Source organism: Micromonospora humi (genome assembly GCF_900090105.1).
GTDB classification, from domain to species: Bacteria; Actinomycetota; Actinomycetes; order Mycobacteriales; family Micromonosporaceae; genus Micromonospora; species Micromonospora humi.
Map to the genome: position 1 here is coordinate 109,866 of NZ_FMDM01000015.1, position 56,260 is coordinate 166,125.

The 56,260-nt window shown below is 72.9% G+C and carries 53 protein-coding genes and 1 tRNA gene (2 of these 54 only partly in view); 24 read left to right on the forward strand and 30 right to left on the reverse strand.

All coding sequences use genetic code 11. The features are described from left to right. On the forward strand, positions 1 to 63 hold the 3' end of the coding sequence (locus GA0070213_RS25250) for an ROK family protein (RefSeq protein WP_091069897.1). Its footprint begins 870 nt before the window's first position; the window shows 63 of its 933 coding nt (coding positions 871-933); its start codon lies beyond the left edge, outside the window; it ends in the stop codon at positions 61 to 63. Further along, positions 60 to 1,169 carry an N-acetylglucosamine-6-phosphate deacetylase gene (gene nagA, locus GA0070213_RS25255; RefSeq protein WP_091069899.1) on the forward strand — a complete coding sequence of 370 codons (1,110 nt, stop codon included), beginning with the start codon at positions 60 to 62 and terminating at the stop codon, positions 1,167 to 1,169. Before GA0070213_RS25250 ends, nagA begins: the two co-directional genes overlap by 4 nt. 16 nt (positions 1,170 to 1,185) lie before the next feature. Here nagA and GA0070213_RS25260 read toward each other — a convergent pair whose 3' ends face one another. Beyond that, positions 1,186 to 1,695, reverse strand: a complete 510-nt coding sequence (locus GA0070213_RS25260) for a CGNR zinc finger domain-containing protein (protein ID WP_245716544.1) — start codon at positions 1,693 to 1,695, stop codon at positions 1,186 to 1,188. Between the two features lie 84 nt (positions 1,696 to 1,779). On the opposite strand from GA0070213_RS25260, the gene GA0070213_RS25265 reads away from it, so the two are divergent. Next, complete coding sequence (locus GA0070213_RS25265) at positions 1,780 to 2,649, forward strand: alpha/beta fold hydrolase (protein WP_091069903.1); 870 nt, start codon at positions 1,780 to 1,782, stop codon at positions 2,647 to 2,649. 61 nt (positions 2,650 to 2,710) lie between these two features. On the opposite strand, the gene GA0070213_RS25270 is transcribed toward GA0070213_RS25265, so the two are convergent. Continuing rightward, complete coding sequence (locus tag GA0070213_RS25270; protein ID WP_175441483.1) at positions 2,711 to 3,973, reverse strand: DUF4032 domain-containing protein; 1,263 nt, start codon at positions 3,971 to 3,973, stop codon at positions 2,711 to 2,713. Positions 3,974 to 4,061: 88 nt separating this feature from the next. Between GA0070213_RS25270 and GA0070213_RS25275 the strand changes: the two genes are divergently transcribed. Continuing rightward, positions 4,062 to 4,799 (forward strand): phosphatase PAP2 family protein, encoded by a 738-nt coding sequence (locus tag GA0070213_RS25275; RefSeq protein ID WP_175441492.1) that lies wholly within the window; start codon positions 4,062 to 4,064, stop codon positions 4,797 to 4,799. Positions 4,800 to 4,921: 122 nt separating this feature from the next. Further along, on the forward strand, positions 4,922 to 6,127 hold the full coding sequence (locus tag GA0070213_RS25280; RefSeq protein ID WP_091069911.1) for an APC family permease: 1,206 nt from the start codon (positions 4,922 to 4,924) through the stop codon (positions 6,125 to 6,127). A 6-nt stretch (positions 6,128 to 6,133) separates the two neighbouring features. On the opposite strand, the gene GA0070213_RS25285 is transcribed toward GA0070213_RS25280, so the two are convergent. After that, positions 6,134 to 7,906 carry a potassium channel family protein gene (locus GA0070213_RS25285; RefSeq protein WP_091069913.1) on the reverse strand — a complete coding sequence of 591 codons (1,773 nt, stop codon included), beginning with the start codon at positions 7,904 to 7,906 and terminating at the stop codon, positions 6,134 to 6,136. An 88-nt stretch (positions 7,907 to 7,994) separates the two neighbouring features. Here GA0070213_RS25285 and GA0070213_RS25290 point away from each other — a divergent pair, with 88 nt between their 5' ends. The 4 genes from GA0070213_RS25290 to GA0070213_RS25305 all read left to right on the forward strand — a co-directional run bounded on the left by GA0070213_RS25290 (position 7,995) and on the right by GA0070213_RS25305 (position 11,970). Next, positions 7,995 to 8,477, forward strand: coding sequence for an MSMEG_6728 family protein (locus GA0070213_RS25290; RefSeq protein ID WP_091069916.1), 483 nt, complete (start codon positions 7,995 to 7,997; stop codon positions 8,475 to 8,477). Between the two features lie 175 nt (positions 8,478 to 8,652). After that, positions 8,653 to 10,194, forward strand: a complete 1,542-nt coding sequence (locus GA0070213_RS25295; RefSeq protein WP_091069918.1) for an FAD-dependent oxidoreductase — start codon at positions 8,653 to 8,655, stop codon at positions 10,192 to 10,194. 18 nt (positions 10,195 to 10,212) lie between these two features. Further along, entirely contained in the window at positions 10,213 to 11,331 is a 1,119-nt protein-coding gene (locus GA0070213_RS25300; RefSeq protein WP_091069921.1) for a hypothetical protein, read from the forward strand. A 198-nt stretch (positions 11,332 to 11,529) separates the two neighbouring features. Then, positions 11,530 to 11,970, forward strand: coding sequence for an HNH endonuclease (locus GA0070213_RS25305; RefSeq protein ID WP_091069923.1), 441 nt, complete (start codon positions 11,530 to 11,532; stop codon positions 11,968 to 11,970). 123 nt (positions 11,971 to 12,093) lie between these two features. Here GA0070213_RS25305 and GA0070213_RS25310 read toward each other — a convergent pair whose 3' ends face one another. The 3 genes from GA0070213_RS25310 to GA0070213_RS25320 all read right to left on the reverse strand — a co-directional run bounded on the left by GA0070213_RS25310 (position 12,094) and on the right by GA0070213_RS25320 (position 15,993). Next, positions 12,094 to 12,693, reverse strand: coding sequence for a hypothetical protein (locus GA0070213_RS25310; RefSeq protein WP_139128721.1), 600 nt, complete (start codon positions 12,691 to 12,693; stop codon positions 12,094 to 12,096). 58 nt (positions 12,694 to 12,751) lie between these two features. After that, entirely contained in the window at positions 12,752 to 13,519 is a 768-nt protein-coding gene (locus tag GA0070213_RS25315) for an enoyl-CoA hydratase/isomerase family protein (RefSeq protein ID WP_091069928.1), read from the reverse strand. A 77-nt stretch (positions 13,520 to 13,596) separates the two neighbouring features. Further along, positions 13,597 to 15,993, reverse strand: a complete 2,397-nt coding sequence (locus GA0070213_RS25320) for a M4 family metallopeptidase (protein WP_091069931.1) — start codon at positions 15,991 to 15,993, stop codon at positions 13,597 to 13,599. A gap of 188 nt (positions 15,994 to 16,181) precedes the next feature. Here GA0070213_RS25320 and GA0070213_RS25325 point away from each other — a divergent pair, with 188 nt between their 5' ends. Beyond that, on the forward strand, positions 16,182 to 16,619 hold the full coding sequence (locus GA0070213_RS25325) for a hypothetical protein (RefSeq protein WP_091069934.1): 438 nt from the start codon (positions 16,182 to 16,184) through the stop codon (positions 16,617 to 16,619). 10 nt (positions 16,620 to 16,629) lie between these two features. Here GA0070213_RS25325 and GA0070213_RS25330 read toward each other — a convergent pair whose 3' ends face one another. Continuing rightward, positions 16,630 to 17,514, reverse strand: a complete 885-nt coding sequence (locus GA0070213_RS25330) for a LysR family transcriptional regulator (protein WP_091069936.1) — start codon at positions 17,512 to 17,514, stop codon at positions 16,630 to 16,632. A gap of 72 nt (positions 17,515 to 17,586) precedes the next feature. On the opposite strand from GA0070213_RS25330, the gene GA0070213_RS25335 reads away from it, so the two are divergent. Continuing rightward, a complete protein-coding gene (locus GA0070213_RS25335) occupies positions 17,587 to 18,243 on the forward strand; it encodes a type 1 glutamine amidotransferase domain-containing protein (RefSeq protein WP_245716545.1) in 657 nt (218 codons plus the stop codon). A gap of 119 nt (positions 18,244 to 18,362) precedes the next feature. On the opposite strand, the gene GA0070213_RS25340 is transcribed toward GA0070213_RS25335, so the two are convergent. From GA0070213_RS25340 to GA0070213_RS25350, 3 genes are all read right to left on the reverse strand, one after another. Further along, complete coding sequence (locus tag GA0070213_RS25340; RefSeq protein ID WP_091069941.1) at positions 18,363 to 18,977, reverse strand: histidine phosphatase family protein; 615 nt, start codon at positions 18,975 to 18,977, stop codon at positions 18,363 to 18,365. A 66-nt stretch (positions 18,978 to 19,043) separates the two neighbouring features. Then, entirely contained in the window at positions 19,044 to 19,478 is a 435-nt protein-coding gene (locus tag GA0070213_RS25345; protein WP_091069944.1) for a VOC family protein, read from the reverse strand. Between the two features lie 35 nt (positions 19,479 to 19,513). Next, positions 19,514 to 19,915, reverse strand: coding sequence for a helix-turn-helix domain-containing protein (locus tag GA0070213_RS25350; protein ID WP_175441484.1), 402 nt, complete (start codon positions 19,913 to 19,915; stop codon positions 19,514 to 19,516). A gap of 153 nt (positions 19,916 to 20,068) precedes the next feature. On the opposite strand from GA0070213_RS25350, the gene GA0070213_RS25355 reads away from it, so the two are divergent. From GA0070213_RS25355 to GA0070213_RS25365, 3 genes are all read left to right on the forward strand, one after another. Next, positions 20,069 to 20,755 carry a DUF4386 domain-containing protein gene (locus GA0070213_RS25355; RefSeq protein ID WP_091070082.1) on the forward strand — a complete coding sequence of 229 codons (687 nt, stop codon included), beginning with the start codon at positions 20,069 to 20,071 and terminating at the stop codon, positions 20,753 to 20,755. Between the two features lie 134 nt (positions 20,756 to 20,889). Beyond that, positions 20,890 to 21,804 carry a hypothetical protein gene (locus tag GA0070213_RS25360; RefSeq protein ID WP_091069947.1) on the forward strand — a complete coding sequence of 305 codons (915 nt, stop codon included), beginning with the start codon at positions 20,890 to 20,892 and terminating at the stop codon, positions 21,802 to 21,804. Positions 21,805 to 21,992: 188 nt separating this feature from the next. Continuing rightward, the gene (locus GA0070213_RS25365) at positions 21,993 to 22,400 is read left to right on the forward strand and encodes a hypothetical protein (protein WP_091069949.1); all 408 of its coding nucleotides are present in this window, start codon (positions 21,993 to 21,995) and stop codon (positions 22,398 to 22,400) included. Positions 22,401 to 22,721: 321 nt separating this feature from the next. On the opposite strand, the gene GA0070213_RS25375 is transcribed toward GA0070213_RS25365, so the two are convergent. Continuing rightward, positions 22,722 to 22,798: transfer RNA gene (locus GA0070213_RS25375), tRNA-Thr, on the reverse strand. A gap of 364 nt (positions 22,799 to 23,162) precedes the next feature. Between GA0070213_RS25375 and GA0070213_RS25380 the strand changes: the two genes are divergently transcribed. Then, positions 23,163 to 24,254 (forward strand): ABC transporter ATP-binding protein, encoded by a 1,092-nt coding sequence (locus GA0070213_RS25380; RefSeq protein ID WP_091069951.1) that lies wholly within the window; start codon positions 23,163 to 23,165, stop codon positions 24,252 to 24,254. Positions 24,255 to 24,311: 57 nt separating this feature from the next. On the opposite strand, the gene rlmB is transcribed toward GA0070213_RS25380, so the two are convergent. Together rlmB and cysS are read right to left on the reverse strand one after the other, a co-directional pair. Beyond that, positions 24,312 to 25,436, reverse strand: a complete 1,125-nt coding sequence (rlmB, locus tag GA0070213_RS25385) for a 23S rRNA (guanosine(2251)-2'-O)-methyltransferase RlmB (RefSeq protein ID WP_091069953.1) — start codon at positions 25,434 to 25,436, stop codon at positions 24,312 to 24,314. After that, positions 25,436 to 26,851, reverse strand: coding sequence for a cysteine--tRNA ligase (gene cysS / locus GA0070213_RS25390; RefSeq protein ID WP_091069955.1), 1,416 nt, complete (start codon positions 26,849 to 26,851; stop codon positions 25,436 to 25,438). Before cysS ends, rlmB begins: the two co-directional genes overlap by 1 nt. Positions 26,852 to 26,914: 63 nt before the next feature. Here cysS and GA0070213_RS25395 point away from each other — a divergent pair, with 63 nt between their 5' ends. Both GA0070213_RS25395 and GA0070213_RS25400 read left to right on the forward strand, forming a co-directional pair. Further along, positions 26,915 to 27,562 carry an IclR family transcriptional regulator gene (locus tag GA0070213_RS25395; RefSeq protein ID WP_091069958.1) on the forward strand — a complete coding sequence of 216 codons (648 nt, stop codon included), beginning with the start codon at positions 26,915 to 26,917 and terminating at the stop codon, positions 27,560 to 27,562. Positions 27,563 to 27,713: 151 nt separating this feature from the next. Beyond that, positions 27,714 to 28,835, forward strand: coding sequence for a hypothetical protein (locus GA0070213_RS25400; RefSeq protein WP_091069961.1), 1,122 nt, complete (start codon positions 27,714 to 27,716; stop codon positions 28,833 to 28,835). Positions 28,836 to 28,945: 110 nt separating this feature from the next. Here GA0070213_RS25400 and GA0070213_RS25405 read toward each other — a convergent pair whose 3' ends face one another. The 4 genes from GA0070213_RS25405 to GA0070213_RS25420 form a co-directional block, all read right to left on the reverse strand. Continuing rightward, entirely contained in the window at positions 28,946 to 32,497 is a 3,552-nt protein-coding gene (locus GA0070213_RS25405) for a cupredoxin domain-containing protein (RefSeq protein ID WP_245716546.1), read from the reverse strand. Between the two features lie 247 nt (positions 32,498 to 32,744). Further along, complete coding sequence (locus GA0070213_RS25410) at positions 32,745 to 34,433, reverse strand: S8 family serine peptidase (protein ID WP_175441485.1); 1,689 nt, start codon at positions 34,431 to 34,433, stop codon at positions 32,745 to 32,747. An 89-nt stretch (positions 34,434 to 34,522) separates the two neighbouring features. Beyond that, the gene (locus GA0070213_RS25415) at positions 34,523 to 35,221 is read right to left on the reverse strand and encodes an HAD family hydrolase (RefSeq protein ID WP_091069970.1); all 699 of its coding nucleotides are present in this window, start codon (positions 35,219 to 35,221) and stop codon (positions 34,523 to 34,525) included. Further along, positions 35,218 to 36,180, reverse strand: a complete 963-nt coding sequence (locus tag GA0070213_RS25420; RefSeq protein ID WP_091069973.1) for an EamA family transporter — start codon at positions 36,178 to 36,180, stop codon at positions 35,218 to 35,220. Before GA0070213_RS25420 ends, GA0070213_RS25415 begins: the two co-directional genes overlap by 4 nt. A gap of 72 nt (positions 36,181 to 36,252) precedes the next feature. Between GA0070213_RS25420 and GA0070213_RS25425 the strand changes: the two genes are divergently transcribed. Further along, complete coding sequence (locus GA0070213_RS25425; protein WP_091069976.1) at positions 36,253 to 36,798, forward strand: CGNR zinc finger domain-containing protein; 546 nt, start codon at positions 36,253 to 36,255, stop codon at positions 36,796 to 36,798. Here the strand turns inward: GA0070213_RS25425 and GA0070213_RS25430 are convergent. From GA0070213_RS25430 to GA0070213_RS25440, 3 genes are all read right to left on the reverse strand, one after another. Further along, on the reverse strand, positions 36,765 to 37,358 hold the full coding sequence (locus tag GA0070213_RS25430; RefSeq protein ID WP_091069978.1) for a GNAT family N-acetyltransferase: 594 nt from the start codon (positions 37,356 to 37,358) through the stop codon (positions 36,765 to 36,767). The two genes, GA0070213_RS25425 and GA0070213_RS25430, sit on opposite strands and share 34 nt — an antisense overlap. A 41-nt stretch (positions 37,359 to 37,399) precedes the next feature. Beyond that, positions 37,400 to 37,654: a hypothetical protein gene (locus GA0070213_RS25435; RefSeq protein WP_091070083.1), complete on the reverse strand. Its 255-nt coding sequence runs from the start codon at positions 37,652 to 37,654 to the stop codon at positions 37,400 to 37,402. A 61-nt stretch (positions 37,655 to 37,715) separates the two neighbouring features. Continuing rightward, positions 37,716 to 37,946, reverse strand: coding sequence for a GntR family transcriptional regulator (locus tag GA0070213_RS25440; RefSeq protein WP_091069981.1), 231 nt, complete (start codon positions 37,944 to 37,946; stop codon positions 37,716 to 37,718). 275 nt (positions 37,947 to 38,221) lie between these two features. Here GA0070213_RS25440 and GA0070213_RS25445 point away from each other — a divergent pair, with 275 nt between their 5' ends. After that, a complete protein-coding gene (locus GA0070213_RS25445; protein ID WP_091069984.1) occupies positions 38,222 to 38,485 on the forward strand; it encodes a hypothetical protein in 264 nt (87 codons plus the stop codon). 1 nt (position 38,486) lies between these two features. Here GA0070213_RS25445 and GA0070213_RS25450 read toward each other — a convergent pair whose 3' ends face one another. The 5 genes from GA0070213_RS25450 to GA0070213_RS25470 form a co-directional block, all read right to left on the reverse strand. Further along, positions 38,487 to 39,896, reverse strand: coding sequence for a class II fumarate hydratase (locus tag GA0070213_RS25450; protein ID WP_175441486.1), 1,410 nt, complete (start codon positions 39,894 to 39,896; stop codon positions 38,487 to 38,489). A 44-nt stretch (positions 39,897 to 39,940) separates the two neighbouring features. Further along, a complete protein-coding gene (locus GA0070213_RS32595; protein WP_091069990.1) occupies positions 39,941 to 42,922 on the reverse strand; it encodes an AfsR/SARP family transcriptional regulator in 2,982 nt (993 codons plus the stop codon). 199 nt (positions 42,923 to 43,121) lie between these two features. Beyond that, the gene (locus tag GA0070213_RS25460) at positions 43,122 to 44,789 is read right to left on the reverse strand and encodes a fumarate hydratase (protein WP_091069992.1); all 1,668 of its coding nucleotides are present in this window, start codon (positions 44,787 to 44,789) and stop codon (positions 43,122 to 43,124) included. A gap of 76 nt (positions 44,790 to 44,865) precedes the next feature. Beyond that, the gene (locus GA0070213_RS25465; protein ID WP_091069994.1) at positions 44,866 to 46,263 is read right to left on the reverse strand and encodes an outer membrane protein assembly factor BamB family protein; all 1,398 of its coding nucleotides are present in this window, start codon (positions 46,261 to 46,263) and stop codon (positions 44,866 to 44,868) included. 156 nt (positions 46,264 to 46,419) lie between these two features. Beyond that, positions 46,420 to 46,908: an Lrp/AsnC family transcriptional regulator gene (locus GA0070213_RS25470; RefSeq protein ID WP_091069997.1), complete on the reverse strand. Its 489-nt coding sequence runs from the start codon at positions 46,906 to 46,908 to the stop codon at positions 46,420 to 46,422. Positions 46,909 to 47,046: 138 nt separating this feature from the next. On the opposite strand from GA0070213_RS25470, the gene hppD reads away from it, so the two are divergent. The 4 genes from hppD to hisC are packed head-to-tail and all read left to right on the forward strand — an operon-like array spanning position 47,047 to position 51,071. Continuing rightward, on the forward strand, positions 47,047 to 48,252 hold the full coding sequence (gene hppD / locus GA0070213_RS25475) for a 4-hydroxyphenylpyruvate dioxygenase (protein WP_091070086.1): 1,206 nt from the start codon (positions 47,047 to 47,049) through the stop codon (positions 48,250 to 48,252). 10 nt (positions 48,253 to 48,262) lie between these two features. Next, positions 48,263 to 48,946, forward strand: a complete 684-nt coding sequence (locus GA0070213_RS25480; RefSeq protein WP_091070000.1) for an RDD family protein — start codon at positions 48,263 to 48,265, stop codon at positions 48,944 to 48,946. Beyond that, a complete protein-coding gene (locus tag GA0070213_RS25485; protein ID WP_091070002.1) occupies positions 48,943 to 49,971 on the forward strand; it encodes an RDD family protein in 1,029 nt (342 codons plus the stop codon). The genes GA0070213_RS25480 and GA0070213_RS25485 overlap by 4 nt, the downstream gene beginning before the upstream one ends. Continuing rightward, positions 49,968 to 51,071, forward strand: coding sequence for a histidinol-phosphate transaminase (hisC, locus tag GA0070213_RS25490; RefSeq protein ID WP_091070005.1), 1,104 nt, complete (start codon positions 49,968 to 49,970; stop codon positions 51,069 to 51,071). Before GA0070213_RS25485 ends, hisC begins: the two co-directional genes overlap by 4 nt. Before the next feature lie 76 nt (positions 51,072 to 51,147). Here the strand turns inward: hisC and GA0070213_RS25495 are convergent, their stop codons facing one another. The 5 genes from GA0070213_RS25495 to GA0070213_RS25515 form a co-directional block, all read right to left on the reverse strand. Next, positions 51,148 to 52,401 carry an outer membrane protein assembly factor BamB family protein gene (locus tag GA0070213_RS25495; protein WP_091070007.1) on the reverse strand — a complete coding sequence of 418 codons (1,254 nt, stop codon included), beginning with the start codon at positions 52,399 to 52,401 and terminating at the stop codon, positions 51,148 to 51,150. Positions 52,402 to 52,588: 187 nt separating this feature from the next. Then, on the reverse strand, positions 52,589 to 53,071 hold the full coding sequence (locus GA0070213_RS25500; RefSeq protein WP_091070010.1) for an SRPBCC family protein: 483 nt from the start codon (positions 53,069 to 53,071) through the stop codon (positions 52,589 to 52,591). Between the two features lie 111 nt (positions 53,072 to 53,182). Further along, entirely contained in the window at positions 53,183 to 53,392 is a 210-nt protein-coding gene (locus tag GA0070213_RS25505) for a DUF397 domain-containing protein (RefSeq protein WP_091070013.1), read from the reverse strand. Between the two features lie 147 nt (positions 53,393 to 53,539). Beyond that, positions 53,540 to 54,739, reverse strand: coding sequence for a fumarylacetoacetase (gene fahA / locus GA0070213_RS25510; protein ID WP_091070016.1), 1,200 nt, complete (start codon positions 54,737 to 54,739; stop codon positions 53,540 to 53,542). Further along, the gene (locus tag GA0070213_RS25515) at positions 54,736 to 55,596 is read right to left on the reverse strand and encodes a hypothetical protein (RefSeq protein WP_175441487.1); all 861 of its coding nucleotides are present in this window, start codon (positions 55,594 to 55,596) and stop codon (positions 54,736 to 54,738) included. Before GA0070213_RS25515 ends, fahA begins: the two co-directional genes overlap by 4 nt. Before the next feature lie 93 nt (positions 55,597 to 55,689). Here GA0070213_RS25515 and GA0070213_RS25520 point away from each other — a divergent pair, with 93 nt between their 5' ends. Next, a protein-coding gene (locus tag GA0070213_RS25520; protein ID WP_091070022.1) for a homogentisate 1,2-dioxygenase crosses the window boundary here: on the forward strand, positions 55,690 to 56,260 show its beginning. It continues 596 nt past the right edge of the window; 571 of the gene's 1,167 nt are visible here — the first part of the coding sequence; its start codon is at positions 55,690 to 55,692; its stop codon lies off the right edge, out of view.

The window sequence follows — 56,260 nt, forward strand, 5'->3', positions numbered from 1 at the left end:
GAGGCCGGCTGCCTCGGCGCCGCCCTGCTGGCCCTGGACACCCTGGCGAAGGAGAGTCGATGACCCGGCGCGTGACCGGCAAGGTGGTGGCCCCGACCGGTGTCATCCGGCAGGGCTGCGTGGAGATCCGGGACGACCGGATCAGTGCGGTCGCCGACTACCCGTCGGTACGGGACGGCCACTGGATCGTGCCCGGCTTCGTGGACATGCACACCCACGGCGGCGGCGGGCACACGTTCACCACCGGCGACCCGGAGTCCGCCCGGCGGGCCGCCGGGTTCCACCTCGGCCACGGCACCACCACGCTGCTGGCCAGCCTGGTCAGCTCGCCGTTCGCGCTGATGCGCGACGCCACCGCCGCGTTCCGCCCGCTGGTCGAGTCGGGCGTGCTCGCCGGCCTGCACTTCGAGGGCCCCTACCTGTCCGCCGACCGCTGCGGCGCGCAGAACCCGGAGTTCCTGCGCGACCCGTCCACCGAGGAGCTGACCGAGCTGATCGAGCTGGGCGGCGGCGCGGTGCGGATGGTCACACTCGCCCCCGAGCGGGCCGGCGCGACCGCGGCGATCGAACTGCTGGTGGCGCACGGCGTGGTGGCGGCCGTCGGGCACACGGACGCCACCTGGGCGCAGACCCGCGCGGCGGTGGCCGCCGGCGCCAGCGTCGGCACCCACCTGTTCAACGGGATGCGTTCGGTGCACCACCGCGAACCCGGGCCGGTGGTGGCGCTGCTGGAGGCCCCGAACGTGGTCTGCGAGCTGGTCGCCGACGGCGTACATCTGCACGACGGCATGCTCGGCTTCGCCACCTCGGTGGCCGGCCCGGAGCGGGCCGCGCTGATCACCGACGCGATGGCCGCCGCCGGCATGCCCGACGGCGACTACGAGCTGGGCGGCCAGGCGGTCACCGTGGCCGACGGCGTGGCCCGGCTCAGCGCCGGCGGCGCGATCGCCGGCAGCACGCTCACCATGGACGCGGCCCTGCGGCACGCGGTCGGCGCGGGCGTGGCGATGCCGGACGCCGTTCGGATGGTCGCCACCACCCCGGCCCGCGCCCTCGGCCTGGGCGACCGGGTGGGCGCGCTGCGGACCGGCCTACGCGCCGACCTGGTGGTCCTGGACGACGACCTGAACGTGGTCCGGGTGATGCGCGGCGGCGACTGGGTGGAGTGAGCCGGGCGGCGTTTTCTCAGGGTTCCGTCCGCATCCTGCTGTAGTGCCGGCGGGCCTTCAATCGGTTGCCGCAGGTTGCCATCGAGCACCAGCGGGCGGTGTTCGAGCGACTCCGGTCGACCAGAAAGAGGCGGCACTCGTCGTTCGCGCAGGGGCGGAGGCGGCCGGGTGCGCTCTCGCGCAAGGCGGCCCAGCTGAGCACCGCCCGCGCGACGCTGCGGTGATCCGGCGGGGCGATCAGCGACCAGTCGAGCCGCGTCGCCGTCAGCTGGGGTGCCTGATGCACACCGACCAGCAGTGGTGCGAGGGAGTCGGCGGGGCGATCGCCGCGGGCCACCTCTTGCAACAGAGGACGGGCGGAGCGTACGGCGTCCAGTTCCTCCCGGGTGCCGGTGCCGCCGAGGCCGCGCAGCCTCGATCGCGCCTCGGCCGGGTCGGCGAGGAGGTCCCTCACCGCACCGTCGAGCACCGGGGTGCTGTTGAGGACGAACAGCAGGAGCTCCTCGTCGGTGGAGATCACCGTCACCGAACTAACCTCCATTCTCGGCTTGCATGGTTAGAAGCTTACCACTAGCTTCGTAACCACTGAAACCGGCAATGGAGGTTAGACATGCGAGCGTTCCACCGATACGCCGTCGTGGAGGGGCATCGGCTCTTCTACCGCGAGGCAGGTCCGTCCGACGCTCCCACCGTGGTGCTGCTGCACGGCTACCCCAGCAGTTCGTTCATGTTCCGCGAGCTGATCCCGAGGCTGGCCGACAGATACCACGTGATCGCCCCCGATCACCTCGGCTTCGGTCAGTCGGACAGTCCCACGGTCGAGGAATTCGATTACCGCTTCGACTCGCTCGCCCGGCTCACCGCCGGCCTGCTCGACCAACTCGGCCTGCAGCGGTACGCCATCTACGTGCAGGACTACGGCGCGCCGGTCGGGTGGCGGCTCGCCCTGCAGCCCCACAGCCCGGTCAGCGCCGTCGTCAGCCAGAACGGCAACGCCTACGAGGCCGGCTTCGTCCCCGACTTCTGGGAGCCGATCTGGGCGTACGGGGAGGACCGCAACCCGCAGACCGAGGCGGCCCTGCGCCCAGCTCTGGCACGTGACGCCATCGTCTGGCAGTACACCCACGGCGTGCCGGACCCGAGCGTGGTCAGCCCCGACACCTGGACGCTGGACCACGCTCTGCTGCAGCGCCCGGGCAACGACGAGGTCCAGCTGCGCCTGTTCCACGACTACCGGACGAACCGCGCTCTGTACCCCCGGATCCAGGAGCACCTGCGGATCAACCGGATCCCCGTACTGGCGGTGTGGGGTGGCAACGACCAGATCTTCGCACCGGGAGGGGCGAGAGCCTTCGGCGAGGACCTGCCCGACGCCGAGGTGCACCTCCTGGACGGGGGGCACTTCCTGCTGGAGAGCAATCTCGACGAGGTCACCGAACTCACCCGAGCCTTCCTCGACCGAGCACTGCGCCCCAGCTGACCGCCTTGTCACGCCGGACATGGTCGACCACTGTGCCTGGTCGCCATGTCGGGGCGGACGGTCAGGCGGTGGGCACCTCGACGCCGAGCACCGCCTGCTCGTCCGGGCGGTGCACCAGCACGTCGGCCAGGTAGGAGTGCACGGCCCGGCGCATCCCGACGTCGCGGCCCGCCTGCTCGGAGAGCAGCCACTTGTGCTCGATGATCTGGGCGAACAGCTCCTGCGGCTCAAGCTTGCGCCGCAGGTGCCCCGGCACCGCCCGGACCACCGGCTCGAAGACCTCGGTGAGCCAGCGGTGCGCCGCCTGCTGCTCGTCGGTCAGGTCGCTCTCCACCCGGTAGGCGTCCAGGTCGTTGAGGAGCTTGCGGGCCTGGTTCTCCTCGGCGTCCAGGCCGGTGAGCCGCAGCAGCCGCCGGGTGTGGTAGCCGGCGTCGACCACCTTGGGTCGCACCAGGTAACGCCCGTTGTCGACCGTCGACATGGCCACCTCGGCGACGTCGAAGCCCAGCTCGTTGAGGCGGCGGATGCGTCCCTCGATGTCGTGCCGGGCGGCGCGCTCGACCTGCTGCTCGTAGGTGATCTCGTGCCAGAGCCGCTCGTAGCGCCGCACGACCTCCTCGCAGACCACCTCCGGGTCGATCGACTCGTGCAGCAGCCCGGCGGCCTGCAGGTCGAGCGCCTCACCGAAGATGTTCACCCGGGCGATCTCCAGGTCCTCCCCGCGCTGGCCGTTGGAGAGCGACGGGTGCAGCGCCCCGGTCTCGGCGTCCACCAGGTAGGCGGCGAACGCGCCCGCGTCCCGCCGGAACAGCGTGTTCGACAGCGAGCAGTCGCCCCAGAAGAAACCGGTCAGATGCATCCGCACGATCAGCGCGGCCAGCGCGTCCAGCAGCCGGTTCATCGTCTCCGGGCGCAACGTGTTGGAGAACAGCGCGCGGTAGGGCAGCGAGAACTGGAGGTGCCGGGTGATCAGCACCGGGTCGAGCGGTTCACCGTCGTCGGTCTGCCGGTCGGCCACGATCGCGATCGCCTCGACCGACGGGAAGTCGATCCGTTCCAGCGCCCGCAGCAGGTCGTACTCGCGCTCGGCGACCCGCTCACCGGTCTCCTTCACCGCGTAGACGAAGCCGCCGAGCCGGACGAAGCGCACGACGTGCCGGGAGATGCCCTGCGGCAGCGCCACCAGGTGCTCGGCAGGCCACTGCTCCAGCGGGGTCGACCAGGGGAGGTCGAGCAGCGCCGGGTCGACGAGGGCCGAGGTGATCCGCACGGCAACCAGTGTGACCGCTGGCTCCCCGGAGCGCTTCCCTTCGTGGTTCGGCACACAGGCCGCCGCCGCCCGCGAGGCCGGGCCGCCGCCCGCGGCCCGGTAGCGTGGTCGCGTGCGCCAGACCTCAGGGGTACGCCGCGACCTGCGGCTGCGGCCCGTCCGACCGGCCGGATGGTGGTGGGACGGGCTGCTGCTCGCCGCGCTGGTGGCGCTGACCGTGGCGCTCGCCTCGGGCCACCTGTTCGGGCTCGACCGGGCGGTCGCCGACTGGTCGGCCGCGCACCGGCCGACCGCCGTCCGGTGGATCGCCATGGCGCTCAACCTGCTCGGTCAGGGCACCCCGCTGACGTTGCTGGCGGCCGGGCTGGGCGTGCTGCTGGCGCTGCGGGTGCGCTCGGTGCGGGCGGTGCTGCCGCCGGTGACCGCGTTCGTGCTGACGTTCTTCACGATCGGCCCGCTGAAGGTGTGGACCGCCCGCCCGGCGCCGAGCGCGAGCGTGAAGGAGCCGTTCCTGCCGCCCGAGCAGACGCTGCCGCTGTTCCAGCACGACCTGCCGGTGCGGTTCGCCCAGTCGTACCCGTCCGGGCACGTGGCCAACGCGATCGTCTGGTACGGCGTGCTCGCCCTGCTGTTGGCCCCGCTGCTGCGCACGGTCGGCCGGGCCGTGCCGGCCCGGTTGATCACCGTGGTCCGGGTGGCGCCCCCGGCGATCGTCTTCTGCACCACCGTCTACCTGGGCTGGCACTGGATCACCGACTCGGTCGCCGGGCTGCTGCTCGGCCTGCTGCTGGACCGGCTGCTGCGGCGGGTGCCCTGGAACGCCCTGCCCCTGCCGGCGCGGCTCGGCGCCTGGGGGCGGCCGGCCGACGGGCTCGACTGAGCGCCCGCCGCCGGTCTGCCGACCGCAGCCCCGGCGGTGGCCGGCTGAATCTCGATCCGGCGCCGACGACGCGATCCCGTGCGCGGCACCCGCCATCAACCCCGGCACCCTAGGCTGCGGGCGTGGAACGGCTGGCGCGGCGACTCGGCGTACCCGATGCGGTCGTCATCGGTCTGGGCTCGATGCTCGGCGCGGGCGTCTTCGTGGTCTTCGCCCCGGCCGCGTCGGCGGCCGGCGGCGCCGGGCTGCTGGTCGCGCTCGCGCTGGCCGGCTTCATCGCGTTCTGCAACGCCACCAGCTCGGCCCGGCTGGCCGCCCGCTACCCGGAGTCCGGCGGCACCTACGTCTACGGCCGCGAGCGGCTGCACCCGTTCGCCGGCTTCGTCGCCGGGTGGGGGTTCGTGGTCGGCAAGACGGCGAGCTGCGCGGCGATGGCGCTGACGGTCGGGGCCTACCTGTGGCCGGGGCGGGCGCGTCTCGTCGCGGTCCTCGCGGTGGTGGCGGTGACCGCGGTGAACCTGCGCGGGATCGGCAAGACGGCGGCGGCCACCCGGGTGCTGGTCGCGGTGGTGCTCACCGTGCTGGCCGTGGTGGCGGTGACCGGCGCGCCGCGGGTGGCCGGCGACCGGTTCACCGGCTTCGCCGACGTCGGCACACACGGCGTGCTCACCGCCGCCGGCCTGCTCTTCTTCGCCTTCGCCGGGTACGCGCGGATCGCCACCCTCGGCGAGGAGGTCAGGGACCCGGAACGCACCATTCCCCGCGCGGTGCCGCTGGCGCTCGGCGCGGTGCTCGCGATCTACCTGACGCTGGCCGTGGTCGCGCTCGGCGTGCTCGGCGCCGACCGGCTGGCCGCCTCGGCCGCGCCGCTGGTCGACGTGGTGACCGCGGCGGGCCGGCCCGGGCTGGCCTGGCTGGTGCGCGCCGGGGCCGCCGTGGCGGTGACCGGGGTGCTGCTCTCCCTGCTCGCCGGCGTCGGCCGCACCACGCTGGCGATGGCCCGCCGCCGCGACCTGCCGGGCGCGCTGGCCGCCGTGCACCCGCGCCACCGGGTGCCGCACCGCGCCGAGCTGGTCGTGGCCGCCGTGGTGATCGTGGTGGTGGCGTTCGGCGACGTCCGGGGCGCGATCGGCTTCTCCAGCTGCACCGTGCTGGTCTACTACGCGATCACCAACGCGGCGGCGCTGACGCTGGGCCCGTCGCTGCTCGCCGCGCTGGGGTTGGTCGGCTGCCTGGTGCTCGCGGTCAGCCTGCCGCTCGTCAGCGTGCTCGCCGGGTTCGGCGTGCTCGCCCTCGGCGCGCTCTGGTACGCCGTCCGCCACCGCTGAGCGGCGTCACTCCGCCGGCTCGCGCGGGGTGGGGGGCGCGGCCGGCGCGGGCGTGGTCTCCCGCAGCAGGGCGGTCAACCCGGCCCGCCGGGCCACCACGGTCAGCCGGTCACCGGCGTTCAGCACCACGCGCGGGTCGACCGACCAGTCGGCCTTGTGCCCGGTGCGGGTGTGCGCCAGCAGGCGCACCTCGCCGGGGCGGGCCACCGCGCCGAGCGGACGCCCGTCCAACGGGGAGCCGGCCACCACGGGCACCTCGGTGACCAGCAGCGCGTGCCGGTCCACCGGGATGGTGGCGATCACCGCGCGGTCCAGCAGGGCCGCCGCGAACGACGGCGCGGCCAGGTAGGAGACGCTGCGCGAGATGCCGATGCCGAACGCCTGCTGGATCCGCTCGGCGAAGTCGCCGTCGAACAGCCGCAGCACCACCCGCAGGTCGGGGTCGAGCGAACGGGCGATCAGCGCGGCGCGCAGGTTCGCCCCGTCGTCCGTCGAGACCACCACCAGCGCCTGGCTGGTGTCGACCGAGGCGGACCGGAGCGTCTCCTCTAGGCCGGCGTCCCCGACGATCACCGGCACGCCCAGCCGGTGCGCCAACGCGGCGCCCCGCGCGTCGGGATTCTTGTCGATGGCCACCACCTCGACGCCGAAGTCGTGCAGTTGAGCCATCACCCGGGTGCCGATGTTGCCCAACCCGACCACCACCACGTGGCCCGAACGGTCGGGTTGGATCCGGCCGGCGTGCAGGGCCAGCCGGGCGTTGACGATGCCGTCGACCACCGCGGCCGTGATCAGCGGGATCAACGCCAACCCGGCCAGGTTGAGCACCACCTGCATCACCTGGGCGGCGGCCGGCTTGTTGACGTCCGGGTCCTGGCCGCTGAGCGTGGTGACCAGGGTGAGGTAGAGCGCCTCGCCCCAGTCGACGCCGGCGGCCCGGGCGTTCAGCCAGCCCAGCACCGCGATCACGCCGAGCAGCACCAGCACCGCGATGCCGATCTTGCGGGTGGCGAAGCTGCGGACCGCGCGCAGCAGCACCTCCACCGGCTGCCGACGCCGCCGGGCCCGTACCAGCCGGCGGGCGGCCAGCTCGGTGCCGGGCGGCTGGCCGGTCGCCTCGGCCAGCACCACGTCGGCCGCCGCCTCGTCGGCGGGCAGCACCCGGACCAGCTCCGGGTCGGCGGTGACGGCCAGGCCGCACACCACGTCCTGCGGGCGTACGTCGGTGCGGCGGGCCACGTAGAGCGTGCGGCCGGCGTGCCGGAAGTGGGTCGGCGCCAGCTCGCCCAGCGCGGCGGCGACGAAGGCGGGGGCGGCCATCGAGGCGTCCGAGATGATCGCCGAGTCGGGGAAGAGCTGCCGCAGCCCGTCGGCCAGATTGGTGTTGAACATCCGCACCACCAGGCGCAGCCGGGGCTCGACCTCCTGCGCGCAGAGCGCCGCGTGCATGTTGCCCACGTCGTCCTGGTGCAGCAGTGCCAACCCGGCCGCGTCGGCCAGCCCGGCCCGGCGGAACGCGGCCTCGTCGAGCCGGTCCGCCAGGACCACGCGTACGCCGGGCACGTCCCGCCCGTCCGGGCCGTCGGACCGACGGCGCTCCGGCACCACGAGCGTGACCCGGACCTGACCGGCGGCCGGGTCGGTGGCGAGCATCGCCCGGACCACCCAGTAGGCCAACGGGTCCGAGCCACAGACCACGTAGTGGGGGCGTTCGTCCCCGTTCGGCCGGAACCGCCACCCGGTCGCGCGGCGCGCTCGATCGCGCAGAGGCTCGGCCATGCCCGGATCGTAGTCAGCCGCTCGCGGTGGGCGCAGCCCCCATCGATCTTGAACGCATGGCGTCGCCGGCGGCGGGTAGAGCACCGGCATGCAGACGTTCCTGCCGTATCCGGACTTCCTGGCCAGCGCCCGGACCCTGGACCAGAAGCGGCTGGGCAAGCAGCGCGTGGAGGCCATCCAGGTGTTGCGCGGGTTGACCCGACCCGACTACGGCTGGCGCAACCATCCCGCGGTGAAGATGTGGGCCGGGTACGAGGAGGCGCTGACCCGCTACGGGCTCGACATGTGCGCGGTGTGGTGCGAGCCCGGCCGGGCGGACACCTGCGCCGCCACGCTCGCCACCGACCTCGCCGCCGCCTGCGGCATCACCACCGTCCGGACCCAGGACGAGTTGGCCGCCACCGGGGACGTCCCGCCCTGGCTGGGCCGCGAGGACCTGCACCGCAGCCACCGTTCCTCGCTGCTGCGCAAGGACCCCACCCACTACGCCCCGCTCCTCCCCGCCGACACCCCGCTCGACCTGGAGTACGTCTGGCCCCCCTCCGACCGCCCCCGCCGCTGCCTCGGATGAAAGGCGGGGGCCCCTTTTAACGGATTCGGTAGAGGAAGGGGCCCCGCTTAACACCCGCCGCCCGCGCAGGGTCCCGGCGGTGTTAAGCGGGGGCCCCGCCACATCCGAATGCGTTAAAAGGGGCCCCCGCCTTACACCTCGGGCAGGATGGGGGGACTTGGGAGCGGAGGGTGGCGTGGGGCTGTCGCAAGTGGTTGGTCGGCTCATCGGCGTACGTGAGCACGTGGTGGACCCGGGCGGCGGTGGCGCGCCCCGCGTGCCGCAGCCGGCGTCGGCGCTGGTGGTGGGGGGCGGCATCGCCGGCATGTCGGCGGCGGTGGTGCTGGCCGAGCGCGGGGTGGCGGTGACCGTGCTGGAGGCCGCGCCGCATCTCGGCGGCCGGCTCGGCGCCTGGCCGGAGGCGCTGCCCGACGGCGCCCAGCAGAACGAGCACGGGTTCCACGCGTTCTTCCGGCAGTACTGGAACTGGCGCTCGATCCTGCGTCGGGTCGACCCGACGCTGGGCTTCCTCAAGCCGATCCCGGGTTATCCGATCCTGTCCGCGCAGTGGCCGACCGAGGAGTTCGGCAAGCTGCCGCCGGCCCCGCCGGCCAACCTGCTGGCGCTGTTGCTGCGCAGCCCGAGCCTGCGCCTGGCCGACCTGCGGTCGATGGACCGGGACGCCGCGCTGCCGCTGCTCACCTACGACCCGGTGCGCACCTACGACGAGTTCGACGAGCGCACCGCCGACGAGCTGCTCACCTCGCTGCGGCTGCCGGACCGGGCCCGGGCGATGCTGTTCGAGGTCTTCTCGCACTCGTTCTTCAACCACGAGGCGGAGATGTCGGCCGCCGAGATGATCGCGCAGTTCCACTTCTATCTGCTCGGCAACCCGGAGGGGTTGGCCTTCGACTGCCCGGACCAGGATTATGCGACGGCGATCTGGGAGCCGCTCACCCGGCACGTGGAGAAGCACGGCGGCCGGGTGGTGACCGGCGCTCCGGCGGCCCGGCTGGACCGTACCCCCGAGGGTTGGCGGGTGACCGGCGCGAACGGCGATACCTGGGCGGCCGGGCACGTGGTGCTCGCCGTCGACCCGCCGGCACTCGCCGCGCTGGTCGCGGCCTCGCCCGGCCTGGTCGCGGTGGCGCCCGAGCTGGTGGCGCGGATGCCCGCGTTCGGCAAGCCCGGTCCGCCGTACGCGGTGGCGCGCTACTGGATGGACGGGGACGTCCGTCCGGACCGGGCGGTGTTCAGCGGCGTCTCCCGTCAGCCGACGCTGGACTCGGTGACGCTCTACCACCGGCTGGAGGCCGAGCCGCGCCGCTGGGCCGAGCGCACCGGCGGCTCGGTGGTGGAGCTGCACGCGTACGCCTGCGAGCCGGACGTGCCGGCGGACGAGCTTGCCGCGCGGATGCTGCGGGAGCTGACCGCGCTCTGGCCGGAGGTGGCCGAGCTGCGGGTCCGCGAGGTGCGGGCCCGGGTGGAGGCGCAAGCCCCGGCGTTCACGCCGGGCAGCCACGCCGGCCGGCCCGGGGTACGCACCGACGCCGAGGGGCTCTACCTGGCCGGGGACGGGATCCGGACCGAGTTCCCGAGCGCGTTGATGGAGCGTTCGGCGGCCACCGGGATCATCGCGGCGAACCACATCCTGCGGGCCGAGGGCGCGGCGGCCGAGCCGGTCCGCTCGATCCGGCCTCGGGGGCTGCTGGCGCGAACCGCCGATAAACGGTCATAAAACGCATAAGGTTTAGCGGTGGGCACCGCGACGCGGACGGAGGACCGGCAGGACGAGCGGACCGCGGTGGTCACCGCGCTGCGCCTCGGCTGGTCCATGGCGGACGCCTACCACCACGCGCGGACCGCCGACCTGGCCGAGGACGCGGACCGGCCGGCGACCGCCCCGGGGAAACTGTCCAACCTCACCGAGATGCCCGGGCGGCACCGGCTCGGCATGTACCTCGACGGCGTCGACGTGGCACTCGCCCAGATCGCCCCGCTGACCCCGCCCGGCCGTGCCGTGCCGTCGACCGAGGCCGCCCGGCGGGTGGCCGGCGCGGACCGGGAGCCGCTCCTGCTCGCCCTCGACGAGTTGAACGTCGAGGTGTTGCGCTGGACCATGGCCACCAACCACCGGGTGGGCGTGGCGTACCGGCTCGGCCGTTCGCTCGCCGACACCGTCCGGCGCGGCGACGCCGCCGAGCTGGTCCAACGCTTCGGCGGCCGGCAGATCCAGCTCAGCCGGTGGCTGGACGAGCTGGCGAGCGTGCTGCCCCCGTACTCGGCGGCGGTGGTGCGTCGCTCGCTGTCCGCCTGGGCCGACGCGGTCGGCCGGGCCACGGTCGGTGACCCCGGCGAGGCCGGGCTCGCGGAGCTGGCCCGCGAGCTGCGCAACCAGGGCGACCTCTGGCAGGACGTGCTCACCGGCGGCCTGCACCCGCGCGACCTGCTGGACGAGGAGAACTGGGCGGTGGTGGCCCGCAACGTCGTCATCCGGGACCGGAAGCTGGTGGCGCAGGCGGCCCGGGGCATCTTCTGGCCGGTGCTGGCGCCGCTGCTGGTGGTGCTCCTGGCGGTGGTCGGGGTGAGCGCCGCGGCGGCGGCCGGCTCCCCCACCACGCGCGCCGCGGTCGCACTGGTCGGCCTCGGCGCCGGGCTCACCGCCATCTGGCGGTCCATCTCCACCCCGACGCTGTCGGTGGCCGCCGAGGTGAACCGGCCGCTGCTGGAGAGCGAACTGGTGGCGCAGATGAGCGCCCGGATCGACCGCCCGCTCGCCGCCGCCCGCCGGGCCGGAAGCGCCGGCCGGCAGCGACCACCGTCCGACGGCGGATCGAAATACGTTGCCCGCCTTTCCGGGGTGGACCTACCGTGAACGCGCAAGGTCAACCACCGTTCCAGGAGCCGTCCATGTCGTACCGACCCGCCACCACGATGACGTCGTGGCTGCTCGGCGACGGCTGCCCGGGGCCCGGAAGGCTCGACTGACGCGCGTCGCGCGCCCCCGTCGTCGCCGCCCGGTCCCCGTGGACCGGGCGGCTTTCTCGTACCACCGATCGGAAGGGAGAACCCGGTGGACGCCGTCCTCGTCGTCAACGCCGACCTCGGCCCGCTGCACCGGGTCACCGTCCAGCACGCGATCCGGATGCTCTGCCGCCGGGTCGCCGAGATCCACGAGGCCGAGCCGGACCGGCTGATCGGCGTCTTCCCGCTGCCGCGGGTGGTCCGCCTCGTCCGGTACGTGGTGACGCGCTGGCGGTTCCGCGCCGGCCCCGGCTGGTCCCGGGCCGGGGTGCTGGCGCGTGACGCCCGGCGGTGCGCCTACTGCGACGGCCCGGCCGGCACCATCGACCACGTGCTGCCCCGCTCGCGCGGTGGCCGGAACACCTGGGGGAACACCACCGCCTCCTGCTACGCGTGCAACCAGCGCAAGGGCGACCGGACCCCGGCCGAGGCGGGCATGCCGCTGCGGCGGGAGCCGGCCACCCCGAGCTGGGTGACGCTGGCGCGGTGACGGGACGGCCGGCGGGCACAGGGGGCGGTGTCGGGGGTAAACCCCGGCGCGGCGCCCGCCGGCCCCGACCAGCTGAGATCTGGGAAGGAGATGGCTCTCAGCGGGGCCGAAATCTTCCCCGATCTAGCGCAGAGCGGGCGACTCGGCCGGGTGGTGACGGAGGAACTCGGCCGCCCGGCGAGCATTGTGGTGGACCTGCCAGCCGACCAGCGCGAACGTCACCGCGATCAGCCCGAAGGTGGCCACGAAAGCCGGTGAGGTCACGCGGATCAGCGCCTGACCGAGGTTCACCAGCACCAGCCCGGCGACGGGCACGGCCGCCCACCCGCCGTCCACCATCTGGCGCGCGACGAGAGTGAGCGTCGCCAGGTCGGCGTCGGGGCCGACGTCGCCGCGGCGCACCTGCTTGACCAGCCGGGATCGCCGGCGCATCGGCATGGCCCACATGGGGGACTCCCGGTTGGACCGGTAGCGCCCGCTGCGGACAGCCCACACGATCGCACCCACCTCGACGACCAGGCCGAGGACGACGAGCACCGCGCCGGCGATCTGGGCCGACTCCGGGGCGTCTCCCTCCCACCAGCTCGACCAGCCCGCGCCGAGCAGGGTGCGGGCGAGCAGGAGTCCGAGCACACCGGACACCAGCCCCACGCCGAGCATGAGCCCACGGGTCCGGCGCCTGCCCCGCCGGATCAGGCGTGCGTCGTCGTCTCGACCGTCCATCGTGGCCCCCCGTTCGCTGCTCGGGGCGTACCCCTGGGGTGTGGCGGGCAAACGGCGGTCAGCGAGGCGCCGGCGGCGACCAGTCGAAGCGCGGCGGCCGGCGCTCGTTCGCGGCCGCCACCCCCTCGCGGGCCTCGCCGCTGTCCCGCACCTGGGCGTGCCACCAGGCGATCCGGTCGGCGTCGACGCGCCCGTCGACGATCTCCTTGGCGGCGGTGACGGTGAGCCGGGAGCGCTCGGCGATGGTGGCGGTCAGCGCCGCCACCCGGTCGGCGAGCGCGGCGGCCGGGAGCACCTCGTCGACCAGGCCGATCCGCAGCGCCCGGTCGGCGTCGACCAGGTCGCCGGTGAAGAGCAGGTGCTTCGCGGCGGACGGCCCGACCAGCCCGGCCAGCCGCCGCGTGGTCGGCACCGGATAGACCAGGCCGAGCCGGGCCGGGGGTACGCCGAACCGGGCGTCCACCGCGGCGAGGCGCAGGTCGCAGGCGACGGCGAGCTGGCAGCCGCCGCCCACGCAGGCGCCCTCGATCGCGGCCACGGTGGGGCGGCCGAACGCGGCGAGCCGCTCCTCGGCGGCCACCGCGATGCTGCCGTCACCGGCGGCCAGCAGCTCGTCCAGGTCACCGAGGTCGGCGCCGGCGCAGAAGGTGCCGCCGGCGCCGGTGAGCACCAGCACCCGCACCGCCGGGTCGGCCTCCAGGCCGTCGAGCAGCACCGGGAGCCGGCGCCACATGGCCGGGGTCATGGCGTTGCGGCGGGCCGGATTGTGGATCACCACGGTCGCCACCGGGCCGGTCACCGTGACGGTCAACTCCGCGTCGGACATGGGCCCGACCGTAACGGGCGGGGCCCGGTGACCACCCACGTGGGGTGGCCGCCGGGCCCCGGGGTCGGGCGGTCAGGTCAGGAGACGTTGACCGCGGTGTCGTCGACGACGAACGAGGTCTGCAGCGAGGCGTCCTCGGTGCCGGTGAACTTCAGGGTGACGGTCTGCCCGGCGTACGCGGCCAGGGAGAACGACCGCTGGGTGTAGCCGGTGGCCTTGTTCAGGTTCGAGTAGGTCGCCAGCGTCGCCAGCACGGTGCCGGACGAGTTGAGCACCTGCACGTTCAGCTTGTCGTACTGCACCGTCGACGTGCTCTCCGCCGAGTCGATGTGCAGCCAGAAGCTGAAGTTGTAGGTCGAGCAGCCCGACGGCAGGCTCACCGACTGCGCCAGCGTGTCGGTGCGGGTGCTGCCGTAGCCGTTGAGCCACGCGTTCCAGGTGCCGCCGTGGGTGGGCTGGCCCTGCGAGCCGTACTGCCCGATCACGCCGGAGGTGGTGGTCCAGCCGGTGTTGCCGGACTCGAAGCCCGGGTTGCCGAGCTTCTGGCCGGCGCCGGTGCAGCCGCCGCCGGTGCCGGTGACCGTCAGCGAGTACGTGGCGGTCTTGGTGCCCGAGGTGGCGCTGCCGGTGACCGTCACCGAGTAGGTGCCGGTCGGGGTGCTCGCGCTGGTGGCGATGGTGAGCGTGGACGAGGCGCCCGAGGTCACCGAGGCGGGGCTGAACGACGCGGTGGCGCCGGTCGGCAGGCCGGACGCGGAGAACGTCACGGTCTGCGCGGTCCCGCTGGTGGTGGCGGTGGCGACGGTGGTGGAGGCGGATCCGCCCTGGGTCACCGACCCGGCGGTCGGCGACAGGGAGACGGAGAAGTCGTTGCCGGTGGAGCTGCACGGGGCGTCGTTGCCGGCCACGTTCACCGCGGTCCACGCCGCCTGGACGGTCTTGTACTCGGTGGAGCAGTTGCCGTACAGGTCGGTCGCCGCCCGCAGGGTGTACGCCCGGGCGGTGTTCGACGGCGTGGTGGTGTTGACGTACGAGGTGTTCGAGGTGAAGTACACGTCGAGCGCCCGGTACCAGATCTTCTCCGCCTTGGCCCGGCCGATGCCGGTGACCGCCGGAGCCGAACCGCAGACCGGCGAGGTGCCGTACGAGGTGGCGCCGGTGCCCTCGGCGAGGTTGAAGAAGAAGTGGTTGCCGACGCCGGACGAGTAGTGCACGTCCTTGTTCTTGGTGCTGGTGGACCAGCAGGAGTCGGACGAGCCGTCCAGCGACGGGTTGTACATGTAGCGCAGCGGCGTACCGTTGCCGTTGATGTTGATCTTCTCGCCGACCTGGTAGTCGCCCGGGTCGCTCGGCGCGGCGGCGTAGAACTCCACCATGTTGCCGAAGATGTCGCTGGTGGCCTCGTTGAGGCCGCCGGACTCACCGGAGTAGACCAGGCCGGACAGCGCCTCGGTGACGCCGTGGCTCATCTCGTGCCCGGCCACGTCCAGCGAGACCAGCGGGCGGGAGTTGCTCGACCCGTCGCCGTAGGTCATCTGGGACCCGTCCCAGAAGGCGTTGACGTAGTTGTTGCCGTAGTGCACCCGGCTCGGCACGCCCTGGCCGTTGCCGAAGATGCCGTTGCGGCCGTGCACGTTCTTGTAGTAGTCGAACGTCTTGGCGGCGCCGAAGTGGGCGTCCACCGCGGCGGACTGCCGGTTGGAGGTGGCGCCGTTGCCCCACGCGTTGTCCGCGTCGGTGAAGGTGGTGCAGGTGGAGGTGCCGTTGTTCATGTCGCAGGTACGGCCGTTGCCGTGCGACGGGTCGATCATCTGGTAGGTGCTGCCGGAGAGCGTCGTGTCGATGCTGACCGTGCCGGTGTAGATGCCCTGGCCACTGCCGACCACCGACTCGATCTCGTCGTACGAGCCGATCACCTTTCCGGTGGTGGCGTCGGTGACGACGTGCAGCTTCGACGGCGTCTGCTTGTCCGCCTTCCACCCGCTGGCGACGGTCTCCCAGGCCAACCGGCCCTTGCCGCTGCTGGCGTCGACGAACAGTTCGGGCGCGCCGACGGAGGTGAGGCTGCCGGTGAACGCCTTGCGCGCGCTGGCCTTGGCGGCGGCCGCGCCGACCTTGGCGGTGGTGCCCAGGGTCAGCGGGGCGGACAGGCCGACCGAGGTGCCGGTCATGGTGCCGTTCGGTGCGGTGTGGACGACGAAGTCACCGCCGTAGACCCGCAGGCCCTGGTAGGTCCGGGTGTAGCGGGTGTGCGCCGCCCCGGAGGGGTCGACCTTGGTGCGGACGGCCCGGTAGGCCTCCCCGCCGGCGCCCTGGACGGCACCCGGGTTGGTACGGATCAGGCTGTCGGCCCGGGCCGCGGCGGACTCGGGGCTCGGGGCGCTGGGCGCGGCCGCTTGCGCCGTGGTGGTGACGCAGGCCAGCACGCCGCTGGTGAGCAGCGCTGCGCTGACGGCGGCGACGGTTCTTTTCACGTGCCCTCCTGCAAGGAGAAGTTGTGACGGGGGTAGTCACTGATGTAGATATAGCTGAGACATCGACAGGCGTGAAAGAGGGCGACGGTTTCCCGTCCCAGACACTGACCGAACGGATGAGGAGGCGCGGTGGTCCGGAACCGGGTGGCCCCGTCGCGCGTCCGATCGGCATGAGAGCAGCCCCCGCCGTGGCGATCGCCGTCGCCGCCGTCCTCACCCCGCTCGCGGGCTGCGCCCGCGCCGACACCCCGCCGCCGGTCGGCCCGGCCGTCACCGCACTGCCCGGCGTCGAGGTGACGCTCGTGAAGTCGGGCGGCATCGCCGGCCTGACCGACACCGTCACCGTGCGGCCCGACGGCAGCTGGACGAAGACCGACCGGGCCGGCGCCGCCCACGACGGCCGGCTCGCCGCACCGGACCTCGACCGGCTGCGGCAGCTCGCCGCCGACCCGCGGCTGGCCGCCGAGGCGGCGGTCACCGTGCCGGCGACCATGTGCGCCGACGCGTTCAGCTACCGCCTCACCGTCGGCCCGACGAGCGTCGGCTACGTGGACTGCCCGCCGCAGGCCACCCCGCCGGCCGCCACCGCCGAGGTGGTCGGCCTGCTCACCCGCGCCACCGGCTGACCGGCGCCGCTCACCAACCGGGCGCGGCCGCGAGCAGGGTCCGCCGCACGGCCTGCACCTCGCGCCGCCCGGCCGCGCCCGGCCGGGCGGCGAGGAAGAGCGTGTTGAGCGGCGGCACCGGCGGCGCGAGCAGCGCCCGCAACGCGCCGGAGGCCAGCTCACTCCGGCAGAGGTACGCGGGCAGCACGCTCACCCCGGCGCCCGCCGCCACCGCCGCCCGGACCGCCCGCAGGTCCGCCACGACCAGGCTGGGCGTGCGGGTGAGCCGGGTGTCGAAGACGGTCCGCCAGTACCGCCGCAGGATCGGCGCCTCCTCGCCCCAGGCGACCAGCGGCACGTCCCGCAGCGCCGCCGGGGTCACCGGCCCGGCCAGCCGCTCGGCCCAGGACGGCGCGGCCACCAGCACGAACTCCTCGTCGTAGAGCGGCTCGACGACCACTCCCCGCCGGCGCGGCCGCACGCTGGTCACCGCCAGGTCGAGCCGGCCGGCGACCAGGTCGTCCAGCAGCCCCTCCGGCATCCCGGCCACCGCCCGCAGCTCCAGGCCGTCGGCGACCGGACCGGCCAGCGCCGGCAGCACCCGCTCGGCGAGCAACTCGGCGGGTCCGCCGAGGAAGACCGTCCGGGCGTACGCCGTGTCCGGCGCCCCGGTCAGCACGGCGGCGAGCCGGTCCAGCGGCTCGGCCACCCGGCGGGCCAGCTCGTCCCCGGCGACGGTCGGGGTGACGCCGCGGGGCAGCCGGTCGAAGAGCGGCCGCCCGACCGCCTCCTCCAGCGCCCGGAGCTGCGCGGTCACCGTGGGCTGCGCCACACCGAGCTGCTCGGCCGCGCCGGTGATCGAACCGGCGCGGTGCACGGCGAGGAAGCTGCGGAGCAGGTCGAGGGACGCCTTCACATCAGCAAACCTATCGCCGACGTGACTCTTACCTATTGGTCAGCTATGGCTCGACGCGCCAGCATGGGTGGTATGACTCGTGCACTCATCGCCCTGACCAGCCATTCCGAGCTCGGCGACACCGGCCGCAAGACCGGCTACTACGTCGGCGAGGCCGCCGAGCCGTGGGAGGTCTTCCGGGCCGCCGGGTACGACGTCGACCTGGTGTCGGTGGCCGGCGGCGAACCGCCCACCGACGGCCGGGACGCCGACGACAAGACCCAGAACGACTTCCTGGCCACCGCCGGCGTGACGGACACCCCGAAGGCCTCGGACGTCGACCCGTCCCGGTACGACGTGATCGTCTTCGCCGGCGGCCACGGCACCATGTGGGACTTCCCCGACGACGAGGACCTGGCCCGCATCGCCCGCTCGGTCCACGAGCGCGGCGGCGTGGTCGCCGCCGTCTGCCACGGCCCGTCGGCGCTGGTGAACCTCACCCTCACCGACGGCTCCAGGCTGATCGCCGGCAAGCGGGTGGCCGGCTTCACCAACGACGAGGAGGCCGCCGTCGGCCTCACCGACGTGGTGCCGTTCCTGCTCGCCGACAAGCTCACCGAGGCCGGTGCGCAGCACGTCCCCGCGCCGAACTTCACCGAGCACGTGGTGGTCGACGGCAACCTGGTCACCGGCCAGAACCCGCAGTCCGCGCGCGCCGTCGCCGAGGCCGTGGTAAAGCTCCGCCCCTGACCCCCACCCCGCCTTTTTCCGCGATCTTGGAGTTGTGGCGCCTCGAATGCACCTTTCATCCGGTGTCAGAGGTGCCACAACTCCAAGATCGACGCGAGCGGACTTGGGGGGCTTGGGTGTCAGAAGTGGTAGTCGGCGGGGAGGCCGGTGGTTCGTAGGGCGGGTGGGAGGTGGGCGGCGTCGTTCAGGGTGATCAGCGTGGGTGGGGCGGCGTCGCTGTAGCGGATCACGGTCAGCGCGCAGTTGGCGTGGTTCAGCCCGATCCAGCGGCGCTCCGGCGCCTCCAACGCGTGGCGTACCAGCCAGGCGACCAGGAAGTTGTGGGTGACCACCAGCTCACGGACGTCGCCGGAGGCGGGAGCGGTGGCGAATCGGGCCACCGCCTCCGCCGTCACGCGCGGGCCCTCCCGCCGCTCCTCGTCGGTGAACTGGCCGAGAAACGCGGCGTGCCGCTCCGGCAGGCCGGTCGGGTCGGTGTCGTGCGGCATGTGGTCGCCGGCCCGGTCGTCCGCGTGGACCGGGACACCGGGCAGCGCGGCGGCCACGAGCGCGGCGGTCTCCGCCGCCCGGGCCAACGGCCCGTGGTGCACCGCGTCGATCCGCGCCCCGCGCAGCCGCTCGCCGAGCAGCGTCGCCTGCCGGCGGCCCCGGGCGGAGAGACCCACCTCCGGGGCCTCCGTGCCGGTCTCCTCCTGCTCGCCGTGTCGGGCCAGGAACAGCAGTCGGGTCGCCACCGGTCACCTCACCAGATCGGGAACGGCCGACCCTAGCCGCCGCCCCCGATCCGCGCAGCCCCGCGGTCAGCCGTTCGCCCACTGCTCACGCGGGTGCATCTGGCCGATCCGGATCCGGTTGCCGAACGGGTCGCGGATGCCGAAGTCGATCCCGTACGGCCGGTCGGTCGGCTCGTCGGTGACCTCCACGCCCTTGGCGACCAGGTCCGCGTACGTCTTGTGCGCGTCGTCGGTGGTGAGGAACAGGAAGCCACCGGCGGCGCCCTTGGTGAGCAACTCCCGGACCTGCTCCGCGGTCTTCGGGTCCAACGCGGGCGGGCCGGGCTTCTCCAGCAGGATCTCCCGCTCGACGTCGCCCGGCACGTTGACCGTGAGCCAGCGCATGAAGCCGAGATCCTGGTCGGTGTTCACCTCCATGCCCAACTTGCCGACGTAGAAGTCGAGCGCCTCGTCCTGGTCCAGGACGTAGATCTGGGAGCGGGAGATCGAAGTCATCGTCATGCCACAGACGCTAGAGCAACGCCCTGACCTGGTGCTTATCCGAAACTGCTCGGTCTGGTCCAGGATTTGGCGAAGCAGCTCGGCACGTTCGCGGCGGCGCTCCGACGGCGCCGGAAGTCGCTCGGGGACATGCCGACGATCTCCCGGAAGGTCCGACTGAACGTGCCGAGGCTGGCGAAGCCGACGGCCAGGCAGACGTCGGTGACGTCCCGGTCGGTCTCCCGCAGCATCGACATGGCCCGCTCCACGCGGCGGCGCTGCAGGTAGCGGTGCGGTGTCTCGCCGAACGTGGCGCGGAAGGTGCGGATGAAGTGCGCCTCGGACACGTGCGCGATCCTGGCCAGCGCGGGGATGTCCAGCGGCTGCGCGTACGCCCGGTCCATCGCGTCCCGGGCCCGCAGCATGGCCCGGTTGGACTCCTCCACCGCCCGACTCATCGCCAGCAGGCTACCGCCTGCAAGGCGGGGCCCCCCGTTAACGCATTCGGTATAGGAAGGGGCCCCGCTTAACACCCGCCAGGAGACGCGCCGCGGCGAGGATGCCCGAGCGGCCGATTCGCAGCCGGCAGTGGAGTGGCCATCATCGATGGCATGGCGGCGGCGAAAGGGGCACCGACGGACGCACTGCGGAAGACCTCGCTTGTCGCCGGCGGGTTCTACCTGCTCACCTTCGTCTCGATCCCGACCGTCGCCCTGTACCGCCCGGTACGCGACGCGGACTACCTGGTGGGCACCGGATCGGAGACCCCGGTCGTCGTCGGCGGCGCCCTCGAGGTGGTCGTCGCCCTCGCCTGCGTGGGCACCGCCGTCGCGCTGTTCCCGGTGCTCAGACGGCAGGGCGAGTCCCGGGCGCTGGGGTTCGTCGCCGCTCGGGTGGTGGAGGCCACCGGCATCCTCGTCGGCGTCGCGGCCATCCTGACGATCGTCGGGCTGCGGCGGGCCGCAGCCGGCTCGGATGCGCTGGTCACCGGGCAGGCGCTGGTCGGCCTCTACGACTCGATGTTCCTGCTCAGCCAGAGCCTCGTCCCGGCCGTGAACGCGCTGCTGCTGGGCTCCCTGCTGTACCAGTTCCGCCTCGTCCCGCGCGTACTCCCGCTGCTCGGGCTGGTCGGCGCGCCGCTGCTCGTCGCGTCCGACGTCGGCGTGCTCTTCGACCTCTGGGACCGGCTGTCGCCGGTGACCGCGGTCGGGGCTCTCCCCATCGCCTTCTGGGAGTTCTCGCTGGGTGTCTATCTGATCGTCGAGGGCCTCCGACCGGCGCGCGGAATCGCCGTCTGAGCGCCGGTCCGGCCACCGCCTGCGGGAAACGGGGCAGCGGTGAGCCGGCCGCCTCTGCCACCATGGGCGCGACCGCCACCCTCCGTGGCGGGTGGCAAACCGTCCGCCACGAAACGGGGTTCACGGGGAGGGCCATGCGCACCAAACTGTCCACGATGCTGGCCGCCGTGCTCGGGATGACCGCGTCCCTGGCGCTCGTCGGGGTGCCGGCACAGGCCGCCACCGCCGGCTCCACCGCCACCGTGTCGGACCGGCTCGTGCTCGAGCCGACCGAGCGCGGCTACCGCGGCTCACTGGAGATCGATGTGTCCTACCAGGGCAGCGAGCCGAGCTTCATCTCGTACGTCATGACCGAGCCCATTCCTGTCTCCTTCCAGAACCCCGAGTGGGGTGCCCAGTGCAACGACAGTGGCCAGATCTTGTCGGACGGGCGCACCCGCGTGGAGTGCCAGTTCGCCGGCTTCCAGCTCGAGCCGGGTGAACGGCGCACCTTCACTCTCGACTTCGCGGTGTTGACGCCGACCCAGGCGTACGCCATGAAGGCCCGTGCGGGCCGGATCGTCGTCAAGGTGGGCGACACGGTGATCACCGACGAGACGTTCTCGACCCGCTTCCGCTCCACCACCGGCTCGCTCGCCAACCCGCGGCCCTACGTGCAGGACGCGCAGCCGGACCTGCGAGTGAGCGCCGCCAGCGCGGTCACGCTGGTGCGGCAGCCCGACGGCAGGTTCGAGGGTCGGTTGCCGGTGACCCTGCGGTACGTGGGCGACGCCCCGCACAGCTTCGTCTGGTACACCGTCGACCGCCTTCCGGCTCAGGTCGGGGAGCCGTGGACCGAGGGCAGCGGCCTCAACTCGGTCGAAGGCGGGGCACTCATGGACGGTGAGGAGCGCCGGCTGACGTTGATCGTCAACGCGGCCGCGGACGCCCCGATCGGGGAGTTGGGACAGGTCGACATCCAGTTCTCGCTGATCCGGGCCATCGCACCGGACGTCGATCCGACGGACGACCGCATCACGTTCACCGTCACCACGGCCGAGGCGCCCTGATCGCACGGCCAGTCCGATGGCCACCCTCGCCGAGCGCCCCCACTCGGCGGGGGCGGTCGTGTGCGCGATGGCGGTGGAACGCCGGGTGTCGGCATGTCAGGCGGTGGCCTGGTCAGCCCTGCGTATCCCGCGCGCCCGGTAGAGCAGACCGTTGTACCTGCCAGTGACGTACCGGTCGACGGCACCTGGTGACCGAGGGCGGCGGTAGCGTGACTGTCATTGATATTTTCTGCGGCATGAGTCGGGGCCGGGGTGCTGACAACCGCAGCAACCGGCGGCAGGTCGCAGAGCGGGAACGCGCTGCTGCGGTGGAGGACTACCGTGAGTCGGTCGGCCGGTTGCGGCACACCGCCTACCGGAACATGCGGCAGACGGTCGCCTTCGCCACGATCTTCGTCGCGGTCGTCTCTACGTGGATGCTCTTCATCGGCCAGGCGACGCCAACGACCTTCCCGTGGTTCGCGGTGGCGATCCTCGGCGGCGCGTTCGGATTGGCCACCCACTTCGTTCGGCGGTCGCGTCCGCGGCGGTACGTGCTCGTCGTTGCTGTCGTCCTGGCGGTGGTGGGCGTGACCGGCATGTTCCTGACGAGCTAGGGCCCCTCCCGCGGGAATTGGTCGCGCTTCGCTGGTCGGACGTCGACCTCGACGCCGGCGCGTCCGTCTCCGGGAGTCCGCCGGGTTGCCCGATGTCCGGTGCACGACCTGCGGCACACGGTTGTATCACCGCTGATGGAGTTGGGCGTGCCCCCGCACATCGTCCAGGCCCTCGCCCGGCACGCCGACGTCAAAGGTCTACGCTCACGCCAACCTCGATGCGATGCGCCAGGCGCGGGGGCTGTCATGACCCACGTTGCTGTCAGCGTTGCTGTCAACCGGGGATCACGACGGCCACCGGCCGGGATCGCCTTGTGGAATTGGAGCCCCCGGCCGGGATCGAACCGGCGACATCTCGCTTACAAGGCGAGTGCTCTGGCCAGCTGAGCTACAGGGGCGCATGTGACGCGCTCAGCATAGCGACTGGGTCCCGGAATTCCCGCCTGGCAGCGCTCCCGACCACGGAAAACGTCAGTTTCCCGACCGGCCTGACCGACGGATCGTCGCCAGATGGCCCTCCGGGCCGGGAGATTGATGCCTCGCCGTGCCCGGGTGACCGAAATGTGTATGCCGTCCGTCCCACCCGTTGCTCCTCGCCTTGGCACGATCGTGAAAGACGTTTACGGTGCAGTGACACGGATGACACTCCGAGCGGCCTCGGCTGCCCGGGTGGCGTCGGTGTTGGCCGGCACCTTGGGTGCCGGTCGCTCCTTCACTCGGATCGTCCGGCACGTTCCTGCCGGTGAAAGGAAGCGCTCCATCATGGCTACGGTCACCTACGCGAAGGCATCCCGGATCTATCCGGGCACCGAGCGCCCCGCCGTCAACCAGCTCGACCTCCAGATCGGTGACGGGGAGTTCCTCGTCCTGGTCGGCCCGTCCGGCTGCGGCAAGTCCACCAGCCTGCGGATGCTCGCCGGCCTGGAGGACGTCGACGACGGCGCGATCTACATCGACGACCGGGACGTCACCCACCTCCCGCCGAAGGCCCGCGACATCGCGATGGTCTTCCAGAACTACGCCCTCTACCCGCACATGACGGTGTACGAGAACATGGCGTTCGCCCTCAAGCTGCGCAAGACCTCGAAGTCGGAGATCGACCGGCGGGTCAAGGAGGCGGCGAACCTCCTCCAGCTGGAGGAGTTCCTCAGCCGCAAGCCGAAGGCGCTCTCCGGCGGTCAGCGCCAGCGGGTCGCCATGGGCCGCGCGATCGTCCGCGAGCCGCAGGTCTTCCTCATGGACGAGCCGCTGTCGAACCTCGACGCCAAGCTCCGTGTGCAGACCCGTACGCAGATCGCCTCGCTCCAGGCGAAGCTCGGTGTCACCACGGTCTACGTCACCCACGACCAGGTCGAGGCCATGACCATGGGTCACCGGGTGGCGGTCATGCTGGACGGCGTGCTCCAGCAGGTGGACACCCCGCGGGCGCTCTACGACACCCCCGCCAACGTCTTCGTCGCCGGCTTCATGGGCTCCCCCGCCATGAACATCAAGACGGTGAAGCTGACCGATCAGGGCGGCGCGTTCGCCGAGCTGATGGTCCCGCTGACCCGGGAGCAGATCGAGGCGGCCCGCGCCGAGGGCGGCGACGGCAAGGTCACCGTCGGCTTCCGCCCGGAGGACTGCGACCTGGTCGGCCCGTCCGAGGGCGGCATGCCGGTCGTGGTCGAGCTGGTCGAGGACCTGGGCTCCGACGCCAACGTCTACGGCCACGCCGCGCTCGAGGGCCACAACGAGCGGTTCGTGGTCCGCACCGACCGGCGCACCATGCCGAACATGGGCGACACCGTGTTCGTCAAGCCGCGCACCGGCCGCAGCCACGTCTTCCACGCCTCGACCGGGCGCCGGATCTGACGTACGCGAAGAAAGGGGCGGCCCGCCACGGCGGACCGCCCCTTTTCGTGTGCGGTGTCAGGCCTCGACGGCGCGGCGGCGGGCGACCTCGGCGAGCGTGACCGCGGCGGCGACGCTGGCGTTGAGCGACTCGACGTCGGAGACCATCGGGATGCTGACGGTCAGGTCGCAGGTCTCGCCGACCAGGCGGGACAGGCCCCGCCCCTCCGAGCCGACCACCACGACCAGCGGACCGACCGCGGCCTCGAGGTCGTAGAGGTCGGTCTGCCCGTCGGCGTCCAGGCCGACCACCACGAAGCCGGCCTCCTTGCACGCCTTGAGCGACCGGGTCAGGTTGGTGACCTGGGCGACCGGGACGCGCGCGGCCGCGCCGGCGCTGGTCCGCCAGGCGGTCGCGGTGATCCCGGCGGCACGCCGCTCGGGTACGAAGACACCCTGTGCGCCGAACGCGGCGGCCGACCGGATCACCGCGCCGAGGTTGCGCGGGTCGGTGACCCCGTCCAGCGCGACCAGCAACGGGGCGGCCTGCTCCAGCGCGGCGGTGACCAGGTCCTCGAACGGTTCGTAGGCGAACGGCGGCACCTGGAGGCCGACGCCCTGGTGCAGCACGCCGCCGGTCATCCGGTCCAGCTCGGCGCGGCTGACCTCGAGGATCGCGATGCCCCGGTCGGCGGCGGTGCGGACGATCTCCTTGACCCGGTCGTCGACGTCGATGCCCTGCGCGGTGTAGAGCGCGGTCGCCGGCACCTGCGTGCGCAGCGACTCCAGCACCGGGTTCCGCCCGACGAGCAGCTCGGGGCTGTCCTTCGACGGGTTCGACTTGCGGCCCGGGGAGACCCGGGGCCCGCCGGAGCGGCCGGTGGGCTTGCCACCTCGCCCCTTGGTGGCGGTGGGTACGCCCCGGCCGCCGCCCTTGCCCCAGGTGGTGTCCTTGCTGCCCGGCTGGCCGATCTTGGGCGCGCGGCCCTCCTCGGCGGCGGCACGGCGCTCCTTGTCCTGCTTCCAGGCGGTCCGCTGGGGCAGCTTCTCGGTGCCCGAGTAGGCCTTGTGCCAGGGACGCTCGTCCGCGGGCAGGGTACGCCCCCGGCCGGCGAGGGAGTCCTTGTTCTTGCCACCGGTGCCCTTGGGGGCGCCCGCCTTCGGCGTCAGTCGCCGGCCACGGCGCTGCGAGTTGCCGGCCATCAGTCCTGCTCTCCAATAGTCCAACGCGGGCCCTGGGGGGTGTCCTCGACGACCACGCCGGCCTGCTTGAGCTGGTCGCGTACGGCGTCGGCGGCGGCCCAGTCCTTGCGGCCGCGGGCCTGCGCGCGCTGCTCCAGGGCCAGCGCGACCAGGGAGTCCACCACGCCGCGCAGGTCGCCCGCGCGGTCGCCGCCGGTCCAGGCCGGATCCAGGGGGTCGACGCCGAGGATATCCAGCATCGCCCGGGCGGCGGCGAGCGTCGTGCGGACGGTCACATCGTCCCCGCCGGTCAGCGCCGTGTTGCCGTCCCGGACCACCTCGTGCAGCACGGCGAGCGCCGCCGAGGTGTTGAGGTCGTCGTCCATCGCCGCCGCGAAGGCGTCCGGCAGCCCGTCGGGTCGACCCGCGCCGACCCGCTCGGCCGCCCGCTGCACGAAGCCTTCGATCCTCCGGTACGCGACCGCGGCCTCGCGCAGCGCGTCCTCGGAGTAGTCGATGCGGGACCGGTAGTGCGCGGCGGCGTAGTAGTAACGCAGCTCCACCGGGCGCACCCCGAGCGAGGCCACGTAGTCGAGGTCGAGCGTGTTGCCCAGCGACTTGCCCATCTTGGTGCCGCCGATGCCGAGCAGGCCGTGGTGCACCCAGTAGCGGGCGAACGGCAGGTCGGCGGCCTGCGACTGGGCGATCTCGTTCTCGTGGTGCGGGAACGTCAGGTCGAGCCCGCCGCCGTGGATGTCGAACTCGGCGCCCAGGTAACGCCAGCACATCGCGGAGCACTCGATGTGCCAGCCGGGTCGGCCGCGACCCCACGGCGACGGCCAGGAAGCGTCGGCCGGTTCGTCCGGCTTGGCGCCCTTCCAGAGCGCGAAGTCACGCGGGTCCTTCTTGCCCCGGTCGGGGGCGTCCCCGGCGGGCTGCATGTCGGCCGGGGCCTGCCCGGACAGCGAGCCGTAGGCCGGCCAGGAGGCCACGTCGAAGTAGACGTCGCCGGAGTCGTCGCCGGCCGGGTAGGCGTGCCCGGTCTCGATCAGGCGGGCGATCAGCTCGTGCATCTCCGGGACGTGCCCGGTGGCCCGCGGCTCGTAGGTCGGCGGGAGCACGTTCAGCGCGTGGTAGGAGGCGGTGAGGATCTGCTCGTTGGCGTACGCGATCGACCAGAACGGCCGGCCCTGCTCCATGGCCTTGGCGAGGACCTTGTCGTCGATGTCGGTCAGGTTGCGGATGAACGTGACCTCGAACCCGTGGCGGACCAGCCAGCGGCGCAGCACGTCGTAGTTGACGCCGGAGCGAAGGTGGCCGATGTGCGGGGGTGCCTGGAGCGTGAGACCACACAGGTAGACCCCCACCTTGCCGGCTTCCCGCGGGACGAAGTCCCGCACCGATCGGGTGGCGGTGTCATACAGGCGTAGCGTCACCTCACAAGGGTAGCCGTCCGCACATTTCGAGGTTGGCCGGAGCCGGGTCGTACGCTGCGTGCTGTGGACACGGCGGCACGCCCCCCGGAGACCGCGCAGACCCTGGATCGGGGGCTGCGCCTGCTGCACCTCGTCGCGGACGCCCCGGGCGGGCTGACCGTCACCGAGGCGGCGCACCGGCTGGGCGTCGGCCGCGCGGCCGTCTACCGGCTGGTGGGTGCGCTGGCCGCGCACGGGATGCTCCGGCGTGACGGCGAGGGCCGGCTGCGGATCGGGGTCGGCGTGCTGCACCTGGCCCGCCGCGCCCAACCGCTGCTCGCCGAGGGGGCGATGCCCGCGCTGCGCCGCCTCGCCGAGCGGACCGGGGCGACCGCGCACCTGACCGTGGTCGAGGGCGGCGAGGGCGTCGCGCTGGCGGTGGTCGAGCCCAGCTGGACGGCCTTCCACGTGGCGTACCGGACCGGCTCCCGGCATCCGTTGGAGCGGGGCGCGGCGGGCCGGGCCGTGCTGGCCGGACGCGCCGGCGATGCCGGGCCGGTCAGCACCAGCGGCGAACTCCAGTCCGGCGCGTACGGGGTGGCCGCGCCGGTGCTCGGGGTGCCCGGGCTGGAGGGGAGCGTCGGCGTGGTGTCGCTGACCCCGCTGGACGTGGCCGAGGTGGGTGCCCAGGTCACCGCCGCCGCCGAGGCGGTCACCGCCGCGCTCTCCTGACCCGTTCGCCGCCGACACGGGCTGGGCCGGCGTGGGCCTCTAGCACATCGCGGGCCTGTCGCGAGCGTTGTCCACAGGGTGCCCGTCGGGCACCGGCGGCGGTTGTCCACAGGGGTGTCGGCAGGCGCCGCCGGGCCATCACGCTCGTTCCATGCCACCTCACCCTCATCGACCGCCCGAGCTGGCCGGGCAGGTCTTCCGTGGCTCGGACGCGGTCCGCCGCGGGCTGCTCTCGCGGCACCACCTCCGGGGCGCGTCCTGGGTCCGCCTCCGGCAGGACGTCTACGCCGACGCCCGCCTCGACCGCGACCACGAGCTGGCCTGTCGCGCGGTGCTGCTCCGCATGCCGCCCGACGCCCTGATCGCGGGGCCGTCGGCGGCCTACCTGCACGGCGTCGAGCACGCCGCCGCCTTCACCGACGACGTGCACGTCCTGCTGCCAGCCACGGTCCGGGCCGACTCCCAGCCAGGGGTCCGGGTGCACCACGCCCCGATCGTCGGCGGGCACGGCGGCCTGGCGGTCGACCGCGGCCTGCCCCGGAGCGGCCGGCACGTCCCCGCCGAGGTCGGCGGACCGGGCGACCTCGGCCCCAGCCGGAGGGGACTCGTCACTGCCACTCCCATCCGACTCCACACCCCCACGGCCACCAGCACCGCCACCGCGACCAGGCCGGGGTCGCTCATCGGGCCGCCCGGACCGGCCGGGCGACCGCACCTGACCGGATCACCGCACCTGACCGGCGCGACCGGGCCGCCGCGCACCGCACCCGCGGCCTGCGCCTGGGAGACGGCGGTCTGGGGTGACCCGGTGCGGGCCGTCAGGATCATCGACGGGCTGCTGCGCATCGCGGCGGTCAACCAGGCCGCGCTGGCCACCGAGGCGGCCCGGAATGCCGGGCGGCCGGGCGGGCGCCGGGCGGCCTGGGTGTTCGGCCTGACCGACGGCTGCGCCCGGTCCGCGCACGAGTCCCACCTGCGGGTGCGACTCGTGCTCGCCGGTCTCCCACGCCCGGTGGCGCGGCACCCGGTGCGGGTGCCGGCCGGACTCGTCCGGCACCCCGCACTGGCCTGGCCGGACTTCCGGGTCGCCGTCGAGTACGACCGCCGGCGCCACGCCGACCCCGACCCGCCTCCCGACCGGCACCGGCTCGATGAACTCGCTGAGGCGGGCTGGCTGGTGCTGCATGTGACCGGTGAACACCTGCGTGGGGAGTTCCCCGCCCTGGTCCGGAAGATCCGGGCCGCGCTGGTAGCGCGCGGCTGGCGCCCGTGAACCGCTCCCACCCGGCCGCCGCCACCGCGACGGAGAAGCCGCCGAAGCGAGCGGGAACCGGCGGGGCGACGACGCCCGGGAGAACCCGGACGCCGTCGCCCCGGTTCCGGTCAGGCCGGCGTGGTCACGGCAATGATGCTGCTGAATGCCGAGCTGCCGTACGAGTTCACGGCCTGGATCCGGTAGTAGTAGGTGGTCGACCGGGCCCGTCCGGTGTCGCTGAAGGCACGGGCGGTTCCGGCGGGGGTGAAGGTAGCCAGGTTGGCGGTGAACGACACGTTCGTGGCCCGCTGGAGCACGAAGCTGGTGACCACGCTGGCGGCGCTCTCCTGCCAGGTGAGGTTCACCGTCGCGGTGCCGCCGCCGGCGGCGACGGCGGTGCCGGCGAGGTTCGTCGGGGCGGCCGGCGGGCCGCTCACGGCGATCGTGGCGGTGTTCGACCACGGCGAGCCGACGCCGAGATAGACGGTGCGCACCCGGTAGTAGTAGGTGGTGCCGCCGACGACCGTGCTGTCGGTGTAACTGGTCGCGTTCGCGGCCAGGGTGACCGTGGTCAGGCCGGTGGTGAAGGCGGCGTTGGTGGCGCGCTGGAGTTCGACCGAGGTGGAGTACGACCGGTTGACCCAGCTCAGGTTGACCCGCACCGGGCTGCCGCTCGGTTGGGTGGCGGTCAGGTTCGTCGGGGCGGTCAGGCTGATCACCCCGGAGGCGCTGTTCGACCAGCCGGAATAGCTGGCGCTGTTCTCGCGGCGGACCCGGTAGAAGTAGGTGACGCCGGGCACCGCGGTCGAGTCGGCGTAGGTCGTCGCACCGGCCGCCAGGGTGAAGGTGGTCAGGCCGGCGGTGAAGGTGGAGTTGGTCGACCGCTGCACGACGACCTGGGTGGCGGCCGGCAGCCCGGTGGGATTGGTCCAATTCAGCACGATCGCCGGCGGGACGGTGGCCGACCCGGCATTCACGGTGGCGGTCAGGTTGGTGGGTGGGGCCGGCGACACCCGGATGACGATCGGCCGCATCATGTCGAAGTCCTCGTGATCGACCATGTGACAGTGCCAGACGTACTCCCAACCGAAGTTGTAGGGCTGGTTGGTGACGGTGGCCGGGTCGCCGGTCTGCGGGTCGATCTGGGCGAAGCCGTTGGTGGTGCCGGCGACCTGCGTGGGATCGAGCATCCGGATGCTGTCACCGGTCTTGAAGGGCAGGTTGACCGGCAGCGCGGGCCGCATGGCCACGATGCAGTCCTCGAGCGGGTTCATCCGCACGGTTTCCTTCCAGCCCACCTCGTTGGCGTCCGGCGGCTTGTAGGCGCCGTCCCAGCCGACCCGGTTGATCAGCTGCACGTTGAAGTAGTGGAAGTGGATGAAGTGGGTGTCCACCCCGTTGTGGGTGACCTTCCAGATCTGGGTGCCGTCACCGGCCGAGCCGACCGGAGTGGCCAGGTCGGACATGTAGAGCGTCTCGGTCGGCGGGTCGATGTAGCCCAGCGGGATCGTGGTCTGGATGAACGCGCTGGTCTTGGGCAGTTCGACGCCGAGAGTCGGCATCATCCGGCCGTACACCGGGTCGAACTCCTCGACGATCGCCTTCGGCTGAAGGTCGAGGGTCACCGGGGTGGTGCCGCCCACCGGGACGTAGGTGATGGTGGTGGCCTGGATCGGCACGTAGTGGTTCGTGTAGTTGGTTCCGTACGCCGCGTTGTACGCCTTCTCGGGCACGATCGGCTTCGGCTGACTCTGCGCGTACGCCTGGGGCAGTCGGGCCCGCAGCCGGGTGAGGTCGAACGGCGCGGCAGGCGTGCCCACGACGCGGATCTGCATGAGGGTCCGGGTGTTCGGGCCGTAGCCGGGCTGGGTGGTGGGCGCACCGCCGCTGTCGGTCTGGTCCGGGTCGCCGGTGTAGTAGTCGTACCGGGTGTCGTAGGCGGGCATCGGGGCCGGGGCGTCGTTGTAGAGGATGAGCGTCGACCCGGGTGCGACGGTGGAGAAGTCGACGATCACGTCGGCCCGTTCGGCCGGGCCGAGCAGCAGCGAGTGGTCCGAGACGTTGAGCACGGTGATCGAGCGGCGGTCGTACTCGTAGTTGATCGGCTGGGGCGGGATGACGGCGACCTCCGGCAGGAATCCGCCCTCGTTGCCGATCTGGATCCAGCTCGGGCCGACCGCGGCCGGGTCGGGCACGCCGCCCTCGCGGCCGTCGGTGGGCCAGGTCGGCGGCAGGCCCTCGCCCGGACATGCCTCGACCATCGGCACCTCGCCCGCGCCCCCGTCGTTCAACGTGCCGTCCGGCTTCCACATGGTGCCGTTCGAGGCGGCGTGGTAGAGCTGCAGGTTGAGCGCCCGGTCGTTGCTCGCGTTGAGGATGCGGAACCGGTACGCCTTGGGCTCGACCTGGAACGTCGGGTAGGCGCAGCCGTTCACGATCGGGGTGTCCAGGAACGCCTCGGGCGTGATGGTGGGCAACGGTGTCCCCGGCTGCACCGGCGGCTCCCAGGGCCGGTTGACCGGGTCGTAGTACGGGTTGGGCACCGGACCCTGCTCGATACCGGTGAACGGCGGCCAGAACCACGGCCCGTAGTCCCAGCGGCCCATCGGGTTGGCGCCCTCGGCGTTGTAGGGGTTCTGGTTGGGCATGTAGACGTGCGGCATCCACAGGTTGCCCGGGCCGCCCCAGTTGACGGTGTCCCAGGTCGGGTCCTGCCGGGCGAGCTGCGCCGTCGGCGGCACGAAGGTCTTGTCCTGAATGACCAGCGGGAGGTCGCCGGCGGGGATGACCCCGTCGGCCACCATCTGCTGCTCCACCGGGTCCTGGAGGATGAGCGTCCCGAACTGCCCGCTGTACGGGGTCAGGTGGGTCATCCCCTCCGTGTGGTCGTGGTACCACATCATTCGGGCGCTCTGTTGCATCGGGAAGTAGAGCGTGACCCCACCCGGGCCGGGGTCGGGCATGTCCGGCACGTTGGCGTAGCTGGCGCCGCGTGGGTAGGAGGTCACCTCACCCGGCGGGGTGAGCCACTGCAACGGCGTGCCGTCGCTGATCCAGGGCGTCTCCGATCCGTGCAGGTGTACGACGGCCCGGTTCTGGGTGTAGAGCTCGGTGCTGTTCAGCGGGCCGGTGCCGTTACCGGTGAGGGTGATGTCGACCGGCAGGAAGAGCTTGCCGGCCGACCCGGTGGGCAGCAGGTTCAGGAACTTGATCCGCACCGGGCGGTCCCGCCGCGCGTAGATCAGCGGCCCGCAGTAGTAGGGGCGGACCGGTGGCGGGATGGTGTTGTGTCCGCTGGGGTCGGTGCCGTTGTTGATCTGTCGATACCCGCGGACGCGGGCGGGGGGCAAAATGTCCCGGCTGAACTGCTTGCCGTAGTCCTGGAGGCAGATCTCGTAGTAGTCGGATCCGGGGTAGGTGATGGTGTCGGGCGTCGCGACCGGGATGTAGTGGTTCAGGTTGTTGGCGTTGGCCGGGCCGACGCCCGGCAGCGTGTCGACGAACTTGCGGACACCGGTGCCCGGTTGCACCACCCCGCCGACGACCGTCGGGAGCGGGCTGTTGGCGTAGTTGGGCGTGAATCCGAAGTAGTCCGGCGGGTCGTTGGGGCCGAGCGCCGGCTCCTCGACCGCGGTCTGCTTCGGGATGGCCACCTCGCGGACGGTTTTCTCCTCGGACATGGAGCTCCTCCTCCCCGAGGGCCGGACTGGCATCGATGCCGCCGACCCAGCTGTCACTCTCAGTAACAAGAGAAGCTGATCGGCGTCACGAAGGAAAGGGTCCTTTGGCCTATGGAGTGGGCCTGAGCTGCATAAATGCCATAACGCCCCAACCGGACAGCCCTCGAAGGAAGAACACCGTACGCATTCAGCACACGAAAAGGCCCGGGCGACGTGCGTCGCCCGGGCCTCTCGGTGGTGCGGGGTGTTACGGCCGCGCGTTGGGCTTCAGCGGGGTCTTCACCGCCGCGTAGGCGTCGACGATGCCGTAGCCGTAGAAGCCGTTGAAGTTCAGCGAGCCCGCGCAGTACGCGTTGAACTCGTCGCTCCGACCCTCGTTGGTGTAGGTCTGCAGCCGCGGCTCCGGGCAGGCGTGCTCGGCCGCCGTCCGGTAGAGGTGCTGCTCGACCTGGTCCGGTGCCATGCCGTAGCCGTCCCGGCCCTGCTTCTTGCCCCACTTGCTGACGATCAGCGCGGCCACGCCGGCGGCGTGCGGGGACGCCATCGAGGTGCCCTGGAGGTAGGTGTACCAGCCACACTCACCCTTGGCGGTGCACTGCTTGAACACCGAGTTCTCGAAGCCGGCCACGATGTTGCCGTTCTCGTCGACCGACCCCTCCTCCTGCAGCACCTTCTTCGGGTACGTGGAGAGGATCATGTTGGCGTCGGCGCGGTAGGTGTCGGTGCCGAAGCCGTCCCGGAACCAGCCACCCGGGGCCGCCACCGAGGTCTGCTCGGTGCCGTAGTTCGAGTAGTCGGCCTTCTTGCCGGACGGGCCGACCGCCGACACGCTGATCACGTGCGGGCCCTCGGTGGGCAGGTCCCAGCAGCTCGCGTTGTCGATCGGCCGCGGGTACGGGTCGGCGCCGTAGTCGGGGCTGCTCACGTCGGTGCGCGGGTCGCCCAGGTCCTCGTGGTTGTTGCCGAGCGCGCCGACCAGCGTGACGCCCTTGCGGTGGGCGAAGGTCAGCGCCCGCTTCATCGCCTCGATGATGGTCCGCTGCTCTGCCTGCGCCTCCGGCGAGTCGGCCGGGTTGGCGGCGCAGTTGTAGAGCCACGGGTCGACGTAAAAGGACATGTTGACCACGTCCAGCCCGGAGCGGCCGGCGTGCACCAGCGCGTTCACCACCGGGTTGAGGAAGAAGTAGCCGCTGTCCTGACCACCCTTCAGCTCGACCAGGGAGATCTTCGGGGCCACGCCGGAGAGGCCGAAGCCGTTGGCGGCGGCGCCGATCGTGCCGGCGACGTGCGTGCCGTGGCCGCCGTCGTCGGTGCCGACCGGGTCGAGGCAGCTCGCCACCTCGCACGGGCCGTCGACGTCGGGGAGGTCCGGCGCGAAGTTGCGCGACAGCGCCCAGTTGAAGTTCGGGGCGAGGTCGGGCTGGCTGGCGTCGACGCCGGTGTCCAGCACGCCGACGGTCACCCGGCGGTCGCCCGGCTCGATCTTGCGGGCCTGGTCGGCCCGGATCATGTCCAGACCCCAGAGCTTGTCGTCCAGCGGGTCCATCTTCTTGGCCTTGCCCTTGGCGGCCTTGCCCTTGGCCGCGGCGGCGGCCAGCAGGTGTTCCTGCTCGACCCGGTCCAGCTTCGGCTTGCGGCCGATCGCCTTCTCCTCGGCCGCGCCGACCAGCGCGCCGGCGGCGGTGGCGCGGCTGGCGAAGTCCGCCCGCTCGCTGGTCACCTGGAAGAGGCCGACGTCGTCGGTGCGGGAGACGACAGTGCCGCCGGCCGCCTTGATCGCGGCGATCGCGGCGTCCGTGGAGACGCCGTTCTCCGCCAGCACGGTGAAGGTCCGGGTGTCCGACGGCGCGGCGGTCGCCGGGACACCCAGGCCGGTCACCGTGAGTGCCAGCGAGGCCGCGACCGCGACCGCACCGGCGGTGAAGCGCTTGCTCACCACATCAGATCCTCTCGTTGAGGGACGTGGCAGTCATCCCACAACATGGACGCGGGTTTCGCCAGGGGCCCGTCCGGAATAGCCCTCAATCAGGCATTCGCGCTCGTCATATCGATGAGCACGCCGGGCAGGTCGGTCAACGTGGACACCTCGGCGTCGGGTCGGAGGCCGGGCGGGCGCGGCAGCCCGGCCCGGTTGAGCCAGACCGCCCGCAGGCCGGCCCGCTGGGCGCCGATCACGTCGTGTTCCGGCGAGTCGCCCACGTGCACGACCCGGGCGGCGGGCAGCCCGGCGGCGGCCACCACGGCGGCGAAGAAATCCGGTGCCGGCTTCTTGGGCAGGCCGCCCTCGTGGGCGTACAACGCGAAGGCGAACTGGCCGGCGAGGCCGCAGCGTTCGGCGCGGCTGTTGCCGTTGGTCGCGAAGCCCAACAGGTGGCGCGGGCGCAGGGCGGCCAGCGCCGGCAGAGCGTCCGGGAACGGCCGGCTGAGGGCGTACCGGCGGGCGAAGAAGAGCGTGGCGAACTCGTCGAGGTGGGCGCCGAGCCCGGCCCGATCCAGCGACCGGGCCAGCGCGGCCCGCCGGATCTCCTGCACCGGGGCCGCGCTGAGCGCCCCGAAGACCGCACCCCAGTCGTCCTCCAGGTCCGCGAGCGAGACCTCGGCCGCCGCCGGGGTCCGCCGCCGCATCTCCTCGAGTACGGCCGCCAGCGCGCCGGTGACCGCCGGGCGCAGGTCGACGAGGGTCTCGTCGGCGTCGAAGACGACGGCGGTGCGGTGGCCGCTCATCGGTCGCCGCTCAGCGCCGGCTCGACGGGGGTGGGCGTGACCGCCCCGGCGGCGGACCGCAGTTCGTCCACCCGGACCAGGGCGACGCCGCCGACGATCAGCGCCCCGCCGGCAAGCTGGACCACCGTCGGCAGCTCGTCCAGCACCAGCCAGGCGATCAGCACGGCGAACATCACCTCGGTCAGCCCCACGAACGAGGAGAGCCGGGCGCCGAGCAACCGCGTGCCCGCCACCCCGGTCAGGTAGGCCACGACGGCGGCGATCAGCGACAGCCCGGCGATCGGCACCAGCCAGCTCACCCGGTGACCGGCGAAGCCGACGTCGGCGGTGCCGGCGGCCAACGGGAGCGCCCCGAGCGCGCCGAGCAGCAGCAGCACCAGGGCGCCGACGGCCATGCCGCCGCTCGCCATCACGACTGACGGCAGATCGTCGTCGAGGCGGCCGGCGATGACGAAGTAGCCGGCCAGCCCCACCCCGGCACCGAGCCCCCAGAGCACGCCCACCGGGTCGAGGCGGCCGGCGCCGGTGAGGTCGAGGACGAACACCAGGCCCACCAGGGCGGTCAGCGAGCCGGCCACCGTCAGCCGCCGCGGGCGCTGGCCGTGGACCAGCCACATCCACCCGACGACCAGCACGATGCCGAGGTATTCCAGCAGCAGCGCGACGCCGACCGGCAGGTAGCGGACGGCGTTGAAGAAGCACGCCTGGGCCATGGCCACGCCGAGCAGCCCGAACAGCGTCACCGTGAGCGCGTTGCGGCGCAGCACCGGCCACCGGCCGCGCAGCGCCAGCAGGGCGGGCACGGCCAGCACCAGGGCGGCGATGCCGACCCGGGCGATCACCACCGCCACGGCCGACCACTCTCCCGTGATCAACGGTCGGGCGAACGTGCCCGAGGTGGCGAACGTGAGCGCGGAGAGCAGGGCCAGGCCGAGCCCGACACCGGACCGTTCACGCATCGGCAACTCCTGGTCATGGGTGAATAAGCGTTACGCTGATGACGCTAGGGGCACCGTCCGACAGGAGTCAAGTTGCTTTTCGCTCATGACACCGAGTGCGGGCTGGTCGCCGCCGCCGCGCTGGTGAACACCGCCGGCCCGGGCCGGGAGGGCCTACCCGACGTGGCCGCGCTCGACAGGTTCTTCACCGCGTACGGGTGGAGCGGCCGGCACGAGCACACCGACGCCGAGCTGCGCCAGGTCCGCGCGCTGCGACCACGGCTGCGCCGGATCTGGGACGCCGACGCCGACGAGGTGGTGGAGATCGTCAACGCGTTGCTCCGCGAGTCCCACGCGCTGCCGCAGCTCATCCGGCACGACGACGAGCCGTACCATCTGCACGCCGTGCCCCGGGACGCGCCGCTGGCCACCCGGATGGCGGTCGAGGCCGCGATGGCCATGGCCGACCTGGTCCGGTCCGGTGAGCTGACCCGGTTACGCCACTGCGACCATCCCGACTGCGACGACGTGCTGGTCGACCTGTCGAAGAACCGGTCCCGCCGGTTCTGCGACGGTGGCTGCGGCAACCGGGCCGCGGTCAGCGCCTACCGGGCACGCAGGGCCGCATCCCACTCCTGACGCACCCCCGGCCAGTCCGACCGGGCCAGCTCGTACTCCACCTCGCCGTGCTCCGTACCCGGGATCGGGTCGTCGAACGTCAGGTGGAACGTGCGCACGTAGCGCAACCCGGCCCGGGCCATCACCGCGCGGGACCTGTCGTTCACCGCCATCGTCTGCGCCCACACCCGCCGCACGCCGACCGTGTCGAACGCGTGCCGCACCAGCGCCCGCGCCCCCTCGGTGGCCAGCCCGTGCCCCCAGGCCGCGCGACGCAGCCGGTAGCCCAGTTCCGCCTCGGCGCCGTCCTCGGACGGGTCGAGCGCGTGCCAGCCGAGGAACTCGCCGGTGAACCGGTCGAGCGTCGCCCAGCGGCCGAGCCCGGGATGACTGTCGTACCGCGCCAACAGCCGGGGCAGCACCTCGCCTCGAACCGTCGCGGCCGGCGTCGGCTCGCCGCCGGTCAGGAACCGCATGACCTCCGGGTCGGCGTCCAGCTCGACCAGCCGGTCCGCGTCGTCCACGGTGAACCGGCGCAGCGTCAGCCGCGCGGTTTCCAGCAACACCCCGTCGTCAGCCACGCCCGGATCATCCCGCCGCCCGCCAGGCCCGGGCGAGGCATTTACCTGTCGCCGACCCCGATCCATCCACTCATGTGCAGGTCGATGACCTCTCGCACCTGCCGGCGGAGGCCCGGGTGCCCCATGTCGCCCATCCCCTCGGCCTCCAGGACAGCATCAGTGAAGGTGTCCACGCCGGCCGGAGGAGACTCGCGGAGCCGTCGGTTCTCCGCTGGCGGCAGGCAGATGCCCAGCTTGACGCAGAGTTCGTCGAGGAGCCGTCGAACATCGCGCTCCCGGTCGTCACGTCGGGCCATGAGGGACAGCGTGCCGACTCCTGCCCGGAGACGCCACCCGGCCGAGGCCGTGGTCACCGCGCTAGCTCGGAAGCTCCTCCGCGACCCACAGGCCACGACCCTGCAGGCCGACGACCAGGCCCCGGTCCTGAAGGATGATGATTGCCCGCTGCACGGTCGTGACGCTCACGCTGTAGAGGTCGGCAAGCTCCTTGTAGGTCGGCAGTCGCTCGCCCGGCGGGTATTCACCACTTCTGATCCGGGTGGTCAGGTCCTCGGCCACCTCTCGGTAGCCGCCGCTCGGTATGGGCATGGAGGTTCCTTCGTTCGGCACCCTCCATCGGATCATGAGCAATACCCGCCTTCAAGACCAACATTGTCTTAGGTACTAAAGGTCTCTAGGCTGCTAGCCGTGGCGAGGTTCCTTCGTTCGGCAAGCGACAAACCGAGCCACGCAGCCGTCCGGGAAAGCAGGCACGAGGCCCCCGAGCACGGTGTCGCGGTGGGACCGCCCGCTCCCCCGGCGGGGCGGTCCCACACTCGCCGGGGCGGCGACATCACCAACGACTCAGCTCGAAAGGGACTGGCATGCCCCCACCCGACCGGCCGCACCTGGCGTTACGCCCACACTGGCTCTGCCGGACCTGCGGCACCCCTTGGCCATGCCCGGAGGCGCGCCTCACCCTGGTCGGCGAGTACGCCACCGACCCCGTCGGGCTGAGCGTCTACCTCTGCGGCGTACTCCACGAGGCGACCGCCGACCTGCACCGGCTCCACCCCGACCACCGGCTCGACCCGGCGGCGTTGTTCGACCGGTTCCTCGGGTGGGCCCGGCGGCGGGCGACACCCTGACTCAGGGGTGCGTCATCCGGAGCAGGTCCAGCGCCTCGTCCAACTGGGTCTCGGTGAGCTTGCCCGAGTCGACGTGGCCGCGGGAGATCACCACCTCGCGGATAGAGACCTGCTTGGCCAGCGCCTCCTTGGCGATCGAGGCGGCCTCGTCGTAGCCGAGGTGGCGGTTGAGCGGGGTGACGATCGACGGCGACCCTTCCGCGTACGCCAGGCAGACCTCGGCGTCCGCGACCAGGCCGGCCACCAGGCGCTCGGCGAAGAGCCGGCTGGACGCGGCGATCAGCTTGATCGACTCCAGCAGGTTGCGACCCATGACCGGGAGCATCACGTTCAGCTCGAAGTCGCCCTGCGAGCCGGCGAAGGCCACCGCCGCGTCGTTGCCGATCACCTGGGCGCAGACCTGGCGCATCGCCTCGGCCACCACCGGGTTGACCTTGCCGGGCATGATCGACGAACCGGGCTGGAGATCGGGGATGCGCAGCTCGCGCAGGCCCGCGCGGGGCCCGGAACCCATCCAGCGCACGTCGTTGGCGATCTTGTAGAGGCCGACCGCGACGGTGCGGAGCTGACCCGACGTCTCCACCAGCGCGTCCCGCGCGCCCTGCGCCTCGAAGTGGTTGCGCGCCTCGGACAGCGGCAGGCCGGTCGAGTCCCGCAGCCGCCCGATCACCTTGCCCGCGAAGCCCAGCGGCGTGTTGATGCCGGTGCCCACCGCGGTGCCGCCCAGCGGCAGCTCGGCCAGCCGGGGCAACGCCATCTCCAGCCGCTCCACGCCGTAGCGGACCTGCGCGGCGTAGCCGCCGAACTCCTGCCCCAGCGTCACCGGGGTGGCGTCCATCAGGTGCGTCCGGCCGGCCTTGACGACGGTCTCGAGCTCGGCCGCCTTCGCCTCCAGGGCCATGGCGAGCTGCGTCAACGAGGGCAGCAGATCCTCCACCACGAACTGGGTCGCGGCCAGGTGGATCGAGGTGGGGAACACGTCGTTGCTGGATTGCGACGCGTTGACGTGGTCGTTCGGGTGGACGTCCCGGCCCAGCTCACGGCTCGCCAGGGAGGCGATCACCTCGTTGGTGTTCATGTTGGACGACGTGCCGGACCCGGTCTGGAACACGTCCACCGGGAACTGGTCGTCGTAGCCGCCGGCGACGACGTGCGCGGCCGCGGCGGCGATCGCCTCGGCCACGTCCGCGTCGATCACCCCCAGCTCGCCGTTGACCTGGGCGGCAGCACCCTTGATCTGCGCCAGCGCCTTGATCTGGGCCGGTTCGAGCCCGCGCCCGGAGATCGGGAAGTTCTGCACCGCGCGCTGCGTCTGCGCCCGCCACAGCGCCTCGGCGGGCACCTCCACCTCACCCATCGAGTCGCGTTCGATCCGGTAGCCGGTCGCCTCTGGAGTCGTCACGCATCCCATCCTGCCGCGCCGCCCGCCGACGTGCAGGGGAACGCCCGCCGGCCTCAGCCCAGCCCGGCCAGGAACTCCTCGGTGAGCCTCCGGTCCGGCGACTCGATCTGGACGAACAGCGCCAGCGCCCGGCTGGCGTACCGGTGCGCCTGCTCCGGGTCCGTCCACCGCAGGCACCGGGCCATGCCGTCCAGCGCCCGGGCCTGCTCGTAGCGGGCGCCGAGCCGGGTGGCGTCGGTGAGCACCCGGCGGTGCAGGTCCAGCGCGCTCGCCTCGTCGCCCTGGTCGAGGATCGCCCGGGCGAGCAGGTTGCGGGAGGCGCACTGCCCGACCAGGTCACCGGCGTCGTTGATGGCGACCAGCGCCTGCCGGTGCAGGGCCGCGGCCAGGTCGGGCCGGCCCGCCTCGCGCTCGATCACGCCCAGCTCGTTGAGCAGCTCACCCTCGCCGAACCGGTTGCCGGTGCGGCGCTTCACGGTCAACCCGGCCCGCAGCAGCCGCCGCGCCGCCTCCCGTTCCCCGCGCTGGCGCCGGGCCATGCCGAGATGGCCGATGGCGTTGCCGATCTGGCGCAGGTCGCCGCTCTGCCGGGCGACGCCCAGGTGGTGGCGGCACATCCGCACGGCCTCGTCGGTGCGCCCGCTCCACAGCAGCGTGAGCGAGAGGTTGTTGAGCAGATTGGCCAGGGGCGCCGGGCCGTCCGACTCCCGGAAGAACGCCCGCGACGCCTCCATCGTCTCGATCGCCCGCCGGAACTGGAGACCCACCGCGTACGCCGTGCCGAGGTTGGCCACCGCGCCCCGCAGCTCCCCCGTCAGGCCGAGCCGCCGGTAGATCCCGACCGCCACCTCCATCTGCCGGATCGCCTCGGCGAACCGCGCCCGCCGGTAGTTGGCCGAGGCCAGATAGTTGTACATGGTCGCGACGGCCTTGTCGTCACCCAGCCGCTCGGCGGCCCGCAGGCCGACCCGGTGCGTCTCGATCAGGTCGTCCAGGTGACCGCCGTCGAAGTTGACCGCCCACCCGGCGCGGGCGAGCTGCCAGCTCTGCTGGAGGAAGCCCTCGGCCTCGGCCAACCGCACCAGCGCGGCCAGCGTCGCCCGGTTCTCCTCGATCCAGGTGCGACCCAACCCGACCGTGGCCGCCACCAGGTCGGGGCGCATCGGCTCCGCCATCGCGAACAGGTCGCGCGGCACGGCGAGTTCCAGCGACAACGCGATGGTCGCGGCGACCTGCAGGTGATGGTCGAGGAGCCGGGCGAGCGCCGCCCGCCGCTCCTCCGCCGTCTCGCGCTCCGCGCCGAGGGTACGCGCGTACTCCCGGATCAGGTCGTGCAGGCCGTAACGGCCCGGTTCCACCTCCTCGACCAGGTGCGCGTCGACAAGCTCGTCGAGCGCGTCCTGCGCGTCGGCGAGCGGGAGATCCGTGAGCACGGCCGCCACCCGGTTGTCGGCGCGGGCGCCCGGGTGCAGTCCGAGCAGCCCGAACACCCGCTGGGCGGCCGGCGACACCTGCTCGTACGACAGGGCGAAGGCCTGGGCCACCGACCGCTCCCCGGCGGCCAGTTCGGCCAGCGGGTCGGCGGCGGTGGTCAGCCGCTCGGCCAGGTCGGCCACCCGCCACCGCGGTCGGTGTGCGAGCCGCGCCCCGGCCAGCCGCAACGCGAGCGGGAGGAGCCCGCAGCGGCGGGCCACCTCCGCGGCGGCAGCCGGCTCGGCCGCGACCCGCTCCACGCCGGCCACCCGGGCCAGCAACTCGACCGCCTCGTCGAGGTCCAGCACCGGCAGCGACGACGGCCGCCCCTCGTCCAGACCGATCAGGCGGCGGCGGCTGGTGATCAGCACCAGGCAGTCCGGACCGTTCGGCAGCAGCGGCGCGACCTGCGCCGCATCCGCCGCGTTGTCCAGCACCACGACCGCCCGTCGTTCGGCCAGCTCGGAACGCCACATCGCCAGCCGGTCAGCGGGGTCGACAGGCACCCGTTCGGCCGGCACGCCGAGCTGCCGCAGCAGCGTCGCCGCCGCGGCGGCGGTGGTCAGCGGGCTGCGCTCGCTGTGCCCGTGCAGGTCGACGAAGAGCTGTGCGTCCGGGAACCGGTCCGCCAGGGCGGTCGCCACCTGGACGGCGAGCGTGGTCTTGCCGCTGCCCGCCATGCCGTCGACCAACTGGACCCGGACCCCGTCCTGCTCGATCTCCTTGACCAGCCGGGCCACGGTCTGCTGCCGCCCGGTGAAGTCGCTGATCGCCCGGGGCAGCGCCCGCACCGGGCCGGTGGCCCGGCTCTCCGTCCCGCCCAGCGCCAGGTCACCGGCGAGCACCCGCTGGTGCAGCTCCTGCAACGCCGTACCCGGTTCGATGCCCAACTCGTCGGCGTAGATGCGCCGGCCCTCGCGGTAGACGGCGAGCGCGTCGGCCTGGCGGCCGACCGCGGACAGGGCCAGCATCAGCTGCCCCCGCAGCCGTTCACGCAGCGGGTTGCGTTCAACCGCCTCGGTGAGCTCGTCGATCAACTCGGCCGCCCGGCGCAACCGCAGCTCGACGTCGACGCGCTCCTCCAGCACCGCCAACCGTTGCTCGTCGAGGATCTGCGCCCGCCGCCGCACGCTCCGGGCGGGGATGCCGGCCAGCGCGGGGCCGCGCCACAGCGCCAACGCGGACCGGTAGTGCCGGCACGCCTCACCCACCTGGCCGGCGACCACCTGAGCGCGGGCGGCCTCCACGGTCCGGGCGAACACCTCGGCGTCCAGGTCGTCCGGCTCGACCCGGATGCCGTAGCCGGCCGGATCGGTGACGATGGTCTCGGCGGGCAGCCCCAGCACCACGAACCGGTGCCGCAACCGCGAGACGCAGATGTGCAACTGGGCCCGGGCCGTGGCCGGCGGGCGTTCCTCCCAGACCGCGTCGATCAGCTCGTCGAACGGCACCACCCGGCCGGCGCGCAGCAGCAACAGGGCGAGCACGGTCCGGTCCCGACCTGCGGTGACGGTGGCTTCGCCGCCGCCCACCCGCAGTGGTCCCAGGATCCCGAACCGCATGCGCGCCCCCGTACGCCCTTTGTGCACTTCCTGGAGCGTAACGCGGTGGTCACCGAACGCCGCGTGGAGGTGATAGAGATCTGATAGACGTTCGAGAGCGGCGGCGTCCACACTCATCCCGGGTTGCTGTCGGTGACGGCATCCGACGGGGGCGGTGCGCTCGCCGGGCCGAAGGGTCGGGCGAGCGCACCGATGTCGCTCAGCGGCGGCCGACCGTCAGCACCGGCTTGGTGACCTCGGCGAAGAAGTCGTCGCCCTTGTCGTCGACCACGATGAAGGCCGGGAAGTCCTCCACCTGGATCTTCCAGACCGCCTCCATCCCCAGCTCGGGATATTCGAGCACCTCGACGTGCTTGATGCAGTCCTGGGCGAGCCGGGCCGCCGGGCCGCCGATCGAGCCGAGGTAGAACCCGCCGTGGGCGCCGCAGGAACGGGTGACCTGGGCGGACCGGTTGCCCTTGGCCAGCATCACCAGCGAGCCGCCGGCGGCCTGGAACTTCTCCACATAGGCGTCCATCCGGCCGGCCGTGGTGGGGCCGAACGAGCCGGACGCGTAACCCTCGGGGGTCTTCGCCGGGCCGGCGTAGTAGACGGCGTGGTCGCGCAGGTATTGCGGCATCGGCTCACCGGCGTCCAGCCGCTCGGCGATCTTCGCGTGCGCGATGTCGCGCGCGACGACGAGCGGACCGGTCAGCGACAGGCGCGTCTTCACCGGGTATTTCGACAGCTCCGCGCGGATCTCGGCCATCGGCCGGTTGAGGTCGACGCGGACCACCTCCTCGGCGTCCAGCGTCTCGTCGGTGACGTCGGGCAGGAACCGCGCCGGGTCGGTCTCGAGTCGCTCCAGCCAGACCCCCGACGGCGTGATCTTGGCGACCGCCTGCCGGTCGGCCGAGCAGGACACCGCGATCGCGACCGGGCAGGAGGCGCCGTGCCGGGGCAGCCGGACCACCCGCACGTCGTGGCAGAAGTAGCGCCCGCCGAACTGCGCGCCGATGCCGAAGTTGCGGGTCAGCTCCAGCACCTCGGCCTCCAACTCCAGGTCACGGAATCCGTGCGCGCTCATCGAGCCCTGCGTCGGCAACGCGTCCAGATACTTCGCGGAGGCGTACTTGGCGGTCTTCAACGCGTATTCCGCGGAGGTGCCGCCGATGACGATCGCCAGGTGGTAGGGCGGGCAGGCCGCGGTGCCGATCAGCCGCAGCTTCTCCTCCAGGAACTGCATCATCCGCGTCGGATTCAACAGCGCCTTGGTCTCCTGGTAGAGGTAGGACTTGTTGGCCGACCCCCCGCCCTTCGCCATGAACAGGAACTTGTAGGCGTCGGGGTGGCCGTCCGGATCCTCGGCGTAGAGCTCCACCTGGGCCGGCAGGTTGCTGCCGGTGTTCCGCTCGTCCCACATGGTCAGCGGCGCGAGCTGCGAGTAACGCAGATTGAGCTTCGTGTACGCCTGGTAGACACCGCGCGAGATCGCCTCCGCGTCGGCGCCGTCGGTGAGCACGTGCCGGCCGCGCTTGCCCATCACGATCGCAGTGCCGGTGTCCTGGCACATCGGCAGCACCCCACCGGCCGCGATGTTGGCGTTGCGCAGCAGGTCGAGCGCGACGAACCGGTCGTTCGGCGAGGCCGCCGGATCGTCGATGATCGACCGGAGCTGGGCCAGGTGGGCCGGGCGGAGGAAGTGGGCGATGTCGTGCATGGCCTCGGCGGTCAACGCGGTCAGCGCGGCCGGTTCCACGGTGAGGAACCGGCGGCCACCCGGGCCGTTGACGACGTCCACGCCCTCGTCGGTGACCAGGCGATATTCCGTCTGGTCGGGACCGGTCGGCAGCAGGGGTGCGTACGAGAAGGCGGCGGCACTGCTCATGACCGAAAAGCCTAGGGCAGAGCGGTCGATCGGTGACACCCGCAGGTGGGTCGTGGGACGCCGATCTCACCGGGCGTCACTTCCCGTCGGCGCAGAGTTCCCTCTTCGGCCCGCAGCTGCCCTGGTCGTTCGGGGGACGCCAGGTGTCGGCCGGGTCCGGCGCCGGCACGGCGCCCTGATCCGGTGCCGGCACGCCGGCGGTGCCGGCGCCCCAGCGGACGTACCCGATCTCGCGGCCCTCTCCGACGATCATGCCGTTCGGGCCGACCGCCAGCGCGTTCGCCGAGGTACGCAGTTCGACCAGGACCCGGCCTCCGCGCGGCTCGACCGCGCTCAACCGGGACGGCTTGTCCTCGGCGATCACCGCCGCGTAGGGGGTGAGCGCCGCGCCGCTCTTCTGCCCGGCCGGGCGGGTCCACCGGGTCCGGTCGGCGGACAGCTCGCGGCCGAGCAGGGAATCCTTGTCGGCGCTGCGCACCACCGCGTAGCGGTCGTCGACGGCGAGCAGCTTCTCCCCCTCCGCGCCGACCTGGAGCAGCCGCCCGTCGTAGCCGTCGAGCACCGCCTCGCGGCCGTCCGGGGCGACGCCGATCAGCACGTTCCGGGCGCCCTGCGGATCCTCCCGCTGGACGCACCCGGCCGAGTCCGCGGTGCGCAGGTTGATGCCGGTCCGCCGCCACACCTGCTGCCCGGTGGCCGGGTCGACGGCGGTGATGACGAAGTAGCAGCTCCCGTCGCGGGAGGTGGCCGCGATCCGGAGCAGTCGGCCGCCGACCACGGCGAGCCGCTCGTCCCGGCCGGGTTGGACGTTCTGCAGCACCCGGCCGGTCGCGGTGTCCACCACGTGCACCCGGCCGTCGACCGGGAAGCCGAGCAGCGGCGGGACCGACTCCGGCCCGGCCACCCCGCCGTCGATCCGGGTCGCGCCCAGCCGCCGGGTGCCGAGCAGCTCCGGGTTGTCGGCGAGGACGCCGCTGTGCACGCCGGGCAGGAACGCGCTCCACAGCGGAGCGGTGCCGCGCGGCTCCCAGGCCCGCAGGGTGCAGTCGGTGGGTTGCACGCAGTAGGCGTCGAGCAGCAGGTTGCGGTAGGTCCAGACCGCGATCGCGCGATCGTCGCGGCGACGGGTCACGCCGGAGGACGGGTCGAGGACCTCGTACCCCTTGTCCAGCAGCTTGCCCACGGCGACGACCGACTCCCGGCCGCTGCCGGCCACCGCCGACCAGTCGGCCTTGCGCTCCCAGAGCTGGCTGCCGTCGGCGAGCTTGCGCGCCTCGATCCGGGTGCGCTGCTCCACGACCACGGTGTCGCCGGCGATGGTGACGCTGCGCGGGGTGCCGCCGACGCGCTGCTGCCAGACCACGTCCGGCTCGGAGATCGGCTCGCTCCGGTCGACCCAGTCCCACAGGCGGGGGAACGGGTTCCACACGCCGGTGGCGGCGAGCACGACCACGGTGATGAGCCCGAGCAGCAACCAGCCGCGTACGCCTAGGCCCTTCACACGGACACCGTAGCGACGATCACCGTTCTCCCGGGCCCCGCAGGGGGCGTGTCGCGCCGCTTCTTGCTCGGCCCCGGATGTTAAGAGGGGCCCCTTCCTCTACCGAATGCGTTAAGCGGGGGCCCCTCCTTACCCCCGGGCCGCGGAGCGGACCAGCGGGAGCGTGCGGTAGGGGATCTGCTCGGCCAGCGCGATGATCGTCGAGGCGCGCCGGATGCCCTCCGAGGCGACGATCTGGTCGATGACCCGTTGCAGGTCGGTGTTCGAGCGGGCCACGATGCGGCAGAGCAGGTCGCTGGAGCCGGTGATGGTGTGCGCCTCCAGCACCTCCGGGATGGCCGCCAGATGCGCGGTGACCTGGTCGTGGCCGTGTCGCTGGCTGATCTCCAGGGTGACGAAGCTGGTCACCCCGAAGCCGATCGCGGCCGGCGAGATCTCCGGCCCGAACCCGCCCACCACGCCCCGCCCGACGAGCTTGTCCAGCCGGGCCTGGACGGTGCCCCGGGCCACCCCGAGCCGCCGCGAGCACTCCAGCACCCCGATCCGGGGCTCCTCCGCGAGCAGTTCGATCAAGCGGGCGTCCAACTCATCGAGCTGTGCATCCTGACCAGTGTTCATGGTGATCCACCGTACCGAATGCGCAACCTGACCAGGAATTTCACCAACTATTGCCCAACCCGAGGCGGCCCGGCGATGCTCGCCGGAAGCACATCCACGGCGGCCCACGAGGCCGGCCGGTACGCGAGGGAGGCCACCATGACCCAGGCGATCGACCGACCCCAGTCGACCGACGAGGCCGACGCCGACGTTCTCGTCGGCGCCGTCGACCACGACATCAGCCGGGACCCGTTCCCGGTGAAGGGCCTCGACCACCTGCACTTCCTGGTCGGCAACGCCAAGCAGGCGGCGCACTACTACTCCACCGCCTACGGCATGACCTGCGTGGCCTACCGGGGCCCCGAGCAGGGTTACCGGGACCACGCGCAGTACGTGCTGACCAGCGGTTCGGCCCGGTTCGTGCTGACCGGCGTGGTCCGCCCGGACGCCGACGGCGCGGAGCACGTGGCCAAGCACAGCGACGGCATCTCCGACATCGCGCTGGAGGTGCCGGACGTGGACGCCGCGTACGCGCACGCCACCGCCCAGGGCGCCACCGGCCTGCTGGAGCCGCACGACGTCACCGACGAGCACGGCACCGTCCGGATGGCGTCCATCGGCGCGTACGGGGACACCCGGCACACGCTCGTCGACCGCTCCCGCTACACCGGCGTGTTCCTGCCCGGCTTCGTCGCCCGCGGACCGATCGTGGACCGGCAGCCGATGATCGACGCCGGCCTCCAGCCGAAGCGCTTCTTCCAGGCCGTCGACCACGTGGTCGGCAACGTGGAGCTGGGCCGGATGGACGAGTGGGTCGAGTTCTACAAGCGGGTCATGGGCTTCACCAACATGGCCGAGTTCGTCGGCGACGACATCGCCACCGACTACTCCGCGCTGATGAGCAAGGTGGTCGCCAGCGGCACCCGCAAGGTGAAGTTCCCGCTCAACGAGCCGGCGGTGGCCCGCAAGAAGTCGCAGATCGACGAGTACCTGGAGTTCTACCGGGGCCCCGGCGCCCAGCACGTCGCGGTGGCCACCAACGACATCCTGGCCAGCGTCGACGCCATGCGGGCGGCCGGCGTCGAGTTCCTGGACACCCCGGACTCCTACTACCAGGACCCGGAGCTGCGCGCCCGGATCGGCAACGTGCGGGTGCCGATCGAGGAGCTTCAGTCCCGCAAGATCCTGGTGGATCGGGACGAGGACGGCTACCTGCTCCAGATCTTCACCAAGCCGGTCCAGGACCGCCCGACCGTCTTCTTCGAGCTGATCGAGCGGCACGGCTCCCTCGGCTTCGGCAAGGGCAACTTCAAGGCCCTGTTCGAGGCGATCGAGCGGGAGCAGGAGAAGCGCGGCAATCTGTGACACTGTCCGCGTGACCCAGCCTCCCCCGAACACGACGCCGCCGCCCGCCGGGCCCCCGCCCGTGGGCGGCGGCTTCGCGCCGCCGACGCAGCACACCCCGCCGGCGTACGCGGGCCTGCCCGGCTACCCGCCACCCCCACCCGGGTACGTGCCGCACCCGCCGCTCGCCCCGCCCGCGGTGGCGCCGGACGGCCGGCCGCTGGCCAGCTTCGGCGACCGGCTGCTGGCCTGGCTGATCGACACCGCGGTGGCCTCGGCGGTGGCGATGGCGCTGTTCCTGCCGGTCTTCCTGTGGATCGTCTTTCGGGTGGTCGACGACCTGGGGGCGGCCGGCCCGGAGGGGCCCGATCCGGCCACGGTCTGGACGGAGATCTTCTTCCCCCTGCTCGCCGCCGAGCTGGGGCTCTTCCTGGTGGTGTTGGTCTTCTACTGGCTCTACCACGTCGAGTACGCCCGCCGGAGCGGGCAGACGCTGGGCAAGAAGGTGATGAAGCTGCGGATCGTGCCGGCGCAGCCCGGCGCCACCCTCACCCGGGGCATGCTCGGCAAGCGCTACCTGGTCGAGTTCGTCGCCGCGTCGCTGGTGCCGTTCCTCAGCTACCTCGACGGTTTCTGGCAACTCTGGGACAAGCCCTGGCAGCAGTGCCTCCACGACAAGTTCGCGAACACGGTCGTCGTTAAGGTTGGACCGTGAGTTTGGAACCCGGCTGGTACGTCGACCCCGCCGAACCGGAGACCCGCCGCTGGTGGGACGGGGAGGGGTGGATCGGCGCGCCGATCCCGGTCGACGTCACCCCGCCCGACGGTCCCCCGCCCGCCGAACCCGAGCCGGCCGCGACGCCGGCCCCCGGCGCGACCGTCGACCGGTCGGCTCCCGGCGCGCCCGGCGCGGTCCCGACGTCCGGCGCGCCCGGGCAGCCGGGCCAGCCCGGACCGCCGGGGCAGCCGGGCCAGCCGGGATCGTGGCCGGGCCAGTCGGGCCAGCCCGGACCGTGGCCGGGCCAGCCGGGCCAGCCGGGCCAGCCCGGATCGTGGCCGGGGCAGCTCGGTCAGCCGGGGCAGCAGGGGCCGCCGCCGGGCTGGCCCTACCCGCAGTGGCCGGGCCGACCGCCGATCCCGCGCCCGCACGGGCTCCCGCTCGCCTCGTACGGGGCCCGGCTGGTCGCCCGCCTGATCGACCTGGGCGTGGTGTTCCTGCTCAACGCGCTGGTCAACGGCTGGTTCGTCTGGAAGTACGTCGAGGCGATCTCGCCCTACCTGCGGGAGACGATGCGCCGGGCGGTCAACGGCGACACCTCCACCGAGGGGCTGCCCCAGATCGACGACCAAGCCGGTGGGTTGCAGGTCGTCATCCTGCTGATCGCCACCGCGCTCTGGTTCGCCTACGAGGTGCCGTCGATGGCGGCGCGTGGGCAGACCTTCGGCAAGCGGGTGGCCGGCGTACGCGCGCTGCCGGTCGAGGCGGACCAGCCGCTCGGCTTCGGCCGGGCCTTCCGGCGCTGGAGCACCCTCGGAATGCCCACGCTGCTCTGGTACTGCTGCGGGCTGGGCCTGGTGCTCCAGTTCGTCGACGCCGTCTCGCCGCTGTTCGACCAACCGCTGCGCCAGGCGCTGCACGACAAGCGGGCGCAGACCGTGGTGGTCCAACTCCCCCGCAACCGCCCCGATCCCCGTACCGCCCCGCACGACCGCGCCGACCCCCCGGGAGACACCCCATGACCGACACCGGACGTCACCAGCCTCCGCTGCGGCTCACCCGCGCCGACCTGGACGCGCTGCCCAACTACGTGCCCGGCCGCAGCCCGGCCGACCTGGCCCGCGAGCTGGGCCTGCCCGAGGCGATCAAGCTGGCCAGCAACGAGGTGCCGTACGGCCCGCTGCCCGGCGTGGTGGAGGCGGTCGCCGAGGCGGTCGCCGGTTCGCACCGCTACCCGGACATGGGCGTGGTGGCGCTGCGTCAGGCCCTCGCCGAGCGCTACGGCGTGGACGCGGAACGGATCGCCACCGGCTGCGGCTCGGTGGCGCTGGCCGAGCATCTGGTGCGGGCCACCTGCCTGCCCGGCGACGAGCTGATCTACTCGTGGCGCTCCTTCGAGGCGTACCCGATCATCGCGGCGACCAGCGGCGCGACCAGCGTGCGGGTGCCGAACGACGCCGGCCACGGGCACGACCTCGCGGCCATGGCGGCGGCGGTGACCGACCGGACCCGGATGATCCTGGTCTGCAACCCGAACAATCCCACCGGCACGGCGATCCGCAGGGCCGATCTGGACCGGTTCCTCGACGCGGTGCCGGACGACGTGCTCGTGGTGATCGACGAGGCGTACCGGGAGTTCGTCACCGACGCCGAGGTGCCCGACGGCCTCGGCTACCTGGACCGGCCGAACGTGGCGGTGCTGCGCACGCTGTCCAAGGCGTGGGGCCTGGCCGGCCTGCGGATCGGCTGGCTGGTCGCCGCGCCGGCGGTGGCCGCCGCCGTGCGCAAGGTGGTCACCCCGTTCTCCACCAGCATGGCCGCCCAGGCCGGCGCGCTGGCCGCGCTGGCCCAGGCCGACGAGGTGGAGCGGCGCTGCGCGCTGGTGGTGGCCGAGCGGGACCGGGTCACCGAGGCGCTGCGCAAGTTCGTGCCGGACCTGCCGGAGAGCCAGGCCAACTTCGTCTGGCTGCCGCTGGGCGAGCGGGCGGTGGCGTTCGGCAAGGCGTGCGAGGCGCGTGGGGTGATCGTGCGGCCGTTCCCCGGGGACGGGGTGCGGGTCACCATCGGCACCCCGGCCGAGAACGACGCGTTCCTCGCCGCCGCCGAAGCCGCCCTGGCGTAAGGAAGGGCCCCTTCTTGACGCCTGGCGTCGAGAAGGGGCCCCTTCTCACCTGCCGGCTCGGCCGAGCGCCGGGTGCTCAGGTGGCGGCCAGGAGGACGGGCTCGGCCATCAGGAAGTAGCCCTGGTCGTCGTCCGTGGCGGTGGCGTCCTCACGGACCCGCTCCACGGCGACGTAGCCGCCCACCGCGTACGCCCGTCCCGGCTGCCAGCCGATCCCGTCCCGGCCGGCGGTGAACACGAACTCCGACCGCGTCGCACCGGTGAGCGGGTCGATCGTGACCAGTTCCCGCCGGTCGGTCAGCAGGTGCACCCGGCCCGGCTCGGTGGCGAGCACCCGGGCCGGGTGGATGTCCGCCCGGCGCCACAGTTCCTCCCCGGTTCGCGGGGACCGCCCGGTCACCACACCGCCGGAGGTGTCCACCACCCGCTCACCGTCCAGCGCCGACTCCGGACGGTCCAGGCCCGGCGCGGCCGTCGGCTCACCCGGATCGGTCACCAGCCAGCCCCGGCTGCCCCCACCGTCCGGTCCGGCGGTACGCAGGCCACGGCAGCCGGAGTGCCCGTCGCGGCAGCCGACCGGGGTGACCACGAGTCGGTCCGGCGCGTCCGGCGGCCGCCAACGGGTGCGGACCACGCCGGTCGCCGCGTCCCGCAGCTCGACCGAGGGCGGCCCCGCGCAGGTGTCCACCCCGACCATCTCGCCGCTCGCGGTGCTGCCCACGTCGACCCGGCAGCCCCGGCCCACGTCCGCGCGCCAGAGCCGGCGGCCGTCGGTCAGGGCGTACCCGCCGACCGCGCCCGGACCGGCGGCGAGCAGCACGTCGACGCCGTCGACGGTGCGCGCCAGGTGCAGGCCGGCCGGGTCCCAGACCGTGGCGGCGAACGTGCGGCGGGGCTTCGGCACCGACCCCGGCGCCGGCCCGTCGGCCCGCCAGGACACCCGGCCGGTACGCGCGTCCAGCGCCACCAGCCTCCCGTCGGACCAGCGGCTGACCACCGTGGTGCCCTCCGCGAGCACCCCGACCAGCTTCGCCGGCCAGCGACGGTAGGACCAGAACGGGGTGACCCGGTGCCGGCCGGTGACCGGCTGGTCGGCGTACACCTGGCGGGCGCCGGCGTAGACGCGGAGCCGGCCGTCCACGACCAGCGGGGCCACCGGCAGCCGCCCGATCACCCCGGCGGTCGGCGCGGGCGCCGCCGGGTAGGGGTCGCGGGCCACGGTCTCGACCTCGGCCGGCGCGAGCACCCGGGCGACCACGGCGACCGACGCCGCGACGGCCAGCACCGCCACCAGCGCCACCACGGCCCGCCGCCTGCCGGTCTTCGCCATCCGCCACCTCCGCCCCGGCACCCTACCGGCCGGGGCTGGAGCGCGAGCCGATCGCCCGGTTACCGCCACGGGCCGGCGGCTCCCCACTGCTGTCTCCCGCAAGCTTCGGGTGCGTTTCCGGGTGCCGGCACGGCACGGACGGCGGCGTGGCAGAGCGACGCGCCACGGCGGCAGGCGGTGGGGCGGCTCAGGCGGCCTCGGCGGAGCGGGCGGAGCCGGCGGCCAGGGCCAGGTCCGCCAGGTCACGCCGGAGCGCACCCTCCACCGCCCGGGCGGCCAGGCCGCCGAGGATCAGGGCCAGCACCCGGCCGTACGGCCGGGTCGGCACCGCCTCCTGCTGGACGGTGACCTCGGTGCAGCCGCGTCGCCGCCGCTCGACAGTGCGCAGCGTCCAGGTGATCCGGTAGTCGACGCCGGCGCCGCGCGAGCAGAGCACCACCTGGCGCGGTGCGGTCGCCTCGACCACCTCGAACTCCTCCGCTTCGGACCCGCCGTCCGGCCGGACCCGGGACTCCCGCCACGAGGTGCCGGGCCCGAATCCGCCGCCGGTGAGCACCTCGACCGCGCCCACCGCGGAGAGCCAGTCGGCGCGGGCCGGGAGATCGGTGAGCAGGCGCCACAGATCGGCATCCTGCGCTTCGATGAAGGCGGAAACGGTCACCGTCGACATGGCACCTCCCGTGTCGTCCACGGTACGGGCCGTCACCGGCCGAGGGGAGCCCCAGAGTGACATTTCCACCACCGGCGCCCCGGACGGGGCGCCGGGGTCCGGCGGGATCGGTCAGCCGTGGAAGGCGTCGCCGCGCAACGCCTCGACGAACGCGGTCCAGCCCGGCGGGCTCACCGCGAGCGTCGGTCCGTCCTGGTCCTTCGAGTCGCGTACCCCCACCACGCCGTGCGCGGTGACCACGTTGGTGGCCACCTCGACGCAGAGGCCCTGATCGTTCGAGCGGCTGCTGGTGCGCCAGACGGCGCCGGTCAACTCGGTCATGCTCGGTCCTTCCTGTGTGCACTCCTCGCGTGCGCCCCCGGACCGGCACCGCCCGGGGTGCACGCGACCCGCGTCGATCAACGCACAACGAAACGGCCCCGGTCGCACAGCGGGTGCGATCCGGGGCCGTCGATACGGAAGGCGAAGCTAGCGGGCCGGGAGGACCGTCCCGGTGACCTCGCCGAGCGCGATCGTGGTGCCGTCCGGACCGGGCGCGGTGGCGGTGATCGTCACCGTGTCGCCGTCCTCCAGGAAGGTCCGCTGGCTGCCGTCGGCGAACTTCACCGGCTCGGCTCCGCCCCAGGTGAGTTCCAGGAACGAGCCGACCTGGCCGCGTTCCGGGCCGGAGACGGTGCCGGAGGCGTAGAGGTCGCCGGTGCGCAGGGACGCCCCGTTGACGGTGAGGTGGGCGAGCTGCTGGGCCGGGGTCCAGTACATGGTGGCGAACGGCGGCTCGGCCACCCGTTCGCCGTTCCACTCCACCGCCAGGGTGAGGTCCAGCCCGAGGTGCGGGGTGTCGCGGAGGTAGTCCTGCACCGGCGGATCCTGGTCGGGCGCGGGCACGAACGCGTCGGCGAGCGCCTCCAGCGGCGTGACCCAGCCCGACACGGAGGTGGCGAACGACTTGCCGAGGAACGGGCCGAGCGGCTGGTACTCCCAGGCCTGGATGTCCCGGGCCGACCAGTCGTTGACCAGCACCACGCCGAAGACGTGGTCGGCGAAGTCGGTCGCGGGCACGCGGTCGCCGAGCCGGCTCGGCACACCGACCACGAAGCCGACCTCGGCCTCGATGTCGAGGCGGACCGAGGCGCCGGTGGTGGGGCCCTGCGCGCTGGCCCGCTGGCCGGTGGGACGGACCACCGGGGTGCCGGAGACGACCACCGTCCCGGCCCGGCCGTGGTAGCCGATCGGCACGTGCTTCCAGTTCGGCAGCAGCGGCGGCTGGCCGGGCCGGAAGATCTGCCCGACGTTCCCGGCGTGGTGCTCGGAGGAGTAGAAGTCGACGTAGTCGGCCACCTCGAACGGGAGCAGCAGCTCGACCTCGACGACCGGCACCAGCAGCGGCTCCACCGCCGGCTGGTGCGCCTGGTCGGTGAGCAGCTCGGTGACCCGCGCCCGGACGGCGGTCCACTGCGGCCGGCCGAGCGCCAGGAAGGCGTTCAGCGTGTGGTGACCCAGCGCCCCGCCGGCGAGCACCAGACCGGCCGCCTCGGCGCCGGCCAGGTCGAGCACGAGGTCACCGATCCGGACGCCGATCCGCGGCTCGCGGTCGCCGTGCCGGAACACGCCGTACGGCAGGTTCGTCACCCCGTACGGCGACCCCGCCACCCCTGCAACCCACGTCATGCGTCGTAGCCTCCGTTCACCAGCCCCAGCCGGATCAGATCGGTCAGTGGCTCGGAGATGCTGCACGAGCCGTACCCGACCCAGAGCGGGCGCGGAGCCTCGCGCCGGGCCCGGGCCGACTCGACCACCCGCAGCGGATCGGTGGCGGCCAGCAGCTCGGCCACCCCGTCCACCTCGGTGCCGTCGACGGCGGCCAGCGTGGCGGCCAGCACGTTGACGAAGCCGTGGTGGGTGAAGCCGGTCTCCGGGTCGCGGTGCCGGATCGCGTGGTGCAGCCCGGCGGTGAGCTTGAACGGCAGGTCCCGCTCGCGGCAGGCGCAGATCACGGCGGCCAGCTCGACCGGCGTCGGGAACAGCTCGGCGGCCAGCCCGCCGGTGCGGAACTTGGCCGCCACCGGCAGCCCGTCGGCGCGTGCCCGCGCGAGCGAGTCCAGCGCGCCCATCAGCCCGAAGGTCAGCGGGATCTCCGCGTAGACGGCGGTGCCGTCGAGCCGGCCGGCGAGCGCGATCAGCTCGGCCAGGCCGGGCTGCGGGTCCTCGCCGCGTTTGGCGACCGGCGCCTCGACCTGCCGGGCGGTGACGCCGTCGGGCGTCAGTGCCGACAGCGCGGCGGGCAGCTGGTCGAGGCCGGTGTCACCGATCAGCCCGATGACGAGGCCCGGCTCGACCAGGCCGCTGAGCGCGCCGCGCTGGATCTCCGAGGCGGGCAGCAGCAGCGGGCCGACCAGGTCGGCGTACCAGGCGTCGCGGTACCGGCGGTGCGCGGCCACCGCGTCGGGCAGTGCGGCGTTGCCCGGGGGGAAGACCGCGGCGTCGTCCACCAGGCCGGCGAGGAGGCGGGGCACCTGCGTTGACACGAGACAAGAATGTACGGGACGCTACGAGGAACGGACAACCGCGTCCGATTATCGGACGCCACCGGCCGGAGACGGGACATAACGGGAGGCGAAATGCCCTACTACCGCAGCGTGGGCGAGGTGCCCCGCAAACGCCACACCCAGTTCCGGCAGCCCGACGGCACGCTCTACGCGGAGGAGCTGGTCGGCCAGGAGGGCTTCTCCTCCGACTCGTCGCTGCTCTACCACCGCCACGCGCCGACCGCGATCCTCGCCGCCGAGGAGTTCGCCCCGCCCACCGTCACGCGGGTGCCGAACCTGCCGCTCAAGCCGCGCCACCTGCGCACCCACAAGCTCGACGGCACCGGCGCGGACCCGGTGCTCGGCCGGCAGTACCTGCTCGCCAACGACGACGTCCGGATCGCGTACGTGCTCGCCGACCGGCCCTCGCCGCTGTTCCGCGACGCCACCGGCGACCACTGCCTCTACCTGGAGTCCGGCTCGATGCGGGTGGAGTCGCCGTTCGGCGTGCTCGACGCGGTGGCCGGCGACTACGTGGTCATCCCCACCTCGACCATCCACCGCCTGGTCCCGACCGGCGACGAGCCGACCCGGCTGCTCGCGGTCGAGGCGGCCGGCCACATCGGCCCGCCCAAGCGCTACCTCTCCGTCCGCGGGCAGTTCC

Coding starts and splice junctions, on each gene's coding strand:
- nagA (WP_091069899.1), top strand. CDS start 60: ATGACCCGGCGCGTGACCGGCAAGGTGGTGGCCCCGACCGGTGTCATC.
- GA0070213_RS25265 (WP_091069903.1), top strand. CDS start 1,780: ATGCGAGCGTTCCACCGATACGCCGTCGTGGAGGGGCATCGGCTCTTC.
- GA0070213_RS25285 (WP_091069913.1), bottom strand. CDS start 7,906: ATGGCCGAGCCTCTGCGCGATCGAGCGCGCCGCGCGACCGGGTGGCGG.
- GA0070213_RS25290 (WP_091069916.1), top strand. CDS start 7,995: ATGCAGACGTTCCTGCCGTATCCGGACTTCCTGGCCAGCGCCCGGACC.
- GA0070213_RS25310 (WP_139128721.1), bottom strand. CDS start 12,693: ATGGACGGTCGAGACGACGACGCACGCCTGATCCGGCGGGGCAGGCGC.
- GA0070213_RS25315 (WP_091069928.1), bottom strand. CDS start 13,519: ATGTCCGACGCGGAGTTGACCGTCACGGTGACCGGCCCGGTGGCGACC.
- GA0070213_RS25335 (WP_245716545.1), top strand. CDS start 17,587: ATGACTCGTGCACTCATCGCCCTGACCAGCCATTCCGAGCTCGGCGAC.
- GA0070213_RS25345 (WP_091069944.1), bottom strand. CDS start 19,478: ATGACGATGACTTCGATCTCCCGCTCCCAGATCTACGTCCTGGACCAG.
- GA0070213_RS25350 (WP_175441484.1), bottom strand. CDS start 19,915: ATGAGTCGGGCGGTGGAGGAGTCCAACCGGGCCATGCTGCGGGCCCGG.
- GA0070213_RS25355 (WP_091070082.1), top strand. CDS start 20,069: ATGGCGGCGGCGAAAGGGGCACCGACGGACGCACTGCGGAAGACCTCG.
- GA0070213_RS25360 (WP_091069947.1), top strand. CDS start 20,890: ATGCGCACCAAACTGTCCACGATGCTGGCCGCCGTGCTCGGGATGACC.
- GA0070213_RS25380 (WP_091069951.1), top strand. CDS start 23,163: ATGGCTACGGTCACCTACGCGAAGGCATCCCGGATCTATCCGGGCACC.
- rlmB (WP_091069953.1), bottom strand. CDS start 25,436: ATGGCCGGCAACTCGCAGCGCCGTGGCCGGCGACTGACGCCGAAGGCG.
- GA0070213_RS25400 (WP_091069961.1), top strand. CDS start 27,714: ATGCCACCTCACCCTCATCGACCGCCCGAGCTGGCCGGGCAGGTCTTC.
- GA0070213_RS25405 (WP_245716546.1), bottom strand. CDS start 32,497: ATGTCCGAGGAGAAAACCGTCCGCGAGGTGGCCATCCCGAAGCAGACC.
- GA0070213_RS25415 (WP_091069970.1), bottom strand. CDS start 35,221: ATGAGCGGCCACCGCACCGCCGTCGTCTTCGACGCCGACGAGACCCTC.
- GA0070213_RS25420 (WP_091069973.1), bottom strand. CDS start 36,180: ATGCGTGAACGGTCCGGTGTCGGGCTCGGCCTGGCCCTGCTCTCCGCG.
- GA0070213_RS25435 (WP_091070083.1), bottom strand. CDS start 37,654: ATGGCCCGACGTGACGACCGGGAGCGCGATGTTCGACGGCTCCTCGAC.
- GA0070213_RS25440 (WP_091069981.1), bottom strand. CDS start 37,946: ATGCCCATACCGAGCGGCGGCTACCGAGAGGTGGCCGAGGACCTGACC.
- GA0070213_RS25445 (WP_091069984.1), top strand. CDS start 38,222: ATGCCCCCACCCGACCGGCCGCACCTGGCGTTACGCCCACACTGGCTC.
- GA0070213_RS25450 (WP_175441486.1), bottom strand. CDS start 39,896: ATGGGATGCGTGACGACTCCAGAGGCGACCGGCTACCGGATCGAACGC.
- GA0070213_RS32595 (WP_091069990.1), bottom strand. CDS start 42,922: ATGCGGTTCGGGATCCTGGGACCACTGCGGGTGGGCGGCGGCGAAGCC.
- GA0070213_RS25460 (WP_091069992.1), bottom strand. CDS start 44,789: ATGAGCAGTGCCGCCGCCTTCTCGTACGCACCCCTGCTGCCGACCGGT.
- GA0070213_RS25470 (WP_091069997.1), bottom strand. CDS start 46,908: ATGAACACTGGTCAGGATGCACAGCTCGATGAGTTGGACGCCCGCTTG.
- hppD (WP_091070086.1), top strand. CDS start 47,047: ATGACCCAGGCGATCGACCGACCCCAGTCGACCGACGAGGCCGACGCC.
- hisC (WP_091070005.1), top strand. CDS start 49,968: ATGACCGACACCGGACGTCACCAGCCTCCGCTGCGGCTCACCCGCGCC.
- GA0070213_RS25495 (WP_091070007.1), bottom strand. CDS start 52,401: ATGGCGAAGACCGGCAGGCGGCGGGCCGTGGTGGCGCTGGTGGCGGTG.
- GA0070213_RS25500 (WP_091070010.1), bottom strand. CDS start 53,071: ATGTCGACGGTGACCGTTTCCGCCTTCATCGAAGCGCAGGATGCCGAT.
- GA0070213_RS25505 (WP_091070013.1), bottom strand. CDS start 53,392: ATGACCGAGTTGACCGGCGCCGTCTGGCGCACCAGCAGCCGCTCGAAC.
- fahA (WP_091070016.1), bottom strand. CDS start 54,739: ATGACGTGGGTTGCAGGGGTGGCGGGGTCGCCGTACGGGGTGACGAAC.